This is a genomic window from Streptomyces sp. NBC_01320, from assembly GCF_035974375.1.
Lineage (GTDB): Bacteria > Actinomycetota > Actinomycetes > Streptomycetales > Streptomycetaceae > Streptomyces > Streptomyces yanii.
In genome coordinates, this window is sequence record NZ_CP108391.1 from 458,979 (window position 1) to 516,649 (window position 57,671).

Below are 57,671 nucleotides of genomic sequence, written 5' to 3' on the forward strand. Positions count from 1 at the left end.
CGAGGGTGACGGCGGCGTCCGGGCGGTCCGCGAGGGTGATGTCCGCGCTCTGGCCGTCGACGAGCTTAAGGAGCGTGTCGGAGAAGTGCCGCATGGCGGTCAGGACGACGGCGGGCGAGGTCTGGGTGAGGAGGTCGAATGCCAGGACGAGCATGGCGTCGCCAGTGAGGAGCGCGCGGGGGACGCCGAAGGCGGCCCAGGCGCCGAGGCGGTGTCGGCGCAGGGTGTCGCCGTCCATGATGTCGTCGTGGACGAGTGAGAAGTTGTGGACCAACTCGACGGCCGCGGCGGCCGGCACTGCGAGCTCTGCGCTGCCGCCGACGGCCTCCGCCCAGAGCAGCGACAGCGCCGGGCGCACGGCCTTGCCGCCAGCGCGAGACTGCGGCGTGCCGTGCTCGTCCGTCCAGGCGAAGTGGTAGCTGGCTATGCGGCGGACCGGTTCGGGCAAGCGGTCGACCGCGGCACGGAGGGTCGGCTCGATCATGGCGCGGGCACGGCTCGTCATCGCCGGTCGCCGGTGGTCGGCCGCGGGTCTCGGGTGGTCGATTTTCCCCGTCGGACGGTCGGGGCTCGGGCTCCGATAGTCCGTTTCCGGGCTTTTCCGGCCACCGCTCACTGCTTCGCTGGTTCTGGTGCGCACCACTAGTATCGGCCTCCTTGCGTCGTGCGCAGCGGCAGACAGTTTCACCCGAAACAGAGGTACCGAATTGAACAGCCCGCCCCGACCTGGCGGTATGTGCGCGAGCGGCCCGGCGGGTTTTGCTTCTCGGGCATGCGGCGGCGGACCGATCAAGTCATACGTTGCGTGGCTCTCGCGGTGTTCCGTTTCCCGCGCGCTTGGCCGGGATCGTACTCCCGCGCCCCCCATCGGTGCCACCGCCGTATTCGCAAAAGTCGGAACAATGAACTCCGTTCGTTTCCACCTCCGTTGGCTCGTCGATCGCCAGGACCTCTGTCTCACTGTGCTGACCGGCCATGACAACCTCGACCGGCAGGTGGAGTGGGGCGCACAGCATCGCGCTCGCGGACCCCACCTCCTGGCCGAGCGGCGGCGAGCTGCTGGTGACCACCGGCCTGCGGCGGTCCGGGTCGGTCATCAACAGCGGCCCGTACGTCCGGCGGCTGGTCAGGGCCGGCGTCGCGGCCCTCGGTTTCGGGACCGGGCTTACCCACCCACGGGTGCCGCCCGCCCTCACCGAGGCCGCCGCGGAGCATGACCTGCCGCTTCTGGAGGTGCCGCTGCCGAAGCTGTTCGTCGCCGGCAGGGGGAGCTTGCCATGGCGGGTATGGGCAGCCCTACCAGGACCGTGGAACGACAGTGCTGGCGTTATGGACGTAGCCTTCGCGCAGCTGGACGATCACCAGCGAAGCTTGCTCATTCAGCGCTACTTCCATCTCAGCCGCGGTGTGGAGCACGTAGCCGCAGACATGAAGCGCGACCTCCTCCCCCAGGACCGCTTGGCTCTGGCGACCATCCTCCAGCAGGTGTCCGTGCTGATGCTGAAGGACGAGTAGCTGACAGTGGCGCAGTGCGGCCCTGCTCTACCTTTCGACAGGAAGCGGCGGGGCCGCTGTGTCGGTTGTTGAGTCAGCGGTGGAGGATCCAAGCGGCTGCTGCGGATACGCAGAGGGCGCCCGGCAGCCATCCGCTTAGGGTGCAGATCTTGTGAGGGTGCCTCGTTGGGGTGATTCGCAGGGGTTCGGGATGTGCGGGTGTGGGGCGGTCTTTACCGTCGGCGAGGTGAGCCGGCCGTGGGTGCGGGCACCGGGTGAGGCGGGGTGGTGTGGTGCCGTCGTTGATGGCCGCGTTGGATGCCAGAGAGAGTGAATGCCGGGCCAGGGTCTCGGAGTTGCGCAAGCAGATCGCAGAGTTTTCCGAAGCGGTGTCCCAGGCGGAAGCCGAACTGTCCCGGCTGCAGATCACGCGGGAGACGGTGAAGCAGGTGCTGGCCGGTGGTCCGGTGGCCATGCGTGATGCGGCTGGGTCGGCGGCGTCCGGGCCGGTCGATGTTGCCGCGGCACTGCTGGCCGCCGAGGCCGCGGGCGATGTGACGGTGATGTCACCGGACTACCAGCGGATCACCGCGCTGTTCGCGACGTCGGGGTCGGCGTGGCGGTGCAAGGACGTGTGCGTGGAGCTGGGGCTTCAGACCGAGGCCCGTCACGTGGAGGGCATGCGCTCGAAGCTGAAGCGCCTGGTGGAGCGGGGGATCCTGGCTGAGACCGCGCCGGGGCTGTTCAGGGTGGACGGACGGGAGCTGGGCTGGTGAGCGCCGCCCTGGAGACCGGCTCTCTGGCGGTGACCGAGACCGCGTTCGCCGCCTCCCGCGGCCTGTTCGAGCAGGTCGCCACGGAACTGGCCGCGCCGGACGCCGCCGCGTTGACGCATTCAGGGCTGGAGGACCTGCTCGCGGCGCGGATGCGCGAGGTGACCCGGCAGCTGTTCCAGGACCATCTGGATCTGCGCGCGGTGCGCGAGCAGCGGGCCGATCCGGTGGTCGATGAGACCGGTGTTGAGCGCACCCGGATCGAGCGGGGCCGACGCCGGATCCTGGCCACGGTGTTCGGGAAGGTCACCGCGACCCGGATCGCCTACCGGGCCACGGGCTCGGCGGATCTGCACCTGGCCGACGCCGCGCTGAATATGCCGGCCGCGATGCACAGCCACGGGCTGGCCAGGCTCGCCGCGACCGAGTCCGCCCGCGGTTCCTTCGCCGAGGCGGTCGACCGCGTCAACGCGCTGACCGGCGCCGGGATCGGCCACCGGCAGGTCCAGGAACTCGCCGTGGCCGCCGCGGCCGACATCGACGCTTTCTACCAGGCCCTGGTGCCCGAACCGTGCACCGACGCCACGCTGCTGGTCCTGTCCACCGACGGTAAGGGCGTGGTGATAAGGCCCGAGGCGCTGCGCGAGGCCACCGCGAAGGCCGCTGCGACCAAGAGCGGCAACAAGATGGCGACCAGGCTCGCGCCCGGGGAGAAACACGGCCGCAAACGGATGGCCACCCTGGGCACCGTCTACGACGCCGAGCCCGCCGTCCGCGGCGTCGACGACATCATCGCCGACCCCGCCGACCCCGTGAAGGAGCGTCGCCCGGGCCCGAGAGCCAGGTCCAAGTGGCTGTGCGGCTCGGTGAACGACACCGCCGAGCAGGTCATCGCCGCCGTGTTCGACCAGGCCGAAGCCCGCGACCCCGGACACCGCCGGACCTGGGTCGTGCTGGTCGACGGCGCCCGGCACCAGCTCGACGTCATCCGGGCCGAGGCAGCACGCCGGAACGTCACCGTGCACATCGTCATCGACATCATCCACGTGCTCGAATACCTGTGGGGCGCCGCGCACTGCCTGCACCCGGCCGGCGACCGCGCGGCCGAGGCCTGGGTCGCCGGACAGGCCCGTACCATCCTGGCCGGAGGCTCCGAGCAGGCCGCGGCCTCGATCAGCGCCGCCGCCGACGCCGTCGGGCTCAGGCCCGGCTCACGCAAGGGCATCGACGACGCCGTCGGCTACCTGAAGAACAAGGCCGCCTACCTGCGCTACGACACCGCGCTGACCGAAGGCTTCCCGATCGCCACCGGGATCGTCGAGGGGGCGTGCCGCCACCTGGTCAAAGACCGCCTCGACATCACCGGAGCCCGCTGGGGCCTTTCCGGCGCCGAAGCCGTCCTGAAACTCCGGGCCCTGCGCAGCAACGGCGACTTCGACACCTACTGGGCCTGGCACGAGACACAGGAGTTCACGCGCAACCACCAGGCCCGATACCGCGACACGCTCATACCAGCGGCTTGATCGCCAGAACCCTCATTGGATCTGCACCCATCCGCTTATGGCTCAGACCGTGATCCGCCGGGTAGTCCCTTTCTAGGGGGTACGGGCCTGGAGGTCCGGGGTACGGGCCTGGAGGTCCAAGAGCATCGTGTCGGAACCGCCATTGCGCCCGACCCGGGTAAAACCGAGGGATGTGTAGAGGCGTACGGCGGGGTTGCCCGTCCTCGACGCTGGAGGCTGAGGCGATCAACCGAAGCAGGCCGCTCGCCGGCTGCCCGGATCAGCGCCTCCATGAGCGCCTGGCCGTGCCCGCGGCCGCGCTGTCCGGGCAGCACGCCACGCGTCAGTTCGGGAACGTCCGGCGCGACGAAGCCGCAACCGGGCTCGTCCTCGGGTAGGCACCGCGCCCAGGCCGCGCCGACCGGCTCGCCGGCGTCAGTCTCGTTGACGACCCCGAAGTCGCCCCTGCGGGGCCAGCCGACGAGGTAGCGCGCGGCGTACGGGTCGACAGCGAGCTGCTCGACAGTGAACCGCTGCTCGCCGTTCCAGTTATACGCCTCCAGCAGGACGCGCCAGAGGAAGTCGGTGTCGCGGGCGATGGCGGGACGGACGGGCATTGGCGGCCTTCGGTCGGGAGCGAGACGGGGCGGCCGACGATAAGCGTCCATCAACGGGGCAGGCAACGGGATTCGACGCTGAGGAGATCCGCCGGACAGCTGGGGCGCGCATCCGGAAGACGACATTCTCAACGGTCGAAAAGTTAGGTACGTCCCTTGCGGTGTATGGCGAAGGGCGGCGGATTCAGCGGCCAGGGCTGGGTGCAGCCTCCTACGGCGGAGCGGGCGGTCTCGGCTGCGGAGGCCGCCGAGACCAACGGGATCCTGGCCCGCCTGCGCCGCACGTAACTGGGGCGCGGGTGTCAGATCCAGGTGTCTTCCAGTGCGCGGCGGTCGCCGGTGAGGGCGTAGCGGCGTGTGGCGAGGATGGTTTCCACGTCGCAACCGATGTCGTCGGCGTACCGGGCGAGGACCGTGTCTGCGGCTTCCTGGCAGGCTCCGGCAGTTGACCTCGGCGCGGGCTGCTCTCGGAGGCCAGTTGGACGCCGCCGGCATCACGGGAGATGCCCGTGAGGACGCATTGGGCGGCGGCCGACAACGTCATTGCCCTCGTGCGGGGGAACTTTGACTACCACTTCCTGGCCGAGCGTTACACCATTCCGCTGCAGAGGACCATCGGCACACCTGACTACGTCGGAGACCTCTTCTGCAATCCGAAATTCCGTACCCGGTAAACCCGCCAGGCCGGCTGAAATCAAGCCCTGGACGGCATCTGTCTGCAAGTACTTCTGTCGGGCTATGACACAAGTTCCGTGGCGCCGGGTAAGGGTCTGTCCAATGAGCCAGCCCATCCAGGACGGATCCGACGCCGTGATCGCACCAGTCATATAGGCATACAGGTCGCGCAGGAGTGATGTCCGCGCAGTCGGTGCAAGAGCGTTCATTCAGCCACGGCGAATGTTCCAGCCAATGCTTGTCGTTCGTCTGCAAGGGTTCCGGTGGGTCGGTATTTTGGCGGGGTCAGTCGGAAGGTGAGGGCGCGCAGAGACTTTGGTCTTGCGCGCCACAGAGAAGCCCGCCTCGCCCCGGAGAAGCCCGCCTCAGGGAAGGAAACCAGTATGACCACTGGAATCAAAGGCTGCGACAATCAGTCGAACTCTTACGTCTCTTTTGTTAATGAAGAGCATTCCGGGGACAGCGAGTCTGTGAGCCCGAGGTCGCACAGTGACGCGTATGCGTGGATCTCGCAGCACAAGGACAGGCCGCTGAGCGTTCAGACCGGACGGGGGCGGTGCATCATCTGGGATGACGACTGGAAGGTGAAGGGAGAGTGGGATGACGGCAAGGGAGAGTTCGTCTTCGCCGCTGTCCAGCGCAGCCCGCAGGACTACCAGATGACAGTCAGTAGCACGGGTGACATCACTCTGTCCGAGGTCTGATCCGAGGATCGGGTCGAAAGAGGAGGGGGCCGCCATGCCCATGCAGAACTGGCGTATCACGAATGCCATGGAGAATGTGACGGGAAACTGGGTGTACTACATCTGTACCGCCGTCACGGCATTTTCGAATCTCCATTTCAGTCGCCACGTCGACAATCCCAGCGACGACCATATGGCGACGAACGATGGCGCCTATTACTACTACGGTGCGACCGGCACGTTCAATCAGGCCGCCCAACACGCTGATCAAGCCGTCAGGCAAGCGCTCGTTGACGCTTGGAACGACTACTTCAGGGTATAAGGCGACCTGCCTGCCGCGGCAGGCGATCCGCGAGATCTCTCCAGTCGAGGGCCCCGCCAGGGATCGAAAACAGGACGCGGACACGGTTAAATAATGGACAGACGACGGCCCGCCGCCTTGACAGCGGCGGGCCGTCGTCGTTGGTCGCTGACCCACGGTAAAAGAAGCACGATCACTTCTCCCGGATCGGCGCATCATCGAGGAGGGAGTGAAAAGATCCCATGAAAGAGTGCTGAAAACCATCCCCTGCAAGCACGGAAAGAAATAATTGCATCGCATCGCGTACATATTCACCGGAAAGGACGCACACACGCATGAAGAAGACCTTATTCATTGCCGCCCCGCTCGCTCTCGCCGCGAGCCTTACTCTCGAACCGGCTGCCGGCGCTGCGCCTGCCTTCACGCCCGCCCTTGCCTGCCAGCAGGTCGTCGACCTCAAGACGCTGCCCGCCGGTACCAACCTCGACTTGGTCAACCAGGCTGCGAAAGCCCTCGGCCTGCTCGAAGTCCCCACCGTTCTCGGTGGAGCCTGCGACCGCCCCATCCGGACCGACGCCGACTCCGGCACGACCGCATATCCCGGACGCGGGCCCGTCATCCTGCGCACCAGCGAGTACGCCCGGTACCAGCAGTACTGCACCGACTCCGTCAGTGTGCTCGGCACCAGTGCCATCCCTGGAACCGACCTTCCCCCTGTCTCCGGACTGATCGTGTTCGGCTCCGGCTGCACCAGCGAACCGAATCCGCTCATCGTCTGAGCAGGCAAAAAAACATGAAGCGGTCCTTCCGTCCCGGAAAGACGACTGGATGCCCGTAGGGCCGTTCCCTGCCCCGGTCTTCGCGCTGGTTTCGCCGGTCGGGTTGTGCAGCCGGTGGCTTCTCCTGGGCGCGTGATGCTTCGTGGTTGCTGGTCAGCGCGGGTGGGCCGATGTGGACGCGCCGCGATATCTCTTCCTCCTCCGGGAGGAAGAGAGTCTTTCCCAGAATGCGGCGCCGTGGGGCGTCACCGGCTGAACGGTGGCCACCCGAGGATGGCGGCCGTTGCAGGTAAGGGCAGTAGACATACCAGGAAGGCCGCTGCCCGGTGGCGCCACAGCGACTCGAGCCATCGGCGCCAGAACTGGCTTGGCGTAGCGCTTCCGTGTTGCCCGTCGATCGCCATGTCACCCCTCAGCACGCACAGAAAAGACTCTTTGTAAACGGATGCGTACGGTGTGTGGGTTCAGCTCGATTGGTTTTTCGGTGCGATTGCGGTGAAGGCGCAGGAAGCGACGAGGGCGGGGATGTCGCGGCACTGTGTTCCCGGCCGGGCGGGTGGTGGACGGCCGGGACGTCGAGTTTCCCCATCGCCATCCGATGACTGGGCAAGCCCGTGGCGTCGGCCACCGACCGGTGGGAGACCCCCGAGGGGGAGAAACGCTCGCGCATGGTGATGGATGTCGACGATGTCGGCGCCTCGATGACCTTTGCCACGGTCGCGATCACGCGTACGACGCGCAGTATCCCTTTGCGTGAGACGGGACCGGATGACCCCTGGACCACCGCGAGCCGCACGCGGCCTACGACGGCCGTTTCTGCTGGGGACACCGATGTCTCTCCAGGCGAGCCGCCGTTCTGAGTATGGCTGCGGGGCACAGCCCTACGGCCCGGGGTCCCTGGGTTGAGTTGGTGTGGTAGATCATCTGCTGTGTCTGTTCGGGCGCTGGTCCGGTGTTGGCCGTACGGTCGGATGCGGGTGCCTGTGACAGGAGGGTGCTCTGTTGCCCCGCGGTTACTTCCCAGGGTTCCGCGGGGCCGCCTGGCCTCTGGTGCAGGGGCTGGTCCCAACCGACGTGGTGCTTGCCTGTTGTGTGGGCACGAGCGGCCGGATTCACCGTGCGGCCGGTTGCGGCAGCCTGACCGGCGATGCCCGAGGGCACGTGAACCTGCGACTCTGCGCGCAGCCGCACAGGGCATCGAGCTCGCCTGGGGTCCCCTCGGCTGCCCACCGGGCGAGAGTGCCTGGTTGTGGCGATCTTCGGCGGGGATTGGACGGACGAGACCGCCGCTCTTGTGGTTGCCTGGACAGACTGGTAACAGATGTTACCATGTGGAATATGACTAAGACGCAGCTGGGTGCACGCGTGGAACAGGACGTGGCGGAGCTTGCGAGGAAGCGCGCCGCCGACCTCGGACTGAGCATCGGGGACTACCTCGCCCGCCTTGTGCGGGACGACGCGAGCGGCCTGCGCGCCCGTTCGGTGGACGCTGCCGCGCGTTTCCTGTCCGAGCACCAGGCGGTCTTCGACGAGGCCGAGGATGCCCAGCAGGCGCCTGCGGGAGTGCGCGCCGCGTGATGGAACTGCACATCGACGTTCCCTGGATCCTGCAGGTCGCCGAGGTGGCCGGCGCGGATGATCCCGCCCCCGACGACTACGGCGTCCCCGTCGCCGCTGTCGCCCGTCACCGGGCCGAACTCTTCGAGCAGCCCGTCTACGACGGCCCCTACGCCAAAGCCGCAGCACTCGTGGACAACCTCGGCCGGTGCCGTTGGCTCGAGCGCTCCAACATGGCAGTGGCCGCCGCCACGGGCGTCATGTATCTCGAAGCCGCCGGTATCCCCGTGAAGCCCACCCGCGACGACGCCATCGCTCTCAAAGACCTCCTCCTCGATTCCGCCTGCACCGCCGCGAGGATCGCCACGCTGCTGCGGACCTGGCCCACCACCACCTGACGCTCGCAGGGCGCGACGCCGCTTCCAGGACGCCAGGAGCGGTACCGATCATGCAGGGGCCGTTGAACGCCCTCCTGCACTGACATGCCCGGTGGCATATCGAGGCGTGCTCCGGAGGGGCCGTGCAGTTCACCGTCCCGCCAACGGCCACGCCGCTCCGGGCCGGCAGCGCATGAACCTCCCGTTCGTGATGAACAACCGCGCCCGCGCCGTCATCGAGTGTCCGGACGCCGGCACCACCCGGACGTGGAAGCCGGCACTGCCGCGCACGCCGCGATGATGGCCGAGGACCGCGAACCGGCCATGCACCGCACGGAGTTCGCCTGACATCTTGCGGCGAATATTTATTGCGACGATCGCAATATGAATCTGATCGGTGACATCGCAGCGATCCGCTTCCCGCTCCCTGGGCCGGGCTCGGTTACCCCGCCCGATCTCTACTTCGACGCCTGTGAACAGGCCGAACGCCTCCGCGCCGAGGAAGCGGAGAACCTGGAAGCCGCGAGCGACGGCCTGGATACCGACCCGCTGCTCCTGGCCCTGCAGGATGCCCGGGCTCGCAAGGCCTCGGCGGATGCCGAGATCCGCCGACTCCTCGCCTACGGACGGGAGTTCCACGGCGCTCGCCCGTACCGCCTGGAATCCCTGGCTGAGGCCAGCGGCATGACGATCTCCGGCATCCGCACCGCCTACGGGAACGACGAGATCACCGAGGTGGCCCGGGAGGTCCACCGAGAACCCAACCGGCGCACCGCTAGATCACTGACCAAGGAGGCCCTTGACCAATAGCCAGGACACCTGCCTCTGCCCCACCCCTTGGCCGCGCCTCATCACCGTCATTGAACAACGCGAGTGCACCGTCACGCCTGCACCCGTGCACAGCCCCGCTTCCGCGCTCTACCTCGCCCACTGTGCCGTGTGCAGGACTCCCTACACACACCCCTGGAGGAGAGCTCCCTCTACCCTGACCACCCGAAGGTTGCAGAAAGCCGCGGCTGCCGAGGAGATGTCTTCCCAGGCTTCCACCATGAACTCGCCGACGACGAACTGCGGATGGTGCGGCGTGTACGTGGCCATGACCTTCGTCCAGCTTGCCGTGAGCGCCACTGGACACAGAGCACCGATCCCTGCCGCAAGCGCAGACGATAAGGCGCTGCCTCGCCTCGTGCCGTCGATGGCTGCGCGGCGGCACGGTGGTCGGTGTCGGTTTCCGCCGGGGAAGGGTGTGGGGTGGGGGAGCCGGGCGCGTGGGGTGAGGACACGGCTGGGCTGAGGGTGTCCAGGCCGGTGCTGGTCGCGATTCTCACGCCTGGCGGGGGACCGCCGCCGCGGACGACGTGTACCACGACGTGTCGGGATTCTGCCGCTCCGTGAGACTGCAGGACATCCGGGATCGACAATACGTATCCGGCGCCCGGTCGTTATGCCGGCGACAGCGACACCGTCTGCGGCGCACTCGGGCAAACCGCGGACCACATCGGGACACTCACCGCTGAACTGCTCGGTCTCCTCGACGAAGCACAGCGGGTGGAGGCCGAGATGCGTCGGCACCGGGGCCTGCCACCAGGACACTACCGACATGCCCCGTAGGGTTCTGTCATGGGATTCACCGACGTCCGCCTTGACGGACTGGTCACGTTGCCTCGCTATGCGGTGGCCGACTGTCCGATGGGGCTCCTGACGCCGGACCAGTGCCGGGCGCACGGTCTTGTCCGTCCTCCCGGCGATCACGCGAAGGTGGATGCCTGGCTGGTCGAGGAGAGAGGTGCAGGGTATGTGCATCGGCCGCTCCACGACCTGCACGGCCTGGTTGCAGTGGAGTCGGAGGACCGCGCGGCCCCTTCCTGGAGTGCTGTCGTCCGTGACATGGCGCGTAAGCACATCGCGCTCGAGGCCAAGGAACTCGTTGCCCGCGCCGAGTACCGGGCAGGTGTGGTCGCGGACCGAACCCTGAGCGGCAGAGTCGTCAGGCCGAAGGGAAGGCCCTACGCCTACGGCCACCCGCTGGTCGCCACGGTGCGCCAGACAGCCTGCTGCGGCCGCGTCTCCGAAGTCGCCGTGAGTTCCCTCTTCGATCTCATCGCCGTGCACCACCGGTTCCGCAGCGAGCCGGGTCCCACCTGCCTGCCCAGCGATCACCCGCGGACTGGCGTCGACTTCGCCGACGTACTGCCCGAGCTGGAGCGCCTGTTCGCCAAGCGGGCCCAGGGAGAAGGTGTCATGGTGTGGGGCGCACAGCCGGTCCTCGCCCTGTACGCCGAGATCAAGCTCGCCCGTCCCACCGCAAAGCACGGCGACCTGTACTGGCTGATGGGCTATACGTACGACCTTCAGGTGGACGAGGCGGCCTGGCGCACCGGAGTCGACGGTTTCCCGGACCTCGTCGCGGCTCCCGTCGGAGACGATGCGGCTCAGGACGCCGCGCAACTCGTTCGCTTGGTCCATGAGTTGGCGGCTTCCCACCGTAGACACATGGGAGGAGCCATACCGCAGCGAGCCGACACACCGGTCGGCCCTCCGATTACGCCGCAGTACCTCCTGCCCTGCGCTCTGGGAACTCCGGGCGATCCTCCAGCCGCCGTTATGACAGTTCCCGCTGACCTTTTCGACGGCGCGAGCGACGCGCAGCGTCACGGCACGGTGCGCCGCGAGCAGGCGCTGCTGCGCCGACGGCTCCTCGGCGGGCGCACAGCCGCCCCCTGCGCACTGTGCGGGACCACGTATCCGGCGCCCTATCTGCGCGCCGCTCACATCAAGCGGAGGGCCGACGCCAGCGAGGACGAACGCCGCACCGCTGCCGTCGGGATGCTCGCGTGCACTTTCGGCTGCGACCAGATGTTTGAACTCGGCGACATCTACGTCGACGCCGACGGCGTTGTCCGTGCCCGCGCCGGTCTAGTTCCCAACGCCACCGCTGTCCTCAGCGCCGCCCGTCGGTTGGACGGGCGACGCTGCGAGGCGGCGGGGCCTGCCCAGGAGCCCTTCTTCCGTTACCACCGTGAGAGCCATGGACACGGTACGCCCCTTGAACCATCCGAGCCCGGCCCCACGCACACCCTGGGCGGCGGCCACTGTGTCACCGATGCTGGCCGTTGAGCTGCGGCGCGGAAGGGCGTGCCGATCTACGTAGAAAGGCCTCACGAGAGGCGGACACCGACTGGTAGTTTCGTGCGTTCGCGCGGGGGCTATGAAGCAGTCTGCTTGTTGAATCTGCTCCGCTGTATGCACCTTTGACCTCGCCAATGTGACGTCAGATCCCAGAAACTTTCGGCGAAAATAGATGGGCCCGCACGGCAATGTGCGGGCCCAATGTGTATGTCGCAGGTCCTCTGTCCAGCGCATCCCGATCGCGGACAGCTGTTCCACTCGTTGGGGTGTGAGCCTGGCGGCGCGTGAGCGTTGGTTGCTCACCCAGGCACCGAGACGGGTGTCGCGCTGCTCCTGGCCCTCACCGTCGCTGTCGCTTGGGCTGCTGATGGTGACGGTTTCTACGTGTTTGCGGGGGACCTGGAGGTGTCCCTCGCGCTCGTAGAACTGCGTGGCGGCGGTGAGGTGGAGTGCCCATTTCTGTGCCTGGCTGGTGCGTGGTTTGGCTTTCTCGTCCTCGCTGGCGGGTTTGATGCCGAGGATGTGTACCAGCATCCATTGCTGCACCCCGGTGAGCTTGTCCCACCCGACCCTCTGTGCCTGGACCCAGCGCCCCAAATCTTCGCCTTGGCGCACGACGTCGCCCGCCGTGGTGGGCAGCGTCCCGCCCGCGTCCAGATGCAGCCGGACGAGGTGGAAGCACCGCTGCCACGTCACCGGCCAGCTCGGGCACCAGGACGCGTCGATGTCCTCCAGCTGCTCGCGCCGCTCGTCCGACAGCGCCCCGGCCGACGACTCCACGGGCAGGCCCTCGGTACGCCGCTGCTCGTTCTCCTGCGCCTTGCGGGCGGCGGCCCGCGCGTTCTTCAACCAGATGCCCACCGCCGCGCCCTGGAAGGTGGCATCCAGCGGCGCCAGCAGATGGCCCGCCGCGGGGGACGGATCATGCACGCGTCGCTCGGACAACGACACCGGGCTGTGTCACTGGCCGCCGATAGCGTGACCGTCGTGATGGTAGGTACCGAAGAAACCCGGCTGGTCGTGCTGCGCGGCAACAGCGCCTCGGGCAAGTCGTCCGTCGCGGCCGGCCTCCGCGAGAGGTTCGGCCGCGGCCTGGCCCTCGTCGGCCAGGACAACCTGCGCCGCATCGTGCTGCGCGAGCGGGACCGGCCTGGCGCGGCGAACATCGGCCTGATCGACCTGACCGCCCGCTACGCCCTGGACGCTGGGTATCACGTCGTTGTCGAGGGCATCCTCTACGCTGACCGCTACGGCGAGATGCTCGCCCAGCTGCGCGCAGACCACCGCGGCCCGACCCATGGCTACTACTTGGACGTCCCGTTCATCGAGACCCTCGCCCGGCACGCCACCAAGCCGATCGCGAACGACGTCGGGGAGGAGGCGCTACGCGACTGGTACCGGGAATGCGATCTGTTGCCTGGCGGCGTCGAAACCGTCATCGGCGCCGACAGCACCGTGACCGAGACCGTCGACCGCATCATGCTCGACACCGGCCTGGTCGGCCTTCCCGCACTGGAACGCTGACAGCACGAGACCCCGGGAATCTGCCATGACATCCCGAGGTCTCGTGCTGTGCACTTCGCTTGACCGTCCGTTTCAACGACCCGCCGGCGGGAGTGTCACGCTCAGTCGACGCCCAGCTTCCGCAGCGCGTCCAGCTGCTCTTGGGTGAGCTTGTCCCGCCTCGCGCGGGTGTTCGATGTCCATACGCCGAGCTTCACGATCACCGGCTCCGTCTCGCCGTTGACTGCGATCGTCTCGCTGTGCCCGCGCGATACCGGCCGGTCCGTGCCCTCCCGCGCCACCCACTGCGCGAGGGCATGCACACCCCTCTGGAACGCCTGCTGCGCCTTCGTCGGCCCCTTCGTCGCGCGCGTGGCCGCCGGGGCGGGAGATGACGCCTGGGTGGGCTGCACGCCCAACTTGGACAGGCGCTCCTGCTGCTCGGGGGAGGAGCTGCGCCCGACGAGGCTGAGAGGCAACTGAGAAGTCTCCGTGAAAAAGTGCCGAGGTTCTTCCGCGCTGGCTGGAAATCCAGTCCACGCACTTACGGTCCGGCCAAGCACCCATGGAGAAAGCCCTCATGAGTCTCACCGTTGTCAGCGGACTGCCCGCACACGTTCTGTTCGTGCACTTCGTCATCGTGCTCGTGCCTCTGAGTGCCCTGGCACTCGTGGTGTGTGCGGCCTGGCCCGGCGGAGCCCGGCGGCTCGGCCTACTGCTGCCCGTCCTCGCGCTCGTGACGTTGGCGAGCGTGCCGTTGGCCACACACGCGGGAGAGTGGCTGGAAGAGCACGTCGACGGCGACGCGCTGGTGCGCAAGCACGCCGAACTCGGCGATGGCCTGCTGCCGTGGGCTCTCGGCCTCTTTGCGATCTCGGCCGTCGTCTGGTGGACGGCCCGCCGCTCGGCGCCCGCCCCGGACGGCACGTCGGGTGCCTCATGGTCACCCCCGGTACTGCTTCGGGGCGCGGTCGTGATCCTCTCCCTCGCTGTCGCGGTCGGCGCTGTGGTGGACGTCTACCAGATCGGCGACTCGGGCGCCAAGGCCGCCTGGCACGACAACTACTCGAAGACGGCCACGCAGCATGGCGGCTGATGGACGAAGCCGACATTGAGCCCGGCGGTCAGCACCCCGGCCACCGATTCACGCGTGTGGCACGGCCTCGAACGAGACCAAGGGCCAGCTCGGGAGGAAACCCCTCCTGAGCTGGCCCTTCTGCCTGTGCCCCCGGCAGGATTCGAATCCAGGCGTGCGCTAGAAATCAAACATGTGATCTATTCGAGGTATGGAGCCCACTACCTTCCCTCAGGACCTGGTGCAGGCCAAGCAGGACTGGATCCGCATCTACGAAGCCCTTGCCCAGTCCCGTCCCACCGCAACACCGCGCTGCGCCGACGGCTATACGAGCTCTCCGTGTAGATCTGATGGCATCCCTCCTTCACCACATCCGCAGGCGGTACTCCGGCTGCTCAGGTGGAGCTGCGCCGCCAAGCCCGCGAGCGTGGGCAGCGAGTATGAGCGCCGACGGCCTGACCGCTCGGCGGGAGGCCGTCCTGCGGGCGATCCGGGACGTCATTGCGGACACCGGAGACGCCCCCACGATTCGGGAGATCGAGCAGCGCGTTGTCCAGCCCTGGCTCGGTCGCCTACCAGCTCGGCCAGCTGGAGAACCTTGGGCTGATCAGCCGGCCGCTGGCGTTCCTGTCGACTCGCCGGGTAGCCGCAAGACCAAGGCGGTGCCCGGGTTGGGGCGGGTCACCGCATCCACACCACTGTGAGCCTTCCGTGCCGGCCCGTTCCCGCCAGAATCTCCACCGTCAGGTCGGTCTGGATCCGGGTGTACGTCTCCCCTCCGGCTCGTCGCTCACCCACCACCTCCGCACCAGCCAGGGCGGCACCGACGCGTGCGGCGAGGGCCGGCTCGAGGCGGGCCGACAGCCATGGCGTGCTCTCCCCTTCGGGCACCAGGGCGAGGTTGCGGGGTCGCTTCCGGTGGCCGGTGTAGCCGACGACCGTGGTGTCGATGGTGTCGGCGTGGCACTGGTGGAGTGTCGGTATTCGAGAGTTGCAGTATTCGCCCACAGGGCGAGCAGCCCCGCACCCGACCTGGTCACGCCAGCGGTGACAAGGTGTAAGGCTCCTGCCGCAACGGGTGCTACCTGCGACGACGCCAGATCAAGCACACGATCCCAGAGCCGAAGAACCAGCCGGGTAGCGTCGGACTCAATCGCCTGATCGACTGCCAAGATCCGCGGACAGCGCCGCGTAGATGTACTCGCTGCCCCAGCGATCCCCGTCGAGGTCGTTCTCGACCAGGTGCGCCTCCCGGCGCATCCCGAGGCGCTCACAGACCCGCACAGACGGTGTTCTCCACATCCAGCCGTGCGTAGAGCCGGTGCACGCCCAGCGTGTCGAAGGCAAACCCGGCCAGCGCCGCGGCCGCCTCGGTCGCGTAGCCGTGTCCCTCGTGACTTGGGTCGAGAGTCCAGCCGATCTCGGCCTGGGCGGCGCGGACATCGGCCAGGGTGAGGCTCACCTCTCCAAGGACGCCGGGCTCATCGCGTCGGCAGACAGCGAGCGCCAGCTTGTCCCCGTCGGCGCGCCAGGCCGTCTGCGCCGCACGCTCGGCGGCAACTTGCTCGCTGCGCTCACGCGTGTGCGCCGGCCGGTACAAGTAGCGCGCCACGCTCGGCAGGCTCTGGTAGGCGTACAGGTCGTCGGCGTCGCCGGGAGTGAACAGACGCAGCGACAACCGGGACGTGGTCAACGGCAGCAGCGAAGCGATGTCCATGCGGACCTCCGGGACGCGGATGTGGATCAAGTTGCGGACGGATTGTCGCATCACGACTGCCCCGCAGCCACGCCTTTTCAAGAGCAGCGGTCGGCAGCCGCACTTCACCACGAGGCGTGGCTTTCCAGGAGTTGTTTACTGACCCACACTCCTAGCCCTGCGGGGCGTCCCGTCTCGCTGCCAAATATTCGGACCAGTTCCCGCCGGCGAGGGTGGCCCAGCGTTCGGCAGTCTTGGGGTGGATGCCGAGCAGGTCGGCGATGACCATGGGCGGCAGGTCTACCAGGGCGTCCATCATGGCGGTGTTCCGTGCTGCGCGGGCGGACAGACCGTGGTGTCTCAGTGTGTCGGCGAGGCCGAGGGGGTTACGCGGGCGTCCAGGGCTCTGGCCGGGTAAGAGGTACCTACGTCCGGCCGGAATGCTGTGACGGGGCGTGCTGTGTCGGAGCTGATCGTCGATGAGACCGGCGAGCTTCGGCGGGAGCACGAAGGGGTGCTGGTTGACGGCCAGGTAGGTGTGCTCCTGGTCGCGGCTGATGTGGTCCTCGGTGAGCTCGACGATGCGGGTCAGGGGAAGGGCATAGAGACGGACGAGAGCAGCCGCGACGCGGACGTCCAGGGGCAACGTGGTGTCGTTGAAGCAGCGCAGCAGCTCGTTTCGGGCCTCGTCCTCGGCCCCGCGATCCGCCAGAGCCGCCCGGCACGGTCCGCGTACACCGCCAGGACCACTGGACCCCCGCACCGCACCGCTCCCGCCATCGGCCGCGCACCGGCCCGCCCTCCGGGGAGGGTGCCAGGGTCGGGGGTGTGCCACGCACAGTCGGCGGCGCGGCAGCCGCACCACGCCCCGGGACGCGGCCCGCCGCCCGCGCGGACGTGGGACAGGTGCGTGTTGACGTGCCCGACCGCTGCCTTGCGTCCCGCAGCGGCGCTGGGAAAGCGCTGGTCGGCGCAGGCCGGGCGGGAGCAGGAGAGCCGGACCGAGCCGGCGGAGGGACGGCCGTAGGGGTCCAGGCGCACCGTCCATACCCGCCCTGCGACGTGCTCCTCCTGCGTACCGGCCTCCACTGCCATGTGCGTACTCCCAGCGTTACTTGTGCCGTTGCCCCGGGCGGTCCCCATCATCGGGGATACCGGCCGATCAGCCCCCCGAGGACCGGCAGTTTCGCCCACGACAGAGACCTCGGCAACCAGCGCGTTGAGGGGCATCGGCGCCAAGGCGGGATCGGCGCGTCGATCGCGTACCTGTGGAACTGCTACCAGGACCTGATTGAGGATGAGTAGATTCCGTGCAGGACGAAGTAGCCCGCGCTCGTCACTTCACGGAGGAGCCGCCAAAGACATTCCGTGATCAGCGCACGCGTCCGAGGCGGATCACGCTGCCTGCGCTCTCTCGGTTCCGTGTCAGTGAATGGTGTGACGGTGGCGGGTTCCTTGTGTGTTGCCTGGACGTGCTGGTCAGTGAGCCATACGTCGGGATCGCCGTACGTGCTGCCACTGTCATGAGATGAGAGATCGGGGGTGTCGGTACTGTCACCGGGCGTATGGGTGCCGGTCGCGTACTGACACGAAATCGAGAGATCGCAGCTGGGGAAGAGGTCTGCTTCGGGCTGGGGCCGGCTGTCGGGTCTGTGGTGCGGCTGCGGGGGAACGCCTGGTTGTCTGATGATCAGGAGTGGCAGGCTGTGCCTCCGTTCGAAAAGGGAGCTTCGTGATGTCTGACCATCCGGATATGGAGCGCGTCGACTGCACTGACTGCTTCGCTCTGCCGGGCCCGGACAATACCCGCGTCTTGTCCGCCAGGGCCGGCGGAATGCTCGGCGAGGTCTGGCACATGCCTGATTGCCCGCAGTTCACGATCATGCGGATCATGGGCGAGGAAGGGTGTAAGCGGGTTCTGGAGGAGGAAGTGTGGGCCACGGGCGTTTTTCATGCCGCGCGCGAGCGGTTGCAGCAGGCCTTTGCCGCGTTGCCTGCGGACACTGCGGTCCAGCCGTTCGTCGGCGCGCTGACCGAGCTGGTTCAGGCGCAGGCCGACACCACCGGTTTTGCCATGCTGCACCGGTGGGCGGAGATCCTGGACCGGCATTTCCCGCCATCGTTTCCCGATTCTGACCGCACCACCGGGTAGCGGCCCGGCGCAGTACTGATGCGAAGCTTTTGGGGGCGGTGTCATAGGGGTGTGTCAGGGTTGGCGTTATGCGTAATGACCTTCCTTTGACGGTGATCGGGAACCTTGTTGATGACCCAGAGTTGCGGTTTACCTCTGCCGGGGTACCAGTTGCCCGGTTTACGGTGGCTACCACTCCCCGGCCCGCCCCGAAAGCAGAGGGAGCCATCCCGACGACAGTCCGCTTCGACCCGGGCGAGTCCCTGGAGATCGATCAGTGGCTCATGGAACTGAGGACCCAGACCGGCATCCGCTGGGACAAGGCCGAAGTAATCCGTGAACTGCTGCGTATGGCACGCACTCCCGACAGCATCCTGCGCGACGCGCTGACCGCCCGCGCCCAGAGAGCCGGCACCTGAGACGCGGGCCGTACAGAGGGTCCATGCCAGAGCGGCACGGGCCCTCTGTACGGTCTCCAGCGCGGCGACGCCGCTCCAAGTCCGAGAACTGGCCACCGCCCGGAGCTCGTCAACACCCCGGGCGTGGTTCGAGGCCACACCGTTCAACGGCGGCTATTCGAAAGCGTGGATAACCGCGTCGAGGATGGCACGTACGCCCGTCCAATCCTGCGTGTTGACGATTGAGGAATCATGCTGCGCGCGAAAGAGCTTCAAGGTGTAAGCCTGGTGGATCGCTCTCTTGTCGGTGACCTCTCCGTGGTACTGCTGGCAAGCAGGGCTATAGCTGCTCCATTGGACGGGGCGCAGTTTTCCATTGGGCAGGGACAGCGCGTCTCGGCCGAGGTAGAGCTTGATCGATCCGGCCAGCCCATTGACGTCCGCTCGGGTGAAACTACCCGAGGGAGTATCGATACTCGGGCCCAGCGTCGGGTAGCTGGAGGCTAGCTAACCGAGCAGCGCAGTGTAAATACGACGTCGGTCGAGCTGCTGTCCGGCCTCGTCGGCAAGGACACCACTGAACAACCGCATCTGCACGAGGAGGATCGCTGCCGGTACGTAGGGGCCCTTCCTCCTTGTCGGCTCAATCGAGGGTGGCGAGATGATCGGCGTCGCCGCCCCGCCACTCGATGAGGAAGATGGTCGCGTCGTCGCTGGTGATGTTGCCTCGTTCCTGTTTCAGGGCGTGGGAGAGCGCGCGCACCACCGCCCGCACCGCGGTGTGGTCACGGAGGATCCGGTTGGTCCACTCGATGAGTTGCTCCTCACCGAACTGTTTCCCGCCGGCTTGGTGCTCCTCGATCAGGCCGTCGGTGAAGCACAGCAACCGGTCCCCGGGTTCCAGGATCCGCTCGCTCACTTCCGGCTGCTCACCGCCGAAGCCGACCGGCAATGTGGTGGGGCTCTCCAGCCGGTCCACCACGGCGCGGTCACGGATCAGCAGCGGTGCCGGGTGGCCGGCGTTGACCCATTGCAGCCGGCCCGTGGTGATGTTCAGACACATCATCTGTGCGGTGACGAAGTGGTCGGGGCCGAACTGCTCATTGATGGCCTTGTCCATGAACGCATACACCTGGGACAGACCGGTGCTGGCCCGTCGCGTGTGGCGATAGGCGCCGATGGCCACCGTCGCCATGGTCGCCGCGTCCAGCCCGTGGCCCATCGCGTCGATCATGGCCACATGAAGGATGTCGCCGTTGAGGGCGTAGTCGAAACTGTCGCCGGCCACGTCGTACGCGGGCTCGAGGATTCCTGCCACCTCAACCTGCGGAACAGTCATCGACAGCGGGGGCAGCAACGACCACTGGATCTCCGCGGCCACGCTCATCGGGGCGCTGCGTCGGGCCTGGAAGAACAGGTCGGTGTAGGCGTCCTTGGTGACGATCATGTCTGCGACCAAACCGGCGAGTCTGCGCAGCAACCGCCGGTCGTCGTCATCGACGCTGTCCAGGGTGACGGCCATCGCCCCGATCTGGTCACTGCCGTCCAGCAGCGGCAGATACATCCGCACACTTCCGTCCCGCGGCACCTCCACCGCTTTGCGGCTCAAGAACGCCTCGCCAGCGGGGGAGTCCTCGACCGGTTCGGCGTCACCGACCGTCAGCCGCCGGCCCGGCAGCGGCACCAGCAGCATTTGTTCGTAGTCCTGCAAGAGGATCGAGAGGTCCCGGCCACCGACCCTTGCCACCTCTTCCGCAACGAGCGGGGCGATCAACTGCGGCGGCATCTCGTGAGCCCGGTCCAGCAGCACACCCAGCAACCGCTCACCAAAACCCTCCGACCGGTCCACCCCAAACTTGCTCGGGTTCCGCCCGCCTTCGGCCATCGCTGCGTGCACATCCCTCTCGTCCCGCTGCCGCGGGGAACTCACTGGGCGGCTGTCTCCCCGAGTGCTCGCCAGGCGGCCCTGATGCTCGCCTTCGGTGGCCAGGCGCGAGGCGGTACCAGCCAGGATGGAGATCACCTTCTCCCGCCCCTCGGCGCGCACCTTCACCACTCCGGCCAAGCATTCCGGCTCACAATGCTGTCGCCGGGCATCCAGCACCGCCGTTGCACTTGGTTCGGTGCAACGGCGGCCGCGTCGGTAGGGGCGTTACTACAGCTCCCGCTCGATCTGGTTCTCGCTGACCTTGTCTTCGCGCATGGTCGCCTCGTTCTGGACGGCGTAGCGAGTCTGTGCCCCGCTGCCCTCGGCACTGCGGATCTCGCCCCGCTGAAGCTCGTCCTGCTGGTCCCGGTACTCCACGTGCTGTCCCTTGCGGTAGGGCATGGGGATCTCCAAGTCTCTTGTAGGTCGGCGGAGGGCCGGCCCTGCTCGTTCGGCAGGTGACGCCCCTGGCGCCCGCGTCCTGTCACTGGTCGCTCTGACAGCCCACCCCCAACTTCGCCCTACGGCAATCACTACGGGCCGAATGGAGGACGCTTTGCCCGCCACTGCGTCGACGTCGGCGGCCCCGTGGGCAAGCCTTCGCCAGCTGTGGGCAAGCCTGCAAGTAATGGTTTCCTGGCGCCTGTAGAGAGGGTGTGGTGGTATCGCTTTTGGCCCCGGACGTCGCTGCTTACGGGGGTAGCTTCCGATTATGGCGATTGCCCCGGAATTGGAATGGCCGGGCCGGCCTGAGGTGTCTCTGCCGCATCCCGAGATCACATATGTAGGGTGCGCTCGGTGCGGGACACTGATCGCGGGTCTCGATGGCCGGTACGCGTGTGCGGGTTGCGGCTGGGTCAACGACTGGTCCGCGGGCTACAGCCCGCTCCCCGAGAATGGGCGGCCGACGTGAACTTTCGTGCGGCAGCGGAGCTCTGCCGATGTGGAGCCGAGGTGGGAAACGTGGCTGCCAGCTGCCCGTGACGCGGGAGACCGGACCAACAACTCTGCGGTTTCGTCCCGCCTCACGGGCCCCCAGTTGTGGGCCGTTGACCAGTGCTTTTTCGGTGCTGTGCTGGGTTGCATGGTGACGTTCAAGCAAGTCAGCAAGGGCTCCGCGTACAAGTACTACGGGCGTCAGGTGGTGGTCGGTGACGGCCGTCGACCGCGGGGGAGGAGCCTGGAGCAGGCGCAGGAGGAGGTGGGTGTCCCGCCGGGTGTGTGGATGGGCCGGGCGCTGCCCGCGGTCGGCCTGGTATCCGGGGCGCGGGTCACCGAGAGGCAGATGCGGAACCTGTTCGGCGAAGGTCTCCACCCGGACGCGGACCGCATCGTTGCCGACCGTCTTGCCGCCGGCGACAGTCCCGCAGCAGCCGCCCGGGCGGCCCGGCTCGGCTACCGGGTGCAAAAGTGGTCCGGCAACGATCTCGTGTTCCGCCCGCCGGGCAGCGTCCAGGCCCTGTGGGCCCTGGGCACACCGCCGGTCCGCCAGCTGATCGAGGACCTGCAGACCCGCGTCACCGGCGAGGTCCTGGCCACCGCCGAGACCGAGCATCTGTGGGTACGCGTCGGTGGCGACAGCACCGTGCAACGCGCCCGTGCCGGTGTGATCGCCGCCCGCTTCCGCCACTACGAGAACCGCGACGGCATGCCGCTGCTCCACGATCACGTGGTGCTGTCGGTCAAGGTCCGCCGCCAGGGCGACCGGTGGGGCACCCTGCACACCCGCTCGTTCCTCGAGTACGCCGTTGCCCTCTCGGGGCTCTACAACCAACGCCTGATGGAGGAGATCTGTCGCGCGCTCGATCTGGCGACGGTGCCCCGCTACCCGACCGCCGGACAGCGGCCCGTGATGGAACTCGCGGGGATCCCCGAGCAGCTCATCGACTGGGCCGCCACCCGCACCACCGCGACCATGCAGCGCCTGGCAGAACTCGTCGGCCAGTACCAGGAACCCCCCGCCAGCCTCTGACCACCAAAATTCGGCAGCGGATGATGGCACGTGCCTCTCACGAGACCCGGCCGCCCAAGAAGAAGACAGCCGGCCTCTGCCCGCGTTGCGGGCACGCTGGCGGGACGGCGCCGTGGCCCTGTTCGGCGTGGACGTCGCAGCCGCCGCGCTGGAGATCACCGCGATCGTCGCGGTCCACCACGGCGGCCGCTTCCGCCACCGCCACCTGCTTGCCGAAGCCCGCCGCTACCTCACCCGCACCCTCCACGGACACCCCGCCCCGCCCCACGCCGACACGACCATCACCGCGGCCGCCATCCGCGACCACTGCATCCCCGGCGACCCGCCGAACCCGACAAGCCAATGCCGCTCGCGTACCGCACCTTCATCCCTATCTGGGCACCCGTCACGCGCCGAGGTTTGACCACACCCACTGCTCACCGGATCCACCACCGCGCCCGCGCCGAAGCCGCACACCGCACCGCCCTCGCTCGCGCCGAAGCGCAACAGAGGCCGCCTGTACGGCAGCAAGAACACACCCCGCAGGCGGCACCACAGCAACCGCAGCAACCGCTGCCTCCCGCCCCGGGCCTGGCACCCGGCGGGCGAAGTTAGTGAATTGCCCAGGGGGCCACAAGCTGCGACCGACGCCACCCCCCGTCCGATCTGATGAACTATGAGGCGTTCGGCGGCACCAAGTCGGGTCTGTACAGCGAACGGTGGGACTCGGTTGATTGTTTCTACCGGCGTCCGGCGGTGAGCCGGCCGTCGAAGGTAATGTCGAAGGCTTGGAGTGCGGCCAGCGCATGGTCCAGCGCTTGCTTCCGGTGCCCTTGGGGTCCAGGCTCATCACCGCGAGGTAGACGCACTTGAGCGCGGCCTGTTCAGTGGGGAAGTGCCCGCGGGCCCTCACGGCCTTGCGGATACGGGCGTTGACGGACTCGATCGCGTTGGTGGTGCACACGATTTTCCGGATCTCAATATCGAACTGGAGGAAGGGGACGAACTCCGCCCAGGCGCTTTCCCACAGCCGCACGATCGCCGGGTATTTCCTTCCCCAGGCCTCACTGAACTCAATGAAGCGTTCCAGGGCGGCGTCCTCGGTCGGCGCGGTGTAGGCGGGCTTGAGCGCCTTCGCGATCTTCTCCCAGTCCTGCCTGGCCGCGTAACGGAAGCTGTTCCGTAGGAGGTGAACCACGCACGTTTGCACGATCGTCGCAGGCCAGACCGTGTTGACCGCGTCCGGAAGACCGGTCAGGCCGTCGCAGACCAGCATCAGCACATCACGGGCGCCCCGGTTCTTGATCTCGGTGAGGACCTGCAGCCAGCTGTTCTGGAGAGCTTGTCAAGTCCCTTGCGGGCATGGCGAATCGGCCCGCCGAGCAAGGCAGGTTGTCGATCTTCGGTATAGGTAGATCATGCGGTGCGGACGACGTTCCCGGGCGGCGCCTACTCATGTAGTCGCAGTCGTGCTGCAGGCTGTTGTGCGCGCTCGCGGTGGCGGGACCGGCCGGACGTCTTGCTGGCTGCGCGGTCCCAAGGACGGGCCGCTGATACTTGACGACGTCATTCCGGCCGGTGCCGCCCGCGCCTCGCGAGCAGGCTCGCGAGGAGTCCTGGTAGCCCCGGTGAGCTGCGGCTATCGTGGCCGCGCGGGGCCGGTCACGTCGTGCGGGTCACCTGTGCGGAGGCCGTGACGGGCCGGTTCCGTGCCCGGCCGGCGGTGACGGCCGCAGTCCAGCGCTCGGCGTCGTAGGGCTGTTGGGAGCGCATCAGCGCGAACGTGAGGCGGTGCACGCGGTGGGCGGTGGCAATGGACGCCACCATGGGTTTCTTCCCTGCCTCGCGCAGACGCTGCTTGTAGGCGGCGAAGTCTGGATGGTGCTGGGCGACGCACACGCCGAGGGTGATGACCGCCTGACGCAGCTCGACCGAGCCGATCTTGTTGATCCTGGCCGACCCGCGGTGTCCGGCGGATTCGTAGCTGGTGGGGGCGAGTCCGGCGTATCGCCATGCCGCGTCCGCGCTGCTGAACCGGTGCGGATCACCGAGCGCGGCACCGTAATAGGAGGCCGTCACGGGGCCGACCCCGGGGACAGACAGCAGGACACCGGCCGGGGTGTGTTGTAGCAGGCCGGCCAGTTCCCGGTCGGCCGCACCGAGGTCTGCAAGCAGGGTCTCGTACTCGGCCATCTCGCCGGTCAGCAGACGGGCGGCGATCGCACGGTCGGCCTCGGGCACGCACATCGCCTCGCGTGCAGCGGTGATGACCTGGGACGCTTTCGGTCGCAGCATTCGCCTGCCATGGTCCGCCGCGTGCCCGACCAGGGCCGTGACGTCGAGGGCGGCGATGCGTCCCGGATCGGGCAGGGTGGCCAGGAGCATGCGCAGGGTCGGAGACTCCAGTCCGGTGGTGAAGCAGCCGGTCAGGCCGGGGACAGCGGTGTCCGCGAGGGCGTGGATCTGAGCGCACAGCGCCTTCGCGGCGTGCAGTTTGCGCCGACGATGGGCCACCCAGGCCCGCTGTTCGGCCGTGGCCTCTTCACTTGCGCGCAGCGGCCAGCCCTGCCCGCGCACGAGCAGCTCGATCATGGCCATGCAGTCCCGTAAATCAGTCTTGACCCGAGCCTGGCCCATCTGCCCCCGAGCCAGCTTGACCTGGTACGGGTTCAGCTCGACGACGTCGAATCCCCGGTCGCGCAGGTGGGCGGCGAGTGCCCGGTGGTAATGGCCCGCGGCTTCGATCCCGATCCGGACGCTGGCCGCGTCACTGTGGTGGACCGCCGAACGGACGGCCTGTTCAAGGGCTGTGGCCCCCGGCAGGGTCAGTGCGAAGTCGACCGGGTCACCGAAGATCTGCCCGCAGTGATCAGCGATCAGGCCCATCGCGCTGTGTTTGCCGACATCCACGGCAACGACCAGGCACTTCCTCTGCGGAAGGTCCCGCACTCGGGCCATGTACTCGGCCTGCGACCGGCCACCGACAAATTCCGTCATCACACGCCTCCTCAGGTTCTCGGGGACGACATCCGCCACCCCCTCCGCAGGGGGGCGTCTCCCCAACCCGAGGCCTACTATGAGTACTTGGCGCCCTCGCCGCCGACGCCGACCCACAGGCCCAGGATGTCCCGATGCCCCTCCGCCGTCACGGCCAAGGCCATGTAGACGGGCCGGTTGGCGACCTGCCCATCCCTGACCTTGGTTCTGTCGACGATCTTGTGATCCGGACGATAGAACTGAGTGTCCCGAATGTTCGCAATCATGCATCGCGTGCTCTCGTGACGTGGTCTTGGAACTGTTTCCGTACCTGTCCGGCCTGCTGATCGAGGAGATCGAGCGAGGGCCGGACGAGGTGGTGTTGAGGACGCGGGTGCGGGCACCGAGCGCGGCCTGCTGGTGCGGCAAGAGCTCGGTGCGGGTGCACGGCCGGTATGTACGCAAGCTCCGTGACGTCGCCGTGGGTGGGCTCGGTGTCGTGATCGAGTTGTGCATACGCCGGTTCCGTTGCGAGAACGCCGCCTGCACTGCGGTGACCCTTCGCCGAGCAGGTCGCGGGCTTGACGACCCCGCACAGCCGCTACACCCCGCTGCTGCACGGGATGTTGACACAGATCGGGCTGGCACTGGCCGGCCGGGCAGGGGCCCGACTGGCAGCCGCGGTCGGCATCACCGCGGGCAAGGACACGCTGCAGGCCAGGCGCCGCACTCGCACCGACACCACGACCCGTCGGCCGTCCGCCGGCACGTCCGCCACCGTCCGGCGATGAAAGCCGTGCACCTTCGCGGTCGGCGTCCCGCACATCGGGCATGGCACCGGCTTCTCCTGGGTCCGAGCGGACAGGCGGACCACCTCACCCTCGTCCACCACATCCTTGACAACCAGCACCGACAGCCCCGAAAGCACGGTCGCTATAAGGGAGTTGGCATCGCACATGGGTGCAGATCCAATGAGGGTTCTGGCGATCAAGCCGCTGGTATGAGCGTGTCGCGGTATCGGGCCTGGTGGTTGCGCGTGAACTCCTGTGTCTCGTGCCAGGCCCAGTAGGTGTCGAAGTCGCCGTTGCTGCGCAGGGCCCGGAGTTTCAGGACGGCTTCGGCGCCGGAAAGGCCCCAGCGGGCTCCGGTGATGTCGAGGCGGTCTTTGACCAGGTGGCGGCACGCCCCCTCGACGATCCCGGTGGCGATCGGGAAGCCTTCGGTCAGCGCGGTGTCGTAGCGCAGGTAGGCGGCCTTGTTCTTCAGGTAGCCGACGGCGTCGTCGATGCCCTTGCGTGAGCCGGGCCTGAGCCCGACGGCGTCGGCGGCGGCGCTGATCGAGGCCGCGGCCTGCTCGGAGCCTCCGGCCAGGATGGTACGGGCCTGTCCGGCGACCCAGGCCTCGGCCGCGCGGTCGCCGGCCGGGTGCAGGCAGTGCGCGGCGCCCCACAGGTATTCGAGCACGTGGATGATGTCGATGACGATGTGCACGGTGACGTTCCGGCGTGCTGCCTCGGCCCGGATGACGTCGAGCTGGTGCCGGGCGCCGTCGACCAGCACGACCCAGGTCCGGCGGTGTCCGGGGTCGCGGGCTTCGGCCTGGTCGAACACGGCGGCGATGACCTGCTCGGCGGTGTCGTTCACCGAGCCGCACAGCCACTTGGACCTGGCTCTCGGGCCCGGGCGACGCTCCTTCACGGGGTCGGCGGGGTCGGCGATGATGTCGTCGACGCCGCGGACGGCGGGCTCGGCGTCGTAGACGGTGCCCAGGGTGGCCATCCGTTTGCGGCCGTGTTTCTCCCCGGGCGCGAGCCTGGTCGCCATCTTGTTGCCGCTCTTGGTCGCAGCGGCCTTCGCGGTGGCCTCGCGCAGCGCCTCGGGCCTTATCACCACGCCCTTACCGTCGGTGGACAGGACCAGCAGCGTGGCGTCGGTGCACGGTTCGGGCACCAGGGCCTGGTAGAAAGCGTCGATGTCGGCCGCGGCGGCCACGGCGAGTTCCTGGACCTGCCGGTGGCCGATCCCGGCGCCGGTCAGCGCGTTGACGCGGTCGACCGCCTCGGCGAAGGAACCGCGGGCGGACTCGGTCGCGGCGAGCCTGGCCAGCCCGTGGCTGTGCATCGCGGCCGGCATATTCAGCGCGGCGTCGGCCAGGTGCAGATCCGCCGAGCCCGTGGCCCGGTAGGCGATCCGGGTCGCGGTGACCTTCCCGAACACCGTGGCCAGGATCCGGCGTCGGCCCCGCTCGATCCGGGTGCGCTCAACACCGGTCTCATCGACCACCGGATCGGCCCGCTGCTCGCGCACCGCGCGCAGATCCAGATGGTCCTGGAACAGCTGCCGGGTCACCTCGCGCATCCGCGCCGCGAGCAGGTCCTCCAGCCCTGAATGCGTCAACGCGGCGGCGTCCGGCGCGGCCAGTTCCGTGGCGACCTGCTCGAACAGGCCGCGGGAGGCGGCGAACGCGGTCTCGGTCACCGCCAGAGAGCCGGTCTCCAGGGCGGCGCTCACCAGCCCAGCTCCCGTCCGTCCACCCTGAACAGCCCCGGCGCGGTCTCAGCCAGGATCCCCCGCTCCACCAGGCGCTTCAGCTTCGAGCGCATGCCCTCCACGTGACGGGCCTCGGTCTGAAGCCCCAGCTCCACGCACACGTCCTTGCACCGCCACGCCGACCCCGACGTCGCGAACAGCGCGGTGATCCGCTGGTAGTCCGGTGACATCACCGTCACATCGCCCGCGGCCTCGGCGGCCAGCAGTGCCGCGGCAACATCGACCGGCCCGGACGCCGCCGACCCAGCCGCATCACGCATGGCCACCGGACCACCGGCCAGCACCTGCTTCACCGTCTCCCGCGTGATCTGCAGCCGGGACAGTTCGGCTTCCGCCTGGGACACCGCTTCGGAAAACTCTGCGATCTGCTTGCGCAACTCCGAGACCCTGGCCCGGCATTCACTCTCTCTGGCATCCAACGCGGCCATCAACGACGGCACCACACCACCCCGCCTCACCCGGTGCCCGCACCCACGGCCGGCTCACCTCGCCGACGGTAAAGACCGCCCCACACCCGCACATCCCGAACCCCTGCGAATCACCCCAACGAGGCACCCTCACAAGATCTGCACCCATCGCACATGAGATGTCAACGACTCTGGTCACGCTTCGTTACCACCGATTACGGGACAGAGCCGATCGTTTTACAGACCTCCACCTCGCCGCATGGACCGCCCACATAGCCTGCCGATCACTGCGCCCGACCCACCGCGATCCCCGCGGCTCCCGCGGGCGCAAACCCTGCGGCGCGCTGCGCGTGTCCTGGACCGGCAGCCACAATGCGCCCGGTTCCTGCCTGCTCACTGTCGCCGTTGACTTGTGCCCCTCCGGCGAGCACCGTGTCCTGGCGCAAGTGCCCTACCGCGAAGCCGCCGAGCGGTTTGGCACCTGGCTGGCCGAGACCGCCCCTGCCGTGGCGGCTGAGGCTGGACCCGACCGCCTGGACGGCCTCCCCGCCCGGTTCTGGCCGGTCATCGTGGACATCAGCGGTGAGTGCCTGGCGCTTTCTGAGCGAACGGCGAGAGACCCGACACCAACGTCGACCGGGTGATGACGAGGGCCATGATGACGAAGCCGACCCGGGGGGCAAGGCCAATGCCGGCCAAGCCAAGCCGGTGCCAGTGGCGGAGGTCGGTGGTGACTGGCTGGGCGGCGGCGCAGGGCAGTCGCAGGCTCTTGGGCTCCCGCCTGCGTGTGTCGTCGGCCAGGGGGAGCATCGGCGTCAGGGCCGGCAGACCCAGGGCGAGTTGGACGCCCTTCAGCTAGATCTGCTTCTTGGCGGCGTCGTGCATGGGCAGGTTGCGCTGTCGGCGTCTCGGCCCCAGAGACCAAGCGCAAGGTCATCGGGCGTGAGTTCATCCGCGTCTTCGAGTAGGCCCAGCCGGAGATCCTCCAGGAGGACGGCCCTCCGCGGGCCCCAGCGGTGGTCGACGGCTGCGGGCGTGGCGACCGCTCCGATCTGTTTCCGCCAACTCGCTGGGCTCCGCTCCTGTCTCCTGGTGATCGGGCGGGCAGCCGCGAAGAGGGTGGAGCGGGTTCGTTATTGAATATGGAAGTCATTGTCGAGTACTCTACGGCTGCTGCCATTGGCGGCCGAGTGTGCGGCGATAGGGGGAGGGGTCCTCATGACCTTGGCAGCATGGGCGTCCGGTATCGGGGGGATCAGCGCGGAGCGGGATCGGTGCGTGGGGGCGGGGCAGTGTGTGCTCGCCGCGAAGGCCGTCTTCGACCAGGACGAGGATGGGCTTGTGCTCGTCCTTGATGAGAGACCGTCGGTGTCTCAATCGGACGCTGTGCACGAGGCCGTACGGGCGTGTCCGTCCGGCGCTCTTGTCCTGAGGTAGCCCAGCATCCGCCTCATCACGGTGGAGCCATTGCGGCTCCGCCTGTGCCCACCGTCGTCGATCACCGGCTGCCTGTCGTGGCGTCGGCCGCATCACACACGCCGCGGAGCTGTCCCGGCGCCCAGTTCAGCTCAGCAGAACGTCAAGGAGAAGCATGTCCAGACAGATCGATCGCCGTGCCTTCCTCCGCCGCGGCGCGGCGGGAGTCGCGGCTCTCGCAGCGGGCTCCGGTCTGCTGGCGGCGTGCTCCACCGACGAGCCCGGCTCCGACCGGAAGTCCGGATCAGGTTCCTCGCCCCGCTCGGGCGGCACGCTCCGGGCCGCCTTCGTCGGAGGCGGCGCCTCCGAGACGCTCGACTTCTTCAACGGCCCGTCCGCTCTGGACCTGGTGCGCGCCCGGGCCTGGCACGGCACCCTGGGGAACCTGGATCCCAGTGGGCCTGACGGGGTGAGCTACGGCGTGCTCAAGGGCATCGACATCTCCGAGGACCTGTCGACTTACACGCTGCATGTGCGGCCCGGCGTTCGTTTCACGGACGGCTCCGAGCTGACCTCCGCCGACATCCTGCACTCCCTCTGCGCCCTTGCGGCGCAGAGCAAACTGCCCGTGTACCGGCTCGCCGCCGCCAACTTCGACCTCACGCAAGCCAAGGCCGACGGCGCACTGAAGGTCGTACTGTCCACCCTGCGGCCCATAGCCGACGGCCGCATGATCCTCTGTCAGGGCAACTTCCTCGTCGTCAAGGACGGAACCAAGACCTTCCGGAAGGGCATGCCCAGTTGCGGCCCCTTCCGGCTTACCGAGTTCACGGCCGGCCAGGGATCGGCGTTCGAGCGCTACGACGACCACTACGGCCACGTGCCCCACCTGGACGGCCTGGAGCTGCGGTCGATCGCGGACTCGACCGCCAGGGCGGGCGCGCTCACCAGCGGTGAGATCGACTTCGCCCACGACCTCTCACCAGTCACCGCACGCACGCTCGCGGACAACGCGAAAGTCGAAGTCGTCCCGACCAAGAGCCCCTATCTGGTCGGCCTCTCCTTCCAGATGAACATGAGCGTCAAGCCCTTCGACGATCCTCGGGTGAGGGAGGCGTTCAAGCTCGCGGTCGACCGGGAGGCCATGGTGAAGACGGTGTTCTACGGCAACGCCGAGGTCGGCAACGACCTGCCCTCCATCGGCTTCCCCGACTACGCCGAGAGCCTGCCCCAGCGCGCCCACGAGCCGGAGCGAGCCCGTGAACTCCTCAAGGAGGCCGGGGCCAACGGGATGAAGGTGACGCTGACGACCGGCCCCGAGACGCCGGGCATGGTGGAGATGGCCACCCTCTTCGTCGAGGACCTCAAGCAGGTCGGCGTCCAGGCTTCGGTGCGCGAACTACCGCCGGGACAGCTCTACGCCGACTTCCCCATGTACGCGGCGCTGCCACTGGCCGGTTCGTACCAGATGCCCATCCCCGCGCTCTCGACCTACCAGATGAGCACGGCGGGCGGATCGACGTCGGCGTTCGGCTGGAAGAAGTCCGCGACCGACGGACTTGTGGCGAAGGCTCGCGCCGAGAGCGACGAAGCCGTGGCGAAGAAGCTGGGCACGCAGGCGCAGCGCACGCGCTGGGAGGACGGTAACCAGGTGCTGCCGGTCTTCAAACCGAATCTGAACGTCCAGGCCAAGGGGGTCCAGGGGGTACGGGACGACCTCTTCGAGCAGTTCCCCGGCTTCTCCCAGGCGTCGCTGGCGTGAGCCTGCTCGCGTTCATCGGGCGTCGCCTTGCGGGGGCGGCCGTCCTGCTGGTGCTGCTGTCGGCCGCGCTCTTCGCGGCGACGGCGGTCCTTCCGGGGGATGCCGTCAGCGCGGTCGCCGGTGTGGACGCCTCCGCGGCGCAACGCGCCGAAGTCCGAGCCGAACTCGGGCTGGACCGGCCGGCCGCCCAGAGGTACGCGGACTGGGCGGCCGGAGCGGTCTGGGGGGACCTGGGCCGCGGCTTCGTGGGAGAGCGGCCGGTCACCGAGGTCCTCGCCTCCCGCCTGCCCAACAGCCTGTTGCTCGCCGGACTGACGCTCGCGGTCACGGCGCCGTTCGCCGCGCTGCTGGGCCTGTGGACCGGGTTGCGCGGGGGCGGTGCCGACCGTCTGGTCTCGACATCGGCTCAGGTTCTGGCCGCCGTACCGGAGTTCGTCATTGCCGCGCTGCTCGTCGCGGTACTGGCGGTGTGGCTGGAGATCCTTCCGCGGGTCTCCGTGATCCCCCTGGGCGGTACGCCGCTCGACGTGCCGCGCGCGCTGATTCTGCCCGTGCTGACGCTCAGCGCGGTCGGTCTCGCGGTGGCCACCAGGCTGCTGCGGGTCTCCGTCGCGGAGACGGCGGCCAGCCCGTACTGCGAAGCCGCACGGCTCAACGGTGTACGCGGGGTGCGGCTCGCGGTCCGTCACATCTTGCCCAACGCCGCCGGACCCGCTGTTCAGGCGCTCACCCTCACCACAGGGGCGCTGGTCGGCTCGGCGGTGGTGGTGGAGAACGTCTTCGACTATCCGGGCATCGGCCGGGAGCTGCAACTGGCCGTCGCTGCGCGGGACGTACCGATGGTGCAGGGCATCGCCACCGCCCTGGTGGCGGTGATGCTCGCGGTGCTGCTGCTGGGTGACATCTGCGCGCGTCTGCTGGGCGCACGGGAGGGGAACGGCCGATGACGACGGTCCTGGCACCACCTCGGAGGCGGACACGCACGGCCCGTCCCGGCACGCCCGGGCGCCGCCGACCACTGTTTCTTACCGGGTCGGGCGCACTGCTCGTCCTTCTGCTCGCCGTGCTGGGCCCACTGATTGCGCCGCACAGTCCGACCGCGCAGCTTGCGGCGCCCTTCCAGCAGCCGGACGGTCAGTTCCTCCTCGGTACCGACGTGCTGGGCCGGGACGTGGCCAGCCGGGTACTCAGCGGCGGCCGCGCCATCGTGCTCACCGCGCTGGCGGGGACGGCGGCGGCCGGGGCCGTCGGGATGTCCGCCGGCGTCCTGGCGGCCATGGTGTCCCGCCGGCTGGGCGACCTGCTGATCCGCTGCCTGGACGCCCTCGCCGTCCTCCCCGCCCTCCTGGTCGTCCTGGTCTTGGCCGCCGGATTCCCCGGCAGTGACACGGCCCTCGTGGCAGCCGTAGCCCTGGCCACCGCCCCCTTTTCCACCCGAGTGCTGCGCGCCGCGGCGGACACGGTCCTGAACAGCGGATACGTCGAGGCCGCCATCGCCCGGGGCGACACCCGGCGGGCCGTCCTGCGCCACGACGTGCTGCCCAACATCGCCGGACCGGCCCTGATGGACACTGCGCTGCGCCTGGTCGCATCGCTGCACCTCACCGCCACCGCGGGCTTCCTCGGCCTCGGGGAAGGGGGAGCGGCGCCCGACTGGGGGCGCATGGTGAGCGAGAACGTCCCCGGGGCGACACTGGCCGCCACGCCGTTCCTCGCTCCGGCGCTGCTGATCGTACTGCTGTCCGTCTGCGTCGGCCTGCTGGCCGGACGGCTGGCGGACACGGTGGGACGGGGGGCCGCATGACCGGCCTTGCGACCGCCGGCCAGTCAGGCGCCGGTCCGCTCGCCGAGATCAGCGGGCTGACGCTCGGCCCGGCGGCCGGAGGACCGCCCGTCCTGCACGACGCCCGCGTGTCGGTGCCGCGCGGGCAGGTGCTGGGAGTCGTGGGCAGGTCGGGATCGGGCAAGAGCAGCCTGGCGTACAGCCTGCTCGGACATGTCCGTCCTGGCTTGGAGGTCCGTGGCGGAACCGTCCGGGTGGTCGGCCTCGATCCGTTCGACGGCGCGGACGCCCGTCGGCTGCGCGGCCGGGTGGTGTCCTTCCTGGGGCAGGACCCCCCTTCGTCGCTCAACCCCGCACTCCGGATCGGCACGCAGATTGCCGAGGCGGTGCGCCTGCGCTCGTCAGTGAAGGGGGGAGACGACGTCCGTGCGCGGGTCGGGGAACTGCTGCTGTCTGTGCGGCTGCCGGCCGACCGGGCGTTCCGGAGACGACTGCCCCGGCAGCTGTCGGGAGGACAGGCCCAACGCGTGGCCCTTGCCCTCGCGTTGGCGGGCAGACCCAGCCTGCTGGTCCTCGACGAGCCCACCAGCGGCCTGGACCCGGTCCTGGCGGATGTGATGCGCGGCCTGCTGGCCGACGTCCTGTCCGACGGGGACCGCGCTGCGTTGCTGGTCAGCCACGACCCGACGTGGATCGCGTCCGTGGCGGACGACGTGATCCGTCTGGACGGAGGCCGGATCGTCGCCGCCGGGGTGGCGGGGACGTCGTCGCTCGTCCATCCGTCCGGGAGTTGCCCGCCCGGCGGCCCCAGCTCCAAGGCCCCACGCGTCGCTGCGGCTGACCCCGCCGTCGTCGGAGGGCTGTCCGTGCGGAGCGTGCACGCCGCCCACGGGCGGGTCTCCGTGCTGCACGACGTTTCCCTCACCGTTCTGGCGGGCTCCTGCACCGCCGTCGTAGGTCCGTCGGGGTCGGGGAAGACCACCCTCGCCCGATGCCTCGCGGGGCTTCACCGGACGGCACGGGGGAGTGTCGAGTGGCGGGACGACGGCGAGCCGCGGGGCCGCGGGGCTCCGGTGCAACTCGTCGCGCAGGACGCCCGCGGAGCTCTCAACCCACGGGAATCCGTGGGCGACGCGCTCATGCGCCCCCTCAGGGGGGTGCGGAGCCGGTCCGCCCAGGAGGCGTCTTGCGAGGCCGTACGATTGCTCGGGCTGGTCGGGCTGGGCGCGGATGTACGGGAGCGTCGGCCCGGGGAGTTGTCGGGTGGCCAGCGTCAACGTGTCGCACTGGCACGGACGCTGGCCGCCGAGCCGCGCGTTCTGGTCTGTGACGAGATCACCTCGGCGCTGGACCCGGAGACGGCGAGCGGGGTCCTGGACCTGCTGGACTCGCTGCGGCGGGCGAGGGGCCTGACGGTCGTGATGGTGACGCACGACCTGGCAGCCGCCGCCCGCCGCGCGGAGCAGGTCGTCGTCCTGGACGCGGGGCGCGTGGTCGAAGCCGGCCGCGTCGACCACGTGCTGGTGAACCCGGAGCACCCCGTCACCCGGGAACTGCTTGCCTACGACGACGATCCCGCCCTCACCGTGCCAGAGTAGCGACGGCTGAGGGGCTCATGGCCGGCGGGAGGAGTGCCCCGCCCACCGGGCGCTCCTCCGCACCACGCCCTACGGCCGGAGCAACTCCTGGGCCAGCGCCGCCTTGTCGACCTTCCCGACGGTGGTGAGCGGAAGGCCGGGAACCCGGACGACCTCGTCCGGCGTCTTGTATCCGGCCAGCCCGCGCTCTTTCAGATGGGCGGCGACCTCCCGCACGCCGGGGGCCGCCCCCGCGCAGACGACGAAGGCGACGGTCCGCTCACCCCACCGCTCGTCCGGCACACCGACCAGCGCCGCCGCCGTGATCGCCGGATGCGTCAGCAACTGCTCCTCCACCTCGACCGCGGCGATCTTCTCACCGCCACGGTTGATCTGGTCCTTGATCCGACCCACCACCACGAGGTGCCCGGTCGGCAGACGCCGCACCACGTCGCCGGTCCGGTAGAAGCCGTCCGGGGTGAACGCCGTGCGGTTGTACTCCTCGGCGCGGTAGTAGCCCCGCAGCGTGTACGGGCCCCGCGTGAGCAGTTCACCCGCCGTACCGTCCGGCACGGGCCTGCCGTCGGTGTCCACCACGAGTACCTCGTCGTCCGGCGAGACGGGCCGGCCCTGCGTGGCGCAGACCAGGTGCTCGGGGTCGTCGAGGCGGGTGAGGTTGATCAGTCCCTCCGCCATGCCGAAGACCTGCTGCACGGTCACCCCGAGTGCCGGTCCGAGCTTTCGCGCGTGGTCCTCCGGCAGCCGCGCCCCGCCGACCTGCACACCGGCGAGGCTGCCGAGGTCCCAGGAACCGGAGGCTGCCTCGTCCACCCAGTGGATGACGAGCGGCGGAGTCAGAGAGGTCAGTGTCACGCCCTCCCGCTCGACGAGCGCGAACGCCGTCTGCGGGCTCGGGTCCGGAGCGACGACCACGGTTCCTCCGGCCATGAGGGTGCCCAGCACACCGGGGCAGGCGAAGGTGAAGTTGAACCCGATCGGCAGCACCGCCAGGTAGACGGCCCCCGCGTCGAGCGCGCAGACCTCGGCGCAGGCGTGAGCGTTGTAGGCGTAGTCGTCATGCGTCCGCGGGATGAGCTTGGGAAGGCCGGTGGTGCCGCCGGAGAGCAACAGGAGGGCGACATCCGCGGGGTCCGCGCCGCCGTCGTCGGCGCCCGGCGCCGACAGGGCGTCCGGCGCGGTGGGGCCGGACGCCGGCGGGGGCACCCGCAGCGCCTCGAACGGGACGAAGCCGTCCTCCGGGCCGGGATCGCCGACCACGACGACGTGCCGCAGCGGGCCGTCCGACCCCTGCTCCGCCCGTACCTCGCGCATCAGCTCCCGGTGGTCGAAACGAGCGTGCCGGTCCGGCACCACACACGCCACGGCACCCGACACGCGCACCAGGTGACCGATCTCCCGGCGCCGATGGCCGGGCATGGCGTGCACCGGAACCGCCCCGAGCCGCTGCAACCCGAACCAGACGAGCACGAACTCGGCGCAGTTGGGGAGCTGGACCACCACGCGGTCACCCCGCCCGATCCCGAGCCCGCGCAGTCCATGGGCGACGCGGTCGGCCTCGGTGTCCAGATCCGCGTAGGTCCACCGCCGGTCCCCGTCGACCAGAGCGACGCGCCCCCCATGGCCGGCCACTCCCTGGCGCAGGCGGGTGCCGAATGTCACCCCTTGCCAGTGCCCGGCGGCCCGGTACCGCGCCGATTCCGCCTCGGACCAGGTCTTTTGAGTTTCGGTCATGAGGTCCTGCCTCTCCTTGGCGGGCCTTGGCTTCTGGCGCCGGGGCCCGTCGTGTGACTACGATGCGAACTCTAGAAATGATAATCATTTCAATCTAGGCTGGATTCGGTCCTGTGTGAGGGGGATTCCAGCGCCCGCCCCCCGACCCGACTTCCACCTCATCCGATCGGAAGGCCCCATCAGTGAGCGATGAAGCAGTCGTCCAGGCACGGACAGCGGAAGGTGGCACCGGCAGTCGTGACCTTCACGCGCCGGCGGCGGTACGTGAAGCGGTGGCACGCGCGCTGGAGATGGCGCCACAAGAGCTGGACGACGACCGGGACCTCTTCGAACTCGGGCTCGACTCCCTGATGTTGATGTCCCTGGTTGGTGTCTGGCGGCGCGAGGGCAGCACGGTCACCTTCCAGGACCTCACGCGCAGCCCGACCCTGGAGGCGTGGACGGCTCTGCTCGGGCAGGAGCGCCACGGTGAGGCGCCCGCCACCGCGCGACCGGTCCCGCCCGTGGCGCTCGACGCTGCGGTGACCGAGGCGCAGACGGATACTTTCCCGCTGGCCACGATGCAGCACGCCTACTGGATCGGACGCCAGGACGGACAGCCCCTCGGCGGCGTCGCCGCGCACTTCTACGTCGAACTCGACGGCCACGAGGTCGATCCGGCCCGGTTCGACACCGCCCTGCGGGCTCTCGTGCGGCGGCACGGCATGCTGCGGGCCGTCTTCGACGAGGAGGGAAGCCAGCGCTTCGGTGCTCCGGGCGCCCCGCTCACCGTGCACGATCTGCGTGAGCGCACCGCCGACGAGGCCGAGTCCGCGCTGGAGGCGCTGCGCGAGCGCAACACCCACGCGCGCCCGGACATCGCCGCCGGTGACGTTTTCCGTGCGGCTCTGTGCCTGCTCCCCGATGGCAGGACCCGCGTGCAGGTCGACCTGGACATGATGGCCGGCGACGCGCTGAGCCTGCGAGTCCTCCTGTCGGACCTGCGCCGCTTCTACGACTGTCCCGACGACCCGCCGCGCGAACTCGACCTGGACTACCGCCGGTACCTCGCGGAGCACGACGTCCGGCGAAGGGCGGAACGTGAGCAGCACGCTGCCTGGTGGCGTGAGCGCCTGCCGGATCTGCCCCGCGCCCCACGGCTGCCGACGACCGTCGACCCGCTCACCCCGGTCCGCGCGGACGACAGCGCGCTGACCCACTCCCGACGCCTGCACCACTGGCTCGGCCCCGCCGACAAGGCGGCGCTGATCAGCGCCGCGCGCAGGCACGGCATCACCCCCGCCGCCGCCCTCGCCACCGCCTTCGCCGAGGTCATCGCCGCCTGGAGCGACAGCCGACGCTTCCTCCTCAACCTGCCGCTGTTCGACCGGGAGATGTTCACCCCGGAAGTCGCGCAGCTGGTTGGGGACTTCAGCAGCTCGGTCCTGCTCGACGCGGACATGAGCGCGTCCTTGCCGTTCTCCCGGCAGGCCCGCGGCCTCCAGGAGCGTCTGCAGGAAGGCATCTCCCACGGCGCGTACGGCGGCGTCGATGTGCTGCGCGACCTCGCCCGCGTCGAGGGGGCCCCGGTGCTGGCCCCGGTCGTCTATACCAGCGCCATCGGCCTGGGGGAGATCTTCGAGCAGGATGTCCAGAAGTCCTTCGGCCGCCCCTCCTGGATCATCTCCCAGGGCCCCCAGGTCTACCTGGACGCCCAGGTCACCGAACTCGACGGCGGCCTCCTCCTCAACTGGGACGTACGCGACGGCGTGTTCGAGGCCGGCGTGCCCGACGCCGCGTTCGACGCCTACCGCCGCCTCATCACCCACCTCGTGACGGGCCCCGACGCCTGGGCCCGGCCGGTGGACGGTCTGCTCGCACCCGACGTCCTGCCCCGGCGCGCGGTCGCTGCCCTGCCCCCCACGCCCGTACCGGACCGTGCCCTGCACACCCGCTTCTTCCGGCTCGCCGAGACCGAGCCGGGCCGTACCGCGGTCGTCCGCACCACCGGCGACACGCTCACCTACGGCGAACTCGCCCACGCGGCACGCCGGATCGCCGCGCTGCTGCGCGACCACGGCGTACGGGAGGGCGACACCGTTGCGGTCACACTGCCCAAGGGCGCCGACCAGATCACCGCGGTCATCGGCGTCCTGGCCGCGGGCGCGGCCTACGCCCCCGTCGGCGTGGAACAGCCCGCCGTGCGCCGGGAACGCATCCACTCCGTGGCCGGCGCGTCCGCCGTGCTCACCGACCGGCACCACGCCTCTCTCTGCGCGGACGTCTCCTCGGCCCCGGTACTGCTCCTGGAGGACGCGTCGGCGGCGCAGCCCGCACCGGTCGTCCAGCCGGACCCCGACCTGCCGGCCTACGTGCTGTTCACGTCGGGCTCGACGGGGCTGCCCAAGGGTGTTGAGGTGTCACACCGGGCGGTCGTCAACACCATCGAGGCGATGGAGGAGCAGCTCGGGCTCGGCCCCTCGGATCGCACTCTCGCGATCTCCGCGCTGGACTTCGACCTCGCGACCTGGGACATCTTCACGCCGCTGTCCCTCGGCGGCCAGGTGGTCGCCGAGGGACAGGAGCACCGCCGGGACGCCCACCACTGGGCACGGCTGGTACGGACGCACGGGGTGACGCTGCTGCAGTGCGTGCCCGCGCTGCTGGACCTGCTGATGGCCGCGGGGGAGGACGAGGGTCTCGGGACCTCCTTGCGTATGGTGCTGCTCGGTGGGGACTGGGTCGGGCTCGACCAGCCGCGCAGGCTGCGCGCCCTCGTGCCCGGCTGCCGTTTCGTGGCGCTCGGCGGCATGACGGAGGCCGCGGTCCACTCGACGGTGTTCGAGGTGGCGGAGACCGACCCGGCCTGGAAGTCCGTCCCCTATGGCCTTCCGCTGCGCAACATGCGGGCCCGCGTCGTGGACGGACGGGGACGCGACTGCCCCGATCTCGTCCCCGGAGAGCTGTGGATCGGCGGGCCCGGTGTGGCGAACGGCTACCGTGCGGACCCCGAGCGCACGGCGGAACGCTTCGTCGAGCACGACGGCGAACGCTGGTACCGCAGCGGTGACCTGGCCCGCTACCGGCCCGACGGGGTGCTGGAGTTCCTCGGCCGCGCCGACCACCAGGTGAAGATCGGCGGCCACCGGATCGAACTGGGCGAGGTCGAGTCCGCGCTGGAGGACGACCCCGCCGTCCTGCACGCGGTCGCCACCGTTCTCGACAGGCCCGTGCGTCACCTTGCCGCGGCGGTGTCCGCCCGCGGTGAGGCACCCGACCCGGAACGGGTCCGCCTCCGGGCGGCGGAACGACTGCCCTCCTACATGGTCCCCGAACGCGTGCTGGTCCTCACCAACCTTCCGCTGACTGCCAACGGCAAGCTCGACCGGGCGGCCGTCCGCCAGGCGCTGACCGAGGCGGCGGGCCAGGACGGGCCTCGCACGTCGGCACCGGTCGGACCGGTGGAGACCGCTGTGGCGGCCGAGTGGGCCGACCTGCTCGATGTTGCCGACGTGGGACGCGAGAGCAGCTTCTTCCTGCTGGGCGGCGACTCCCTCGTCGCGACGCGCATGATCGGCCGGCTGCGCGCCGCCGGTTTCCCCGGCGCCCGCGTGGCCGACCTCTTCGCCCGCCCCGTCCTCCAGTACTTCTGCGAGACCCTGCACCCCACGGCGGCCGACAACGGCGAGCCGACAGCGCCGCCCCTCCTCGTGCCCGACCCGGACCACGCCCACGAACCCTTCCCGCTGACGGACGTCCAGGCCGCGTACCACACCGGCCGTGACCCCCGCTTCACCCTCGGCGGCGTCGGCACCTGGCACTACACGGAGTTCGACGGCACCGACGTCGACCTGGACCGGCTCGAGCGCGCCTGGAACACCCTCGTCCGGCGGCACGGCATGCTCCGCGCGGTCGTCGAGGACGGACACCAGCGCGTCCTGACCGACGTACCGGCGGTGCGCATACCGGTGGAGGACGCCCGCGCCGGCGGCGCGCCCAAGGCGCTCGCCGGCCTGCGGGCCCGCCTGTCCCACCAGGTCCGCGACCCCGCCCGGTGGCCGCTCTTCGCCCTCGAGGCGGTGCGCTACCGCGAAGACGGGGAGGCCGGAGAGAACGACGACGAGGTACGGACCCGTATCGCCATCGGTCTGGACTACCTCCTACTCGACGCGCTCTCCATCACCACGCTCTACGCCGAACTGAACGCGCTCTACGCCGACCCCGACCACGAACTGCCGCCCGTGGACGTGTCGTTCCGCGACTACCTGACCCGCCTCCCGGCGGACCCGGAGTCGGACGCCCGGGCCCGCGCCCACTGGCAGGCCCGGCTGTCCGAACTGCCGCCCGCTCCCGCCCTGCCCTTCGGCCAGGACCCGGCGACTCTCGACACGCCTGTTTTCACAAGGCGTCGGCTGTGCCTGCCCGCAGTGGACTGGCAGGCCGTCAAGCGGGAAGCGGCTCGGCACGGCCTGACACCGTCCACCGTCCTGCTGGCCCTGTACGCGGAGGTCCTGGCGGCCTGGAGTGGAACCGACGCCCTGACCGTCACCCTCACGCTCTTCAACCGGCGCGACGTACACCCCCACATCCACGGGGTGCTGGGCGACTTCACCTCCCTGTCCCTCGCGGGTCACCGGCGCGAGGGGACGTCGTGGCTGGCGGCGGCCGGCGCGCTGCAACGCCGTCAGGCGGAGGACCTCGACAACGCCGGCGTACCGATCGACTGGCTGCTGCGGGAGTTCGGCCGTCGCACCGGCACGGTGGACGCCGCCGCGCCCGTCGTGTTCACCAGCGCCATCGGCGTCGGTGACGCGACGCTCGCCGGATCGGGCACCGGCTTCCCCGCGAAGGTCTGGGGCATCTCGCAGTCCCCGCAGGTCTGCCTGGACAACCAGGTCACCGAGGAGTCCGGGAACCTGGTCGTCACCTGGGACGCCGTCGAGGAACTGTTCGCCGAGGGCGTGCTGGACGCGATGTTCGCCGCCTATGAACGGCTGCTGCGGCACGTCGTCGCGGGTGACTGGGAGGCACCGCTTCCCGACCTGCTGCCCGCCATCCAGTACGAACGGCGGGCCGCCGCGGCACGGGAGGCCGCCCTGGAACCGGTGGCGCCGGGCCTGCTGCACGAGACGTTCTTCACCCACGCGACGGCCACCCCCGACCGCACTGCCCTCGTCACGACAGCAGGGGAGGAGGTGACGTACGGAACCCTCGCCGACCAGGCGCTACGCACGGCCGCCGCGCTCGGCGACGCGGGCGTGCATCCGGGCGACCTGGTCGCGGTCACCCTGCCCAAGGGCCCGGAGCAGATCGCGGCGGTCCTCGGCGTCCTCGCGGCCGGCGCCGCCTACGTTCCCCTGAGCCTCGAACAGCCCGCAGCACGGCTGGAGCGGGTGCACGCCACCGCCGGATTCGAGGTGATTCTGGGGAGTTGGCACGCCCCGGAAGGTACCGGCCCCCGCACCCTGTCCTTCGCGGACACGCAGGGCCGCGAGCCGCTGCCCGCGCCGTGTGAGACGTCCCCCCAGGCGCTCGCCTACGTGATCTTCACGTCGGGTTCCACGGGTGAGCCCAAGGGAGTCGAGATCACCCACGCCGCCGCCTGGAACACGATCGCGGACATCGACGCCCGGCACGGCATCGCCGGGGACGACCGTGCCTTCGCGCTGTCGGCGCTGGACTTTGACCTGTCCGTGTACGACGTCTTCGGCCTGCTTGCCGCTGGCGGCTCCCTCCTGCTGCCCACCGAGGACCAGCGCAGGGAACCGGCCCGCTGGCCGAGTCTGCTGGACCAGTACGGGGTGACCGTCTGGAACACCGTCCCCGCCCTGTTGGACCTGCTGCTCGACGCCGACGAACACGGCGGACCGGACGGTGGTCGGATAGGGAAGCTGCGGACCGCACTGGTCTCCGGTGACTGGATCGGCCTCGACCTGCCCGCCCGGCTGCGGGCCCGGACCACGGGGCCCTGCGCCTTCGTCGCCATGGGCGGAGCCACGGAAGCCGCCGTCTGGTCCAACACCCTCACCGTCGCCGAGCTGGACCCCCGGTGGGTGTCCATCCCCTACGGACGTCCCCTGACCGGGCAGTACTACCGCGTGGTCGACCGGGACGGGCGGGACTGTCCCGACTGGGTGCCCGGCGAACTGTGGATCGGCGGCGAGGGACTCGCCCGCGGCTATCTGGCCGACCCGGTCCACACCGCCGAGAAGTTCGTCGAACAAGGCGGCCAACGCTGGTACCGGACGGGTGACCTCGGCCGGTTCCGGGGCGACGGACTGCTGGAGTTCCTCGGCCGTCTCGACAGCCAGCTGAAGATCGCCGGCCACCGCATCGAGGCCGGCGAGATCGAGGCCGCGCTGGAGGCACACCCGGCCGTCGCACGGGCCGCCGTCGTGGCCGTGGGAGAACGCACCGCCAAGCGCCTGGTCGCCTTCGCCGTACCGCAGGACCTCACCGTGGACGGCGCCCCCGCCGACGAGCCGGTGCTCCCCGAATCCGTCACGCCCGTCGAGCACCCCGACCTCACTGAGAGCCTCTTCGGCCTGCTCGCGGAGCGGGTGCCCGTCTACGCCGTCCCGTCCCGCATCCTGCTACTGCCCGCCCTACCCCTCACCGCGAACGGCAAGGTCGACCGGGGAGCCCTGGCCGGCCTGGCGGGACCGGAGACGGTGTCCGTCGGCGCCGAACCGCCACGGGGCGAGACCGAGACGGTCCTGGCCGCACTCTGGCACGAGTACCTGCCGCACAGGGTGCCGGACCGCAACGCCAACTTCTTCACCGTCGGCGGAGACAGCCTCACCGCGCTGCGCCTGCTCACCGCGATCGAGCGCCGCCTCGGAGCCACCGTGCCGGTGCGCCGCTTCTTCGCCGCACCGACCATCGCCGCGCTCGCCGCGGACGTCACCCGAACGCTCGCGGCCCATGAGACCGCCTACGAGACCGGAGAGCTGTGAACATCGCTGAACTGCTGGCCCGCTACGCCGAAGAGGGCGTAGTGCTGTGGGCCCAGGACGGACAACTGCGCTTCCGGGCCCCCCAGGGCCGGCTCACCGACACGCACCGAGCCGAACTGCGCACCCACAAGGAAGCCATCCTCAGCCACTTGGCGGCCGGGGAGCCGACGCTGTGCGGTGACCCGGGCAGCCGCCACGAACCCTTCCCGCTGACGGACATCCAGGCCGCCTACCTCATCGGCCGCACCGACGCCTACGCCTACGGGGGCGTCGGCTGCCACGCCTACGTCGAACTGGAATACCCCGACCTGGACGTGGACCGCGTCACCGCAGTGTGGCGGGAGCTGGTCCAGCGGCACGACATGCTCCGCGCCGTCATCCACCACGACGGCTACCAGCAGGTCCTGCCCGACGTGCCCGCCTTCTCCGTCGGAGCCGATGGCCTGACCGCGCTTCCGGCGGCCACCGCCGAGGCGGAGGTGGAGCGCACCCGAGCGCGTCTGTCCGCACGCGAGGCGCCCACCGACCAGTGGCCACTCTTCGACGTGCACGTGACCCGGACCGCCGAGCGGACCGTGCTGCACCTTTCCTTCGACATGCTCGTCGTCGACCACGCCAGCCTTCGCATCCTGCTCGCCGAGTTCCAGCGCGGCTACGGCGGTGCCGCCCTCTCCGAGGCGCCGCGGATCACCTTCCGCGACTACGTCCTGGCCCGCCGCGCCCTCGCCGACACCGACGGCCACGCCCGCGACCGCGCCTACTGGACCGAACGGCTCGACACCCTCCCGCCCGCCCCCGAACTGCCCCTCGCGGAAGCCTGGGAGGCCGCCGTGAGCGATCCGGGCGAAGGGAGCCGGACTTCGGTTCCCGGCGACGCGGTGACGTTCCGCCGGCTGGAGGTCCTGCTGGCCGCGGCCGACCGGGACCGGCTCACCGAGCGGGCCGCGCGGCGCGGGCTGACCGTGTCCACGGCCCTGCTCACGGCGTACGCCGAGACGGTGGGCGCCTGGTCGCGGACCAGCCGGTTCACGCTCAACGTGCCCACGGTGGACCGGCCCGACCTGCACGAGGACATCGGCCGCCTGATCGGTGACTTCACCTCGCTCGAACTGCTCGCCGTCGACCTCGACGCCCCGGCCACCTTCGCCGAACGGACCAGGACTGTGGGGCAGCAGCTCCTCGAAGACCTGGCACACCCGCTGTTCACCGGCTCGGAGGTGCTCGCCGAGCTCTCCCGCAGGGCCGGCGCCCCGGTACTGATGCCGGTCGTCTTCACCAGCGCCCTGGGCAGCGGCGCCACCTCCGAGGGCGTACCCCCTGAGGTGACGTACGCCGTGACCCGGACGCCGCAGGTGTGGCTCGACTGCCAGGTCATGCACCGCGGTGACACGCTGAGCCTGTCCTGGGACATCCGGGAGGGCGCGCTCAGCCACGGGGTGGCCGACGCCATGTTCGAGGCGTACACGGCAGTCGTGCGGTCGCTGTCGGCCGAGGGCGAGGCCGGTGAGGCCGCCTGGGACGCACCGGCCCGCATCGCCCTGCCCGAGGCGCAGGCGGCGCGCCGGAGCGCGGTCAACGCGACCGAGGGGCCCCTGCCGGACGCCCTGCTCCACGAACCCGTACTCGCCCAGGCACGGGCCACACCGGACGCGATCGCGGTCCGCACACCCGAACTGGCCCTGTCCTACCGGCAGCTCGCCGCCCGTGCGAGTGCTCTCGCCGAGGCGCTGACGGCATCCGGACTGCGCCCCGGGGAACCCGTTGCCATCTGGGCGGACAAGGGCTGGGAGCAGGTCGTCGCCGTCCTCGGCACCCTCATGGCGGGTGGTGCCTATCTGCCCGTCGACACGGCCCAGCCGCCCGCCCGCCGGGACACGATCATCGCTGATGCGGGCGTTCGCACGGTCCTCACCCAGTCCTGGCTCGCCGAACTCGAGGACCTCCCGGCGAGCGTGTCGGCCGTTGCCGTGGACCTCGTCGAGGCAGCCGCCGCGGACCGTACGACCGTCGCCGTCCGCCGGGATCCGGACGACCTTGCCTACGTCATCTACACCTCGGGCTCCACCGGCACGCCCAAGGGCGTGATGATCAGCCACCGGGCCGCGCTCAACACGGTCGAGGACATCAACCGCCGTTTCGCCGTCACCGAGCGCGACCGTGTCCTCGGCATCGCGGGACTCGGTTTCGACCTGTCCGTCTACGACCTGTTCGGGCCGCTCGCCGCGGGCGCCACCCTGGTCCTGCCCCAGGCCGACCGGCGCGGCGACCCCTCCCACTGGGCCGAACTCGTCCGCGACTTCGGAGTGACCGTGTGGAACTCGGTCCCCGGCCAGCTCCACATGCTGTGCGACTGGCTCCGCTCCGAGCCGCCCGCCGACGACGCCTCGCTGCGGCTCGCGCTGATATCCGGCGACTGGATACCGGTCGCCCTGCCCGACCAGGCCCGTGAACTCCTGCCGGGGCTTCAGGTCATCTCCCTCGGCGGAGCCACGGAGGGCTCCATCTGGTCCATCGCCCACCCGGTCGGTGAGGTGGACACCGCCCGCCCGAGCATCCCGTACGGCAAGCCCCTGACCAACCAGACGTTCGCCGTCCTCGACCGGCACCTGCGGCCACGCCCCGAATGGGTTCCGGGCGAGTTGTACATCGGCGGCGCCGGCGTCGCCCTGGGCTACTTCGGCGACGCGGAACGCACGGCACAGCGGTTCCTCACCGATCCCGCCACCGGAGAGCGCCTCTACCGCACCGGTGACCTCGGGCGGTACCTCCCCGACGGGACCATCGAGTTCCTGGGCCGGGAAGACGCCCAGATCAAGATCCGCGGCTACCGGGTCGAACTCGCCGAGGTGGAGGCCGCCGTACAGGCCCACCCGGCGGTCGCGGCAGGCGCGGTCGTCGTCGACGACTCGGCGGCGGGCGGGCGACGCCTGGCCGCGTTCGTGGAGACGGCACGCAAAGACGGCGGGACGGCCGGGGGCGCCGACACGCGCGGTAAGAACGGCGGCGAGCCCGCTGCGGCGAGCCGGGCACAGGCTCGTGCGGCCGCCGCCGACGCCGTGAGCGAAGCCTCCGCCGCCGTCGACGCCGCACAGCTGGGGGACTTCCTGGCCGCCCTCGACGAGGTGGCGCTCGCCGAGATGACCCGCGTCCTCGTGGCCTCCGGGGTGTTCGACGAGGGCGCGGTACGCACGGCGGAGCAGGTGGGCACGGCGCTGCGCGCCACGCCCCGCCACCGGCACATCGTGCGGCGCTGGCTGCGTGCCCTGGCCGCCCGGGACCGGCTCACCCACCGGGACGCCGACACCTACGCCGGGCTCGTCCCCTTCTCCGAGATGGAGGCGGAGCGCGGCTGGCGCCGGGCGGCCGAGCTGGAGCACGAGATCGGGTGGAGCACCGAGCTGCTCACCGTCATGCGCACCTGTGCCGAGCGGCTGCCTGAACTGGTCTCAGGGGAGGTGGGCATCCAGGAGTTGCTCTTCCCCGGCGCGGCGACGGAAGCCGCGGACGCCGCCTACCGCGACAACCTCGCCATCCGTCACCTCAACCGCGCGGTGGTCGCCGCGCTGCGCGAGATCGCCGCGCACCACACCGGTGAGGAGCGGCTGCGGGTGCTGGAGGTCGGCGGCGGTGTCGGCGGCACCACCGGCGAACTGGTGCCCGTCCTTGCCGAGTACGGCGTCGACTACCTGTTCACCGACGCCTCGGCGTTCTTCCTCAACGAGGCCCGCGAACGCTTCGCCGACCACTCCTGGGTCCGCTACCAGCGCTTCGACGTCGATGAGGACCCGCGCGCCCAGCATCTGCTGCCCAACACCTTCGACGTCGTGATCTGCGCCAACACCCTGCACGCCGCCGCCGACGCCGACGCCGCCGTGGGCAGGCTCCGGGAACTGCTCGTCCCCGGCGGACAGCTCGTGTTCGTGGAGAACACCCGCGACGAGAACCTCCCGCTCCTGGTCTCCATGGAGTTCCTGGAGGTCGCCGGCCGGAAGTGGACCGACGTGCGCGAGCACACCGGCCAGTCCTTCCTCACCCACACCCAGTGGCGTGAACTCCTCGACGCACACGCCGCGTCCGAGGTCGCCTCGCTGCCCGACGCCCAGGACGCCCTGGCGCTCACCGGTCAGGAGGTTTTCATCGCCACGATGAAGGACGACCGGCACCACGTGCCGGTGGGGGAGCTGGCCCGCACGGCGTCCACCCGGCTCCCGGAGTACATGCTTCCCTCGGTGTGGCAGGTTGTCGACACCCTGCCTCGCACCGCGAACGGCAAGACAGACCGAGCGCGCCTGCAGTCCTGGCTGCCCCGGGAGAGCGCACCGGTCGTCGTGGACGAGCGGCCGAAGGACGACCTGGAGAACAGCCTCGCCGACCTGTGGTCGGAGCTCCTGGCGGTCGAACGCGTCACCCGCAACGACGACTTCTTCGACCTCGGCGGCGACTCACTCCTGGTGGCCCGGATGGTGGGCCGGCTTCGCGAACGCGTACCGCAGGCGGCGGACCTGGAGTGGGAGGTCGTCCTGCGCCACATGCTGCGCCGCCCCACGGTCGCCGGTCTCGCCGGGTTCCTGCGCGGCTTGTCCGGCCAGCAGGACGCGCCGGCCGCCGGTGCCGTGCGTACGGACCCGGTGATCCACCTGCACGGTGCCCGTTCGGACGACGAGCCGACGACCGTGCTGGTACACGCGGGAACCGCGACGATCATGCCGTACCGGGCGTTGATCACCGAGATCAGGCGCCGCTCGCCGGGCCTGGCCGAGGTCGTCGGCGTGGAGGTCCCGGACCTGGACCAGTTCCTCGCCGCCCCGCCGCAGGGACTCATCGAGCAGATGGCGGCCGACTACGCCCGGGCCCTGACGGCGAACGGGCGGAGCCGCTTCCACGTCGTGGGCTACTGCCTGGGCGGCCTGATCGCCACCGAGGTGGCCCGCAACCTGGCCGAATCCGGCGCGGAGGTGGAGAGCCTCACGGTCATCAGCAGCCACAGCCCCCGCTTCCGGCTGGACGACGAGCTGCTCGCCGAGTACTCCTTCGCCGTCATGATGGGCATCGACCCGGCCGACCTCGGCTTCCCGGACGACCAGTACCGGGTGGCCGCGGCGGCCGACGCCGTCCTGGCCGCCAGCCCCGGCGTCCTGCCGGACGGCGGGCTCGCGGCGCTGCCCGAGGAGTTCGGGGATGTCGCGAGCCGCTTCCGGGCGCTGGCCGACGTCCCCCGCGCCACCCGCATCGCGCGGATGTGCGAGGCGGTGCCCGCGTCGGCCGGCACCTACGAACCCGACCACATGACGCGGCTCTTCCTCGCCTTCCGGCAGAGCGTCTTCGCCATCACCCGGTACGACGCGGAACCCTACGCGGGCGACATCACCTTCCTGCGGCACGACGGCGCCTACCCCTTCCCGGGCAGCAAGGACGCCGTCACCACCTACTGGGAGGACCTCACCCTGGGCGACCTGGACATCGTCGACATCGGTGGCGACCACTACAGCTGCCTGTCCGTCGAGCACGCGCCCGGCATCCTCAAGACCCTCGGTGAGCTGACCCAGGGAGCGATCACCCGATGACACAGAACACGACGACCGGGAACAAGCCCCTCATCGGAGTCCTGGGTGCCTCCGGGGCAGTCGGCCGGGCCGCCGTACGGGAACTGCGCGCCCTCGGCCACACCGGGCTCCGCCTGGGCGGCCGGACCGCGTCCGCCCTGTGCGCGGTCGCCGATGAGGACCCCACCGGCCATGACGAGACCGTGTGGGCCGACGCCACCGCACAGGACGGCCTGCATGCCTTCACCGAAGGCTGCGACATCGTCCTCAACTGCGTTGGACCCACCTACCGACTCCGTGCCACCGTGGCCTCGGCGGCACTCGCCGCCGGAGCGCACTGCGTCGACGTGGCCGGGGACGACCCGGCCGCCGAGGACCTCCTGAGGGACGGCGATCCGGCCCGCGACGGCCGCACCGTCGTCCTGTCGGCGGGAGCCCTGCCCGGCCTGTCCAGCCTCCTGCCCCGCTGGCTGGCCGGACAGGGCCTGGACAGCGCCTCCGCGCTGACCGCGCACTGCGGCGGCCTGGAGACCTGCTCGCCGACGGTGGCGCACGACCTCATGCTCTCCCTCACCTCCGGAGGCGCGGACGGCGCGGCCTACGGAGAAGCGCTTGCGGCCGTCCGCGACGGCCGACGTGTCCCCCGCGCCCTGCGCATCGCCGAGGACGCCGAACACGGGGCCTTTCCGGGCCGGGTGGCCCTGCAGCCCTACCTCAGCGGGGAGAGCGAACGGCTCGCCACCACCCTCGGCCTCGACCGGCTCGACTGGTACAACGTCCACCCCGGTCCCGCCGTACGCGCGCTGCTCAACCTCCTGCCGGGCCGCCTCGCCGCCGGAGACGACCCCGCGGAGCTGGCGGAGAGGCTGATCCTCGCCGCCGACCTCGACCTGGCCGGACGCAGTCCCTACTACGTCATGGACTTCACACTGACGGGCACCGCGTCCGGGCAGCCGGCCACGGCGGGACTGACGCTGCGCGCGGCCAGCAGCTACCGGCTCACCGCGACAGTGGGCGCGCTGGCCGTGGACGCGGTGCTCCGAGCCGAGGTCCCGGCGGGCGTGCACTTCGCCTGCGACGTGCTGGACCCCGACACCGTGGTGCGGCACCTGCGCTCTCATGGGGCCGCGGACCTGCGGCTCACCGGAACGGCGGCCGGCGCCGAGCAGGTCGAAGAGGGGGTGCTGTGAGCACTCTGGCGTCTTTCCGGGTGCTGGTCTGCGGCACCAACTTCGGCCGCTTCTACGCCGAGGCGGCACGCCGACGCCCCGGTTACGCACTGGCCGGCGTCCTGAGCCGGGGCTCGGCCACCTCCCGTGCGTACGCGGAGAGTCTGGGCGTCCCCTTCTACACGGACGTCGACGACCTCCCGGCCGACATCGACGCCGCGTGCGTGGCGGTGAGTTCCTCCATTTCGGGCGGCCAGGGCACCGAGCTGGCCAGAGCACTCATGGACCGGGGCATTCACGTCCTCCAGGAACACCCCGTCCACCTGACCGAGCTGACGGACAACCTCAAACACGCCCGTCGCCAGGGCGTGCAGTACCGCCTCAACACCCACTACCCGCACGTCGCTCCGGTCCGTGCCTTCATCGACGCGGCCCGCAGGCTCATCGGACAACAACGACCTCTCTTCGTGGACGCGGCCACCCCGGTCCACCTGATGCACCCCTTGGTGGACATCCTCGGACAGGCACTGGGCACCCTGAGGCCCTGGCGATTCGCGGACCCGGCACCGCTGCCCGCCGGGATCGGGCCACAACCGTTCCGCTCCCTGCACGGCGTGTTCGCCGGCGTACCGTTCACCCTGAGAGTGCATCACCAGCTCGATCCGTCCGACCGGGACAACCACGCCCTGCACTGGCACCGGATCTCCCTCGGGACGGAAGGCGGAGTCCTTACTCTGGCCGACACCCATGGGCCGGTCCTATGGAGCCCCCGTCTGCACATCGGACGCGATGCCGACCGGCGCTTCGTCCTCGACGGGCGGCCCGGCACCGGCCGCCTGGGGCTCGGTACCACGGCCGTCATCGGAAACACGGGAACTTTCCGTACCGTCTTTTCCGACCTGTGGCCGGAAGCGATCGGCAGTGCCCTCGACGGGCTCCGCGAGGCCGTCGCGCAGGGCGGCGACGCCCTGCGCACGGGGCAGTACGAGCTGGCCGTGTGCCGCATCTGGACCGACCTCGCGGCACGGCTCGGACCGCCCGAGATCGTCCGACCGGCTGTGCCGCGGCCCTTGGCGGTCAGTGATGTCTTCCCTGCCCCGGAACAGCGCGCCGAAATGGACCGTGCCCGCAACGGGCGCGCTCCGGTGCGGGGTCAGCCGGCCACGACCTCTTGGCCGGCTGACTCTGGCTCCGTGGGCATCGCGGCCGATTCGGACCCGCCCCGTCGTGTGGGCACCGCGCCCGACGACGATCCGTCCGGCCCCGCGGAACCCTTGCCGTACACCCCGTCGGCGGAGTTCTTCGACCTCGTGGCCGCCGAGCACACCGCGACCTCAAGTGTTCCGGCCATCGTCGAGCTCTTGGCGGACGTCGACCTCAGTGCGGGGCCGGTGCTCGACATCGGGGCCGGTACCGGCCTGGTGACCGAAGCCGTCGCGCGGGCCCGCCCGGACGCCGAGATCATCGCCTGCGAACCGGCGGTCAGCATGCGCGCCGTGCTCACCAGCCGGGTCTTCAGCGAACCGGACCTGCGGACCCGGGTCACCGTCACCGCGGACGCCGCTCCCGACCTGGACCTTCCGGACCAGGTCAGCGTCGTCCTGCTCTGCGGGGTCCTCGGCCACCTCGACGCCGACGGCCGATCCCGGTTGTGGCGGCGGCTGACTTCACGACTGGCCCCCGGCGGGCTCGTGGTCGTCGAACTCATGCAGTTCGACGAACCACTGATCCTCCCCGAGACCAGGCTCGCCACCGCCACCGCCGGACGCCACCGCTACGAGTGGTCGTTCAGCGGAGCACCGGACGAGACGGAGGACGGCGTGATGCGCCTGCACTCCACCTGGCGGGTCTACCGGGACAGCGCCACAGAGGCGGAGCGCGAAGTGCACGACTCCTACCGTTGGGCGCCCTTCGGGCTGAATGACGTGGTGGCCGAATCCGGCATGACCGCACGTGCCCTGCTCACCCGCCCCGGAGCACCCCCGCTGGCCGTACTCACCCGGGCGCCGGACGCGCCGGAGACGACGAACGAGCCGGGCCTGCCGAACGCGCGGACCGCGCCGGTCGTCTCGGACTCCTCGCGCACCGCCACCCCCCTTGTCTCCTCCTCCACCGACAGCTGAGGACCATCCATGACAACCCCCCTGTCCCCGACGTCGTCCGACACTCACGACGGGCCAGCCGCCGCGCCGGACCCCGCCGTCCCGCCCCGGGAATTCCCGATTCGGCGCGGCTGCCCCTTCGCCGCGCCCGCGGAGTACGACGCGCTGCGCACCGACGCCCCGGTCGCCCGCGTCACCCTGCCGACCAAGCGCGAAGCCTGGGTGGTGACCCGCTACGACGACGTACGCGAACTGCTCTCCGACCCGCGCGTCAGCGCCGACATCCGCCGGCCCAACTTTCCCGCGCTCGGCGAGGGTGAGCAGGAGGCCGGGGCCAGGTTCCGGCCCTTCATCCGCACCGACGCCCCCGAGCACACCAAGTACCGGCGGATGCTCCTGCCGGTGTTCACGGTGCGCCGGGTCCGAGCCATGCGCCCTGCCGTACAGGCACGCGTGGACGAGATCCTGGACGGCATGCTGGCCGCCGGCGGTCCGGTGGACTTCGTCTCCGCGTATGCCAACGCCGTCTCCACCTCGGTGATCTGCGAACTGCTCGGCATCCCCCGGAAGAACCTGGAGTTCTTCCGCGACGTCACCCGGATCTCCGGCTCCCGCCACAGCACCGCCGAGCAGGTGTCCGAAGCTCTCGGCGGCCTCTTCGGCCTGCTCGCCGAACTGGTTGCCGAGCGGCGTGAAGAACCCCGTGACGACCTGATCTCCCGGCTCGTCACCGATCACCTGGCCACCGGCAACGTGACGATGGACCAGCTGCTGTCCACCCTGGGCATCACGATCAACGCCGGCCGTGAGACCACCACCAGCATGATCGCCCTGAGCACCCTGCTCCTCCTGGACCAGCCCGAGCTGACGGAGGAACTGCGCCGTGACACCTCCGTGATGCCGGCCGCAGTCGACGAACTCCTGCGCGTCCTGTCCGTCGCCGACTCCATCCCGCTGCGCGTCGCCGCCGAGGACATCGAGCTGTCCGGCCGTCCCGTGCCGGCCGACGACGGTGTCATCGCCCTCCTCGCCGGGGCCAACCACGACCCCGAGCAGTTCGACGACCCGGAGCGGGTCGACTTCCACCGCACGGACAACCACCACGTCGCGTTCGGCTACGGCGTACACCAGTGCATCGGACAGCACCTGGCGCGGCTGGAACTGGAGGTCGCCCTGGAGACGCTCATCCGCCGCGTCCCCACGCTCCGCCTCGCGGGGGACCGGGGCCAAGTCGCTTTCAAGCACGACTCGGCCACCTTCGGCCTCGAAGAACTGATGGTGGCCTGGTGACCGCGTCCTTCTCGCCGAACGCGTCCTTCCCACCCTCCGCCCGTGCCTCCCGCGCCGATAGCCCGTGGATCAGGCGATGGAGCGACGGGCCCGCGTCCCGGCTCACGCTGATCTGCCTGCCTCACGCCGGCGGCAGCGCGGGCTTCTACCGGCCCTGGGCGGTCCTGATGCCACCCGAGGTCGAACTCGTCGCCATCCAGTACCCGGGCCGCGAGGACCGCCTAGGCGATCCAGGAAGCACCGGCATGGGCGAGCTGGTGACCGCGGTGGCCGACGCCGTCCAGCCCCTGCTCGACCGGCCGTACGCCCTCTTCGGACACAGCATGGGCTCCGCCGTGGCCTGGGAACTGGCCCACGAGCTGGACCGCCGCGGAGCCCCTGGCCCGCGCCGGCTCTTCGCGTCGGGCCGGGCCGCGCCCGGAACTGCGGTGACCGGGCAACTGCACCGTCAGGACGACAACGTCTTGTGCGCGGAACTGGGCCGGCTCGGCGGCACCAGCCGAGAGATCCTCGACGACCCCGGGCTGCGCTCCCTGATCCTCACGGCCGTGCGCCACGACTACCGGATCATCGAGACCCACCGGCCGGAAGACCGGCCCCCGCTGTCCTGTCCGATCCACGTTCTGACCGGCAGCGCCGACCCGGAACTCGGCGAGGAAGGGAGCCGCGACCGGGCCGACGGGTGGGCCGACCTCACCACCGCCCGTACCGAGGTACGCGCCTTCCCCGGTGACCACTTCTACCTCACCCCGCGACGGCGCGAGGTCGTCGCCGCCGTCCTGCGCAGGATGGATCCCTCCCTGACTACGGGCGGGGCACGCACTTGGCCGAGCACCCCGTGAACCCCCACCGTCCGGCTGCCCGCACCCGGCACGCCACGCGCACCCCGTCGGCCGCCCCTGCCTGGAGACTGTCGTGATCGACTACTACTCGACCTCGGCCGAGTTCTACGAGCTGGTCGCCACCCGGCACACCGCCAGCAGCGGCCCCCCGCTGGCCCGCGTCCTCACGGGCCTGGACATGTCGCACGGCCCCGTCCTGGAGATCGGCGCGGGCACCGGACGCGTGACCGAGGTCATCGCCTCCGCGCTGCCCGAGGCGGAGATCCTCGCGGCCGAGCCATCGGCCACCATGCGCGCCATGCTCACCTCTCGGGTCGCCCGCGACCCGGACCTGCGGCGCCGGGTGACAGTGGTCGACGGCGCCGCCCAGGACCTCGTCCTTCCCGAGCGGCTCTCCGCCGTCGTCATCTTCGGCGTGGCCGGTCATCTCACCGTCCCCGAACGCGTCGCGCTGTGGAAGCGACTCGCGGCCCGCCTGCCGGACGGGGCGCCCATCGTCGTGGAACTGATGGGAGTCTCCTCACCCCGCCTTATCCCACCGGTGATGTCGCTCCGGGAGACCATCGGACGCCAGACGTACGAGTGGTGGATCGGCGGCGAACCCACCGAGGGCGACGCCATGCGGTTCACCACCACCTGGAAGGTCCTGCGCGAGGGACGCGTCGTGCGCGAGGTCGCCGACAGCTACGACTGGCACACCTTCGACGTCGCCCGGCTGGCCCGCGAGGCCGGCATGACCAGCCGCCGCATCACCGAGGCGGGCGGCAGGCCCATCCCCGAAATCGGAGTACTCGTCAAGTGAAGTCACAACCGTCCGAGCCCGGCCCGGACTCGGTGTCCCGAGCCCCCACAACCCCAGGCGCGGGCACCGGGACGCCCCCGCGCCCGCTCCGCGCGCTGACCGAGCCCGTCCGGGGCCGACTGGCCGTCGCCGTCGCCCTCCAGACCGTCGCGGCCCTCGCCGGAGTGCTGCCGTTCATCGCCGTCTCCCAGATCGCCGATCGTCTCACCGGGGAGTCCCCCGCCGACGGTGACGCCCTGTGGCCGCTGGTCACGCTGGCGTGCGCCGCCGGCCTGCTCGCCCTGGCGTGCGGCACTGCGGCCGGCGCTCTCGCCCACCTTGCGGACAACGACCTCCAGCTCTCCCTCCGTCGTCGCCTCACCCGGCACGTCGGGCGGCTGCCGCTCGGCCGGCTCACCGACCGGGGCACCGGCGAAGTCAAGCAGGCCGTGCAGGACGACGTGAGCGCGCTGCACACGCTGTTCGCCCACACCCTGCTCGACGTCGTCGCCGTCCTCACCGCCCCGGTGCTGGCGCTGGCCTACCTGTTCACGGTCGACTGGCGCCTCGCCCTGGTCAGCGTCGTGCCCCTGCTGCTCGGCGTGTTCCTGTTCAGCCGCGCCATGACCGGTGCGGCGGCACAGATGGCCGAGTTCGGCGCCGCGCTGGGACGGATCTCGGCCGCCGCCGTGGAGTTCGCGACCGGCATCGCCGTGTTCAAGAGCTTCGGACGGGGACGCAAGGCCCACGAGCGTTTCGTCGACGCGACCGAGGGCTTCGCCGACTTCTTCTCCCGCTGGGTCCGATCCACCCTGGTCAGCTCCACCGCCGCCGTGCTGGTGGTCGCCCCGGCCGTCGTCCTGCTGCTGCTGTCCGTGGTGGGCGCGGTGTTCGTCACCCAGGACTGGATGACCGGCGCGGAACTCGTCCCGTTCCTCCTGCTCGGCCCCGCCGTCGCCGCCCCGATGGGCGTCGTCGGCCCCCGCATCCAGCAGATCCGGGCCGGCCAGGCCGCCGCCGTACGCATCACGGAGCTGCTGCACACCCCCACGCTCCCCGAGCCCGCGAACCCCGCCCTGCCCGAAGGCCACCACGTATCCATGCGCGGGGTGTCCTTCTCCTACGACGGGCACACAGACGTCCTCAGCGGCGTCGACCTCGACCTCGCGCCCGGCACGGTCACCGCGCTGGTCGGCCCCTCCGGCTCGGGCAAGTCCACCCTGGCGTCACTGCTGCCCCGCTTCCACGACGTCACGGCCGGCACGGTGACCCTCGGCGGCGCCGACGTGCGTGACATCCCCGCCACCGAGCTGTACCGCCGGGTCGGCTTCGTCCTGCAGGACGTACGGCTGCTGCGGGCGAGCGTCGCCGACAACATCCGCCTGGGCCGCCCCGACGCCACCGACGAGGAGGTCGAGCGGTGTGCCCGCGCCGCCCGCATCCACGACCGCGTCATGGCCCTGCCCGACGGCTACGCGACCGAACTCGGCACGGCCGTCACCCTCTCCGGCGGAGAGGCGCAACGCCTTTCCATCGCACGGGCGCTGCTCGCCGACGCCCCCGTCCTCGTCCTCGACGAGGCGACCGCGTACGCCGACCCGCACTCCGAGGCACTGATCCAGGACGCCCTGTCCGCCCTCGCGGCCGGCCGCACCCTGCTCGTCATCGCCCACCGGCTGTCGACCATCCGCTCCGCCGACCGGATCGTCGTACTGGAGGACGGACGCGTCACCGAACAGGGCCGCCACGACGACCTGCTGGCCGCCGGCGGCCGCTACGCCGCGCTGTGGGAGGCCCAGCGGACCGCTCGGCCGACTGAGGCCGACAACGGCCTCAGCCCCCTGTCCGCCCCCGTGGGCGAGGACCGTGCGGCGGACGACATCCGAGAGGGAAGTACACGATGATTCGTCAGCTCTACCGCGTTCTGGGGCCCGCGGGCTCCCGTCCGCTGAACCGGCTGCTGGTCCTCCAGTCCGGCGCGGCCGTCCTCCAGGGCGTCGCCTTCGCCCTCCTCGTGCCCGTCCTCAAGGCCCTGCTCGGCCCGGACCCCGACGACGTCTGGCCCTGGCTGACGGCGTTCGTCGGCTGCGTACTCGCCTACGCGGTACTCCAGGGCGCGGCCATCAGCGGCGGATTCACGGTCGGTTCCCAGCTCTCCCAGGTGCTCCACCGCCGCATCGCCGACCAGGCCCTACGCCTGCCCCTCGGCTGGTTCACC

The 57,671-nt window shown here is 70.1% G+C and carries 45 protein-coding genes and 9 pseudogenes (2 of these 54 cut by a window edge); 37 read left to right on the plus strand and 17 right to left on the minus strand.

The window, feature by feature from the left end:
* Positions 1-505 carry the 5' portion of a polyprenyl synthetase family protein gene (locus tag OG395_RS57175; RefSeq protein WP_327250051.1) on the minus strand. The gene continues 497 nt to the left of window position 1, outside the view, so only the first 505 of its 1,002 coding nucleotides appear in the window; its start codon is at positions 503-505; its stop codon lies off the left edge, out of view.
* Between the two features lie 470 nt (positions 506-975).
* On the opposite strand from OG395_RS57175, the gene OG395_RS57180 reads away from it, so the two are divergent.
* The 3 genes from OG395_RS57180 (at position 976) to OG395_RS57190 (ending at position 3,790) form a co-directional block, all read left to right on the plus strand.
* Positions 976-1,515 carry a PucR family transcriptional regulator ligand-binding domain-containing protein gene (locus OG395_RS57180; RefSeq protein WP_327250052.1) on the plus strand — a complete coding sequence of 180 codons (540 nt, stop codon included), beginning with the start codon at positions 976-978 and terminating at the stop codon, positions 1,513-1,515.
* 335 nt (positions 1,516-1,850) lie between these two features.
* Positions 1,851-2,270, plus strand: coding sequence for a hypothetical protein (locus OG395_RS57185; protein ID WP_327249937.1), 420 nt, complete (start codon positions 1,851-1,853; stop codon positions 2,268-2,270).
* Positions 2,271-2,293: 23 nt separating this feature from the next.
* Positions 2,294-3,790 carry an ISKra4 family transposase gene (locus tag OG395_RS57190; protein WP_442818841.1) on the plus strand — a complete coding sequence of 499 codons (1,497 nt, stop codon included), beginning with the start codon at positions 2,294-2,296 and terminating at the stop codon, positions 3,788-3,790.
* A 35-nt stretch (positions 3,791-3,825) separates the two neighbouring features.
* On the opposite strand, the gene OG395_RS57195 is transcribed toward OG395_RS57190, so the two are convergent.
* Positions 3,826-4,512: a GNAT family N-acetyltransferase gene (locus tag OG395_RS57195; RefSeq protein WP_327250053.1), complete on the minus strand. Its 687-nt coding sequence runs from the start codon at positions 4,510-4,512 to the stop codon at positions 3,826-3,828.
* Between the two features lie 39 nt (positions 4,513-4,551).
* Here OG395_RS57195 and OG395_RS57200 point away from each other — a divergent pair, with 39 nt between their 5' ends.
* The 8 genes from OG395_RS57200 (at position 4,552) to OG395_RS57235 (ending at position 9,568) form a co-directional block, all read left to right on the plus strand.
* Entirely contained in the window at positions 4,552-4,674 is a 123-nt protein-coding gene (locus OG395_RS57200; protein WP_327250054.1) for a hypothetical protein, read from the plus strand.
* 221 nt (positions 4,675-4,895) lie between these two features.
* The gene (locus OG395_RS57205; RefSeq protein WP_327250055.1) at positions 4,896-5,060 is read left to right on the plus strand and encodes a hypothetical protein; all 165 of its coding nucleotides are present in this window, start codon (positions 4,896-4,898) and stop codon (positions 5,058-5,060) included.
* 384 nt (positions 5,061-5,444) lie between these two features.
* Entirely contained in the window at positions 5,445-5,765 is a 321-nt protein-coding gene (locus tag OG395_RS57210) for a hypothetical protein (RefSeq protein ID WP_327250056.1), read from the plus strand.
* Positions 5,766-5,799: 34 nt separating this feature from the next.
* Positions 5,800-6,066 carry a hypothetical protein gene (locus OG395_RS57215; RefSeq protein ID WP_327250057.1) on the plus strand — a complete coding sequence of 89 codons (267 nt, stop codon included), beginning with the start codon at positions 5,800-5,802 and terminating at the stop codon, positions 6,064-6,066.
* A gap of 314 nt (positions 6,067-6,380) precedes the next feature.
* Positions 6,381-6,824 (plus strand): hypothetical protein, encoded by a 444-nt coding sequence (locus OG395_RS57220; protein WP_327250058.1) that lies wholly within the window; start codon positions 6,381-6,383, stop codon positions 6,822-6,824.
* A 1,338-nt stretch (positions 6,825-8,162) separates the two neighbouring features.
* A complete protein-coding gene (locus OG395_RS57225) occupies positions 8,163-8,402 on the plus strand; it encodes a hypothetical protein (RefSeq protein ID WP_327250059.1) in 240 nt (79 codons plus the stop codon).
* Positions 8,402-8,779 carry a fic family toxin-antitoxin system, toxin component gene (locus OG395_RS57230; protein ID WP_313941824.1) on the plus strand — a complete coding sequence of 126 codons (378 nt, stop codon included), beginning with the start codon at positions 8,402-8,404 and terminating at the stop codon, positions 8,777-8,779. Before OG395_RS57225 ends, OG395_RS57230 begins: the two co-directional genes overlap by 1 nt.
* A gap of 363 nt (positions 8,780-9,142) precedes the next feature.
* Entirely contained in the window at positions 9,143-9,568 is a 426-nt protein-coding gene (locus tag OG395_RS57235) for a hypothetical protein (RefSeq protein WP_327250060.1), read from the plus strand.
* Between the two features lie 141 nt (positions 9,569-9,709).
* Here the strand turns inward: OG395_RS57235 and OG395_RS57240 are convergent, their stop codons facing one another.
* A complete protein-coding gene (locus OG395_RS57240; RefSeq protein ID WP_327250061.1) occupies positions 9,710-9,886 on the minus strand; it encodes a hypothetical protein in 177 nt (58 codons plus the stop codon).
* Positions 9,887-10,378: 492 nt separating this feature from the next.
* On the opposite strand from OG395_RS57240, the gene OG395_RS57245 reads away from it, so the two are divergent.
* Complete coding sequence (locus OG395_RS57245) at positions 10,379-11,875, plus strand: hypothetical protein (protein ID WP_327250062.1); 1,497 nt, start codon at positions 10,379-10,381, stop codon at positions 11,873-11,875.
* Positions 11,876-12,178: 303 nt separating this feature from the next.
* Here the strand turns inward: OG395_RS57245 and OG395_RS57250 are convergent.
* Positions 12,179-12,838: pseudogene (locus OG395_RS57250) on the minus strand (helicase associated domain-containing protein); the annotation flags it as partial.
* A gap of 39 nt (positions 12,839-12,877) precedes the next feature.
* Here OG395_RS57250 and OG395_RS57255 point away from each other — a divergent pair.
* Positions 12,878-13,411 carry an AAA family ATPase gene (locus OG395_RS57255; RefSeq protein WP_327250170.1) on the plus strand — a complete coding sequence of 178 codons (534 nt, stop codon included), beginning with the start codon at positions 12,878-12,880 and terminating at the stop codon, positions 13,409-13,411.
* Between the two features lie 101 nt (positions 13,412-13,512).
* Here the strand turns inward: OG395_RS57255 and OG395_RS57260 are convergent.
* Positions 13,513-13,836 (minus strand): annotated as a pseudogene (locus OG395_RS57260) (Helicase associated domain protein); the annotation flags it as partial.
* Positions 13,837-13,970: 134 nt separating this feature from the next.
* On the opposite strand from OG395_RS57260, the gene OG395_RS57265 reads away from it, so the two are divergent.
* On the plus strand, positions 13,971-14,486 hold the full coding sequence (locus OG395_RS57265) for a DUF2231 domain-containing protein (RefSeq protein WP_327250063.1): 516 nt from the start codon (positions 13,971-13,973) through the stop codon (positions 14,484-14,486).
* Positions 14,487-14,905: 419 nt separating this feature from the next.
* On the plus strand, positions 14,906-15,169 hold the full coding sequence (locus tag OG395_RS57270; protein WP_327250064.1) for a hypothetical protein: 264 nt from the start codon (positions 14,906-14,908) through the stop codon (positions 15,167-15,169).
* Here OG395_RS57270 and OG395_RS57275 read toward each other — a convergent pair.
* A complete protein-coding gene (locus tag OG395_RS57275; RefSeq protein WP_327250065.1) occupies positions 15,147-15,473 on the minus strand; it encodes a hypothetical protein in 327 nt (108 codons plus the stop codon). The genes OG395_RS57270 and OG395_RS57275 overlap by 23 nt on opposite strands.
* Here OG395_RS57275 and OG395_RS57280 point away from each other — a divergent pair.
* A pseudogene (locus OG395_RS57280) lies at positions 15,467-15,598 on the plus strand (IS5/IS1182 family transposase); the annotation flags it as partial. The gene OG395_RS57275 and the pseudogene OG395_RS57280 sit on opposite strands and share 7 nt — an antisense overlap.
* A gap of 16 nt (positions 15,599-15,614) precedes the next feature.
* Here the strand turns inward: OG395_RS57280 and OG395_RS57285 are convergent.
* A pseudogene (locus OG395_RS57285) lies at positions 15,615-16,182 on the minus strand (GNAT family N-acetyltransferase).
* Between the two features lie 151 nt (positions 16,183-16,333).
* Positions 16,334-16,924 (minus strand): hypothetical protein, encoded by a 591-nt coding sequence (locus OG395_RS57290; RefSeq protein ID WP_327250066.1) that lies wholly within the window; start codon positions 16,922-16,924, stop codon positions 16,334-16,336.
* A 972-nt stretch (positions 16,925-17,896) separates the two neighbouring features.
* On the opposite strand from OG395_RS57290, the gene OG395_RS57295 reads away from it, so the two are divergent.
* From OG395_RS57295 to OG395_RS57305, 3 genes and pseudogenes are all read left to right on the plus strand, one after another.
* Positions 17,897-18,313: a hypothetical protein gene (locus OG395_RS57295; protein ID WP_327250067.1), complete on the plus strand. Its 417-nt coding sequence runs from the start codon at positions 17,897-17,899 to the stop codon at positions 18,311-18,313.
* Positions 18,314-18,381: 68 nt separating this feature from the next.
* Positions 18,382-18,495: pseudogene (locus OG395_RS57300) on the plus strand (single-stranded DNA-binding protein); the annotation flags it as partial.
* The gene (locus OG395_RS57305; protein WP_327250183.1) at positions 18,478-18,711 is read left to right on the plus strand and encodes a hypothetical protein; all 234 of its coding nucleotides are present in this window, start codon (positions 18,478-18,480) and stop codon (positions 18,709-18,711) included. The pseudogene OG395_RS57300 and the gene OG395_RS57305, both read left to right, overlap by 18 nt.
* A gap of 622 nt (positions 18,712-19,333) precedes the next feature.
* Here OG395_RS57305 and OG395_RS57310 read toward each other — a convergent pair.
* Both OG395_RS57310 and OG395_RS57315 read right to left on the minus strand, forming a co-directional pair.
* A complete protein-coding gene (locus tag OG395_RS57310; protein WP_327250171.1) occupies positions 19,334-20,575 on the minus strand; it encodes a PP2C family protein-serine/threonine phosphatase in 1,242 nt (413 codons plus the stop codon).
* A gap of 270 nt (positions 20,576-20,845) precedes the next feature.
* On the minus strand, positions 20,846-21,019 hold the full coding sequence (locus OG395_RS57315; protein WP_267009726.1) for a hypothetical protein: 174 nt from the start codon (positions 21,017-21,019) through the stop codon (positions 20,846-20,848).
* 682 nt (positions 21,020-21,701) lie between these two features.
* Here OG395_RS57315 and mobF point away from each other — a divergent pair.
* Together mobF and OG395_RS57325 are read left to right on the plus strand one after the other, a co-directional pair.
* Complete coding sequence (gene mobF / locus OG395_RS57320) at positions 21,702-22,589, plus strand: MobF family relaxase (protein WP_327250068.1); 888 nt, start codon at positions 21,702-21,704, stop codon at positions 22,587-22,589.
* A 112-nt stretch (positions 22,590-22,701) separates the two neighbouring features.
* Complete coding sequence (locus OG395_RS57325) at positions 22,702-22,992, plus strand: hypothetical protein (protein WP_327250069.1); 291 nt, start codon at positions 22,702-22,704, stop codon at positions 22,990-22,992.
* A 316-nt stretch (positions 22,993-23,308) separates the two neighbouring features.
* Here OG395_RS57325 and OG395_RS57330 read toward each other — a convergent pair.
* The 3 genes and pseudogenes from OG395_RS57330 to OG395_RS57340 form a co-directional block, all read right to left on the minus strand.
* Positions 23,309-23,895 (minus strand): annotated as a pseudogene (locus OG395_RS57330) (IS256 family transposase); the annotation flags it as partial.
* Positions 23,896-24,230: 335 nt separating this feature from the next.
* The gene (locus OG395_RS57335) at positions 24,231-25,565 is read right to left on the minus strand and encodes an IS110 family transposase (RefSeq protein ID WP_327249831.1); all 1,335 of its coding nucleotides are present in this window, start codon (positions 25,563-25,565) and stop codon (positions 24,231-24,233) included.
* 83 nt (positions 25,566-25,648) lie between these two features.
* Positions 25,649-25,768: pseudogene (locus OG395_RS57340) on the minus strand (transposase); the annotation flags it as partial.
* A gap of 170 nt (positions 25,769-25,938) precedes the next feature.
* On the opposite strand from OG395_RS57340, the pseudogene OG395_RS59070 reads away from it, so the two are divergent.
* Positions 25,939-26,070, plus strand: a pseudogene (locus tag OG395_RS59070) (transposase family protein); the annotation flags it as partial.
* 55 nt (positions 26,071-26,125) lie between these two features.
* On the plus strand, positions 26,126-26,335 hold the full coding sequence (locus OG395_RS57345) for a hypothetical protein (protein ID WP_327250184.1): 210 nt from the start codon (positions 26,126-26,128) through the stop codon (positions 26,333-26,335).
* Here OG395_RS57345 and OG395_RS57350 read toward each other — a convergent pair.
* The 3 genes and pseudogenes from OG395_RS57350 to OG395_RS57360 all read right to left on the minus strand — a co-directional run.
* Positions 26,251-26,502 (minus strand): annotated as a pseudogene (locus OG395_RS57350) (transposase family protein); the annotation flags it as partial. The gene OG395_RS57345 and the pseudogene OG395_RS57350 sit on opposite strands and share 85 nt — an antisense overlap.
* Before the next feature lie 29 nt (positions 26,503-26,531).
* Positions 26,532-28,028, minus strand: coding sequence for an ISKra4 family transposase (locus OG395_RS57355; RefSeq protein ID WP_442818841.1), 1,497 nt, complete (start codon positions 28,026-28,028; stop codon positions 26,532-26,534).
* A 23-nt stretch (positions 28,029-28,051) separates the two neighbouring features.
* Complete coding sequence (locus OG395_RS57360; RefSeq protein WP_327249937.1) at positions 28,052-28,471, minus strand: hypothetical protein; 420 nt, start codon at positions 28,469-28,471, stop codon at positions 28,052-28,054.
* 1,248 nt (positions 28,472-29,719) lie between these two features.
* Between OG395_RS57360 and OG395_RS57365 the strand changes: the two genes are divergently transcribed.
* The 5 genes from OG395_RS57365 to OG395_RS57385 all read left to right on the plus strand — a co-directional run bounded on the left by OG395_RS57365 (position 29,720) and on the right by OG395_RS57385 (position 35,060).
* The gene (locus OG395_RS57365) at positions 29,720-29,938 is read left to right on the plus strand and encodes a ferredoxin (protein WP_327250070.1); all 219 of its coding nucleotides are present in this window, start codon (positions 29,720-29,722) and stop codon (positions 29,936-29,938) included.
* A 154-nt stretch (positions 29,939-30,092) separates the two neighbouring features.
* On the plus strand, positions 30,093-31,679 hold the full coding sequence (locus tag OG395_RS57370) for an ABC transporter substrate-binding protein (RefSeq protein ID WP_327250071.1): 1,587 nt from the start codon (positions 30,093-30,095) through the stop codon (positions 31,677-31,679).
* The gene (locus tag OG395_RS57375) at positions 31,676-32,626 is read left to right on the plus strand and encodes an ABC transporter permease (protein WP_327250072.1); all 951 of its coding nucleotides are present in this window, start codon (positions 31,676-31,678) and stop codon (positions 32,624-32,626) included. The genes OG395_RS57370 and OG395_RS57375 overlap by 4 nt, the downstream gene beginning before the upstream one ends.
* Positions 32,623-33,483, plus strand: a complete 861-nt coding sequence (locus OG395_RS57380; RefSeq protein ID WP_327250073.1) for an ABC transporter permease — start codon at positions 32,623-32,625, stop codon at positions 33,481-33,483. The genes OG395_RS57375 and OG395_RS57380 overlap by 4 nt, the downstream gene beginning before the upstream one ends.
* The gene (locus OG395_RS57385; protein WP_327250074.1) at positions 33,480-35,060 is read left to right on the plus strand and encodes an ABC transporter ATP-binding protein; all 1,581 of its coding nucleotides are present in this window, start codon (positions 33,480-33,482) and stop codon (positions 35,058-35,060) included. Before OG395_RS57380 ends, OG395_RS57385 begins: the two co-directional genes overlap by 4 nt.
* A 69-nt stretch (positions 35,061-35,129) precedes the next feature.
* Here OG395_RS57385 and OG395_RS57390 read toward each other — a convergent pair whose 3' ends face one another.
* Positions 35,130-36,791, minus strand: coding sequence for a (2,3-dihydroxybenzoyl)adenylate synthase (locus OG395_RS57390; RefSeq protein ID WP_327250075.1), 1,662 nt, complete (start codon positions 36,789-36,791; stop codon positions 35,130-35,132).
* A gap of 182 nt (positions 36,792-36,973) precedes the next feature.
* On the opposite strand from OG395_RS57390, the gene OG395_RS57395 reads away from it, so the two are divergent.
* The 9 genes from OG395_RS57395 to OG395_RS57435 form a co-directional block, all read left to right on the plus strand.
* Positions 36,974-43,726, plus strand: a complete 6,753-nt coding sequence (locus OG395_RS57395; RefSeq protein ID WP_327250076.1) for a non-ribosomal peptide synthetase — start codon at positions 36,974-36,976, stop codon at positions 43,724-43,726.
* Entirely contained in the window at positions 43,723-49,290 is a 5,568-nt protein-coding gene (locus OG395_RS57400) for a non-ribosomal peptide synthetase (protein WP_327250077.1), read from the plus strand. Before OG395_RS57395 ends, OG395_RS57400 begins: the two co-directional genes overlap by 4 nt.
* A complete protein-coding gene (locus tag OG395_RS57405; protein WP_327250078.1) occupies positions 49,287-50,459 on the plus strand; it encodes a saccharopine dehydrogenase NADP-binding domain-containing protein in 1,173 nt (390 codons plus the stop codon). The genes OG395_RS57400 and OG395_RS57405 overlap by 4 nt, the downstream gene beginning before the upstream one ends.
* Positions 50,456-52,561 (plus strand): Gfo/Idh/MocA family oxidoreductase, encoded by a 2,106-nt coding sequence (locus OG395_RS57410; protein ID WP_327250079.1) that lies wholly within the window; start codon positions 50,456-50,458, stop codon positions 52,559-52,561. The genes OG395_RS57405 and OG395_RS57410 overlap by 4 nt, the downstream gene beginning before the upstream one ends.
* Before the next feature lie 9 nt (positions 52,562-52,570).
* Entirely contained in the window at positions 52,571-53,830 is a 1,260-nt protein-coding gene (locus OG395_RS57415) for a cytochrome P450 (RefSeq protein ID WP_327250080.1), read from the plus strand.
* Positions 53,827-54,672, plus strand: coding sequence for a thioesterase II family protein (locus tag OG395_RS57420; protein ID WP_327250081.1), 846 nt, complete (start codon positions 53,827-53,829; stop codon positions 54,670-54,672). The genes OG395_RS57415 and OG395_RS57420 overlap by 4 nt, the downstream gene beginning before the upstream one ends.
* A gap of 73 nt (positions 54,673-54,745) precedes the next feature.
* The gene (locus tag OG395_RS57425) at positions 54,746-55,474 is read left to right on the plus strand and encodes a class I SAM-dependent methyltransferase (protein ID WP_327250082.1); all 729 of its coding nucleotides are present in this window, start codon (positions 54,746-54,748) and stop codon (positions 55,472-55,474) included.
* Complete coding sequence (locus OG395_RS57430) at positions 55,471-57,357, plus strand: ABC transporter ATP-binding protein (protein ID WP_327250083.1); 1,887 nt, start codon at positions 55,471-55,473, stop codon at positions 57,355-57,357. Before OG395_RS57425 ends, OG395_RS57430 begins: the two co-directional genes overlap by 4 nt.
* On the plus strand, positions 57,354-57,671 hold the start of the coding sequence (locus tag OG395_RS57435; RefSeq protein ID WP_327250084.1) for an ABC transporter ATP-binding protein. Its footprint extends 1,440 nt past the window's final position; only the first 318 of its 1,758 coding nucleotides appear in the window; its start codon is at positions 57,354-57,356; its stop codon lies off the right edge, out of view. Before OG395_RS57430 ends, OG395_RS57435 begins: the two co-directional genes overlap by 4 nt.

Excerpts from the sequence above, each read along its gene's own strand:
- OG395_RS57180 (WP_327250052.1), top strand. The coding sequence starts at position 976 with ATGACAACCTCGACCGGCAGGTGGAGTGGGGCGCACAGCATCGCGCTC.
- OG395_RS57195 (WP_327250053.1), bottom strand. The coding sequence starts at position 4,512 with ATGTCGTCTTCCGGATGCGCGCCCCAGCTGTCCGGCGGATCTCCTCAG.
- OG395_RS57200 (WP_327250054.1), top strand. The coding sequence starts at position 4,552 with ATGGCGAAGGGCGGCGGATTCAGCGGCCAGGGCTGGGTGCAGCCTCCT.
- OG395_RS57210 (WP_327250056.1), top strand. The coding sequence starts at position 5,445 with ATGACCACTGGAATCAAAGGCTGCGACAATCAGTCGAACTCTTACGTC.
- OG395_RS57215 (WP_327250057.1), top strand. The coding sequence starts at position 5,800 with ATGCCCATGCAGAACTGGCGTATCACGAATGCCATGGAGAATGTGACG.
- OG395_RS57220 (WP_327250058.1), top strand. The coding sequence starts at position 6,381 with ATGAAGAAGACCTTATTCATTGCCGCCCCGCTCGCTCTCGCCGCGAGC.
- OG395_RS57225 (WP_327250059.1), top strand. The coding sequence starts at position 8,163 with ATGACTAAGACGCAGCTGGGTGCACGCGTGGAACAGGACGTGGCGGAG.
- OG395_RS57230 (WP_313941824.1), top strand. The coding sequence starts at position 8,402 with ATGGAACTGCACATCGACGTTCCCTGGATCCTGCAGGTCGCCGAGGTG.
- OG395_RS57235 (WP_327250060.1), top strand. The coding sequence starts at position 9,143 with ATGAATCTGATCGGTGACATCGCAGCGATCCGCTTCCCGCTCCCTGGG.
- OG395_RS57245 (WP_327250062.1), top strand. The coding sequence starts at position 10,379 with ATGGGATTCACCGACGTCCGCCTTGACGGACTGGTCACGTTGCCTCGC.
- OG395_RS57255 (WP_327250170.1), top strand. The coding sequence starts at position 12,878 with ATGGTAGGTACCGAAGAAACCCGGCTGGTCGTGCTGCGCGGCAACAGC.
- OG395_RS57265 (WP_327250063.1), top strand. The coding sequence starts at position 13,971 with ATGAGTCTCACCGTTGTCAGCGGACTGCCCGCACACGTTCTGTTCGTG.
- OG395_RS57270 (WP_327250064.1), top strand. The coding sequence starts at position 14,906 with ATGAGCGCCGACGGCCTGACCGCTCGGCGGGAGGCCGTCCTGCGGGCG.
- OG395_RS57295 (WP_327250067.1), top strand. The coding sequence starts at position 17,897 with ATGTCTGACCATCCGGATATGGAGCGCGTCGACTGCACTGACTGCTTC.
- OG395_RS57310 (WP_327250171.1), bottom strand. The coding sequence starts at position 20,575 with ATGGCCGAAGGCGGGCGGAACCCGAGCAAGTTTGGGGTGGACCGGTCG.
- OG395_RS57315 (WP_267009726.1), bottom strand. The coding sequence starts at position 21,019 with ATGCCCTACCGCAAGGGACAGCACGTGGAGTACCGGGACCAGCAGGAC.
- mobF (WP_327250068.1), top strand. The coding sequence starts at position 21,702 with ATGGTGACGTTCAAGCAAGTCAGCAAGGGCTCCGCGTACAAGTACTAC.
- OG395_RS57335 (WP_327249831.1), bottom strand. The coding sequence starts at position 25,565 with ATGACGGAATTTGTCGGTGGCCGGTCGCAGGCCGAGTACATGGCCCGA.
- OG395_RS57365 (WP_327250070.1), top strand. The coding sequence starts at position 29,720 with ATGACCTTGGCAGCATGGGCGTCCGGTATCGGGGGGATCAGCGCGGAG.
- OG395_RS57370 (WP_327250071.1), top strand. The coding sequence starts at position 30,093 with ATGTCCAGACAGATCGATCGCCGTGCCTTCCTCCGCCGCGGCGCGGCG.
- OG395_RS57380 (WP_327250073.1), top strand. The coding sequence starts at position 32,623 with ATGACGACGGTCCTGGCACCACCTCGGAGGCGGACACGCACGGCCCGT.
- OG395_RS57385 (WP_327250074.1), top strand. The coding sequence starts at position 33,480 with ATGACCGGCCTTGCGACCGCCGGCCAGTCAGGCGCCGGTCCGCTCGCC.
- OG395_RS57390 (WP_327250075.1), bottom strand. The coding sequence starts at position 36,791 with ATGACCGAAACTCAAAAGACCTGGTCCGAGGCGGAATCGGCGCGGTAC.
- OG395_RS57405 (WP_327250078.1), top strand. The coding sequence starts at position 49,287 with ATGACACAGAACACGACGACCGGGAACAAGCCCCTCATCGGAGTCCTG.
- OG395_RS57415 (WP_327250080.1), top strand. The coding sequence starts at position 52,571 with ATGACAACCCCCCTGTCCCCGACGTCGTCCGACACTCACGACGGGCCA.